At 35.3% G+C, this 57671-nt stretch carries 54 protein-coding genes (1 of these 54 running past the window's edge); 29 read left to right on the top strand and 25 right to left on the bottom strand.

The window, feature by feature from the left end:
* The 4 genes from AC3HD6_RS19680 to AC3HD6_RS19665 all read left to right on the top strand — a co-directional run.
* A protein-coding gene (locus AC3HD6_RS19680; RefSeq protein WP_488897884.1) for a hypothetical protein crosses the window boundary here: on the top strand, positions 1-229 show its 3' portion. It extends 419 nt beyond the left edge of the window; the window shows 229 of its 648 coding nt (coding positions 420-648); its start codon lies beyond the left edge, outside the window; the stop codon is at positions 227-229.
* 17 nt (positions 230-246) lie between these two features.
* Complete coding sequence (locus AC3HD6_RS19675; RefSeq protein WP_488897883.1) at positions 247-1359, top strand: hypothetical protein; 1113 nt, start codon at positions 247-249, stop codon at positions 1357-1359.
* A gap of 34 nt (positions 1360-1393) precedes the next feature.
* Positions 1394-2302 (top strand): hypothetical protein, encoded by a 909-nt coding sequence (locus AC3HD6_RS19670; RefSeq protein WP_488897882.1) that lies wholly within the window; start codon positions 1394-1396, stop codon positions 2300-2302.
* A gap of 276 nt (positions 2303-2578) precedes the next feature.
* A complete protein-coding gene (locus AC3HD6_RS19665) occupies positions 2579-4831 on the top strand; it encodes a GAF domain-containing protein (RefSeq protein ID WP_488897881.1) in 2253 nt (750 codons plus the stop codon).
* Positions 4832-4960: 129 nt separating this feature from the next.
* Here AC3HD6_RS19665 and AC3HD6_RS19660 read toward each other — a convergent pair whose 3' ends face one another.
* Positions 4961-6136, bottom strand: a complete 1176-nt coding sequence (locus AC3HD6_RS19660) for a Pycsar system effector family protein (protein ID WP_488897880.1) — start codon at positions 6134-6136, stop codon at positions 4961-4963.
* Positions 6137-6162: 26 nt separating this feature from the next.
* Between AC3HD6_RS19660 and AC3HD6_RS19655 the strand changes: the two genes are divergently transcribed.
* On the top strand, positions 6163-9879 hold the full coding sequence (locus AC3HD6_RS19655; RefSeq protein WP_488897879.1) for a metallophosphoesterase: 3717 nt from the start codon (positions 6163-6165) through the stop codon (positions 9877-9879).
* Positions 9880-9945: 66 nt separating this feature from the next.
* Here the strand turns inward: AC3HD6_RS19655 and AC3HD6_RS19650 are convergent, their stop codons facing one another.
* Complete coding sequence (locus AC3HD6_RS19650) at positions 9946-11982, bottom strand: M43 family zinc metalloprotease (protein ID WP_488897878.1); 2037 nt, start codon at positions 11980-11982, stop codon at positions 9946-9948.
* A 95-nt stretch (positions 11983-12077) separates the two neighbouring features.
* Between AC3HD6_RS19650 and AC3HD6_RS19645 the strand changes: the two genes are divergently transcribed.
* Positions 12078-12551, top strand: coding sequence for a hypothetical protein (locus tag AC3HD6_RS19645; RefSeq protein ID WP_488897877.1), 474 nt, complete (start codon positions 12078-12080; stop codon positions 12549-12551).
* Positions 12552-12611: 60 nt separating this feature from the next.
* On the opposite strand, the gene AC3HD6_RS19640 is transcribed toward AC3HD6_RS19645, so the two are convergent.
* The 5 genes from AC3HD6_RS19640 to ruvX form a co-directional block, all read right to left on the bottom strand.
* Positions 12612-13490, bottom strand: a complete 879-nt coding sequence (locus tag AC3HD6_RS19640) for a hypothetical protein (RefSeq protein WP_488897876.1) — start codon at positions 13488-13490, stop codon at positions 12612-12614.
* 57 nt (positions 13491-13547) lie between these two features.
* Positions 13548-14315: a nucleoside triphosphate pyrophosphohydrolase gene (gene mazG / locus AC3HD6_RS19635; RefSeq protein WP_488897875.1), complete on the bottom strand. Its 768-nt coding sequence runs from the start codon at positions 14313-14315 to the stop codon at positions 13548-13550.
* Between the two features lie 203 nt (positions 14316-14518).
* Positions 14519-15076, bottom strand: coding sequence for a DUF5606 family protein (locus AC3HD6_RS19630; protein WP_068939986.1), 558 nt, complete (start codon positions 15074-15076; stop codon positions 14519-14521).
* A 73-nt stretch (positions 15077-15149) separates the two neighbouring features.
* On the bottom strand, positions 15150-15722 hold the full coding sequence (gene def, locus AC3HD6_RS19625) for a peptide deformylase (RefSeq protein WP_066698489.1): 573 nt from the start codon (positions 15720-15722) through the stop codon (positions 15150-15152).
* A complete protein-coding gene (gene ruvX / locus AC3HD6_RS19620; protein ID WP_488897874.1) occupies positions 15719-16135 on the bottom strand; it encodes a Holliday junction resolvase RuvX in 417 nt (138 codons plus the stop codon). The genes def and ruvX overlap by 4 nt, the downstream gene beginning before the upstream one ends.
* A 115-nt stretch (positions 16136-16250) precedes the next feature.
* On the opposite strand from ruvX, the gene AC3HD6_RS19615 reads away from it, so the two are divergent.
* Positions 16251-16727: a SixA phosphatase family protein gene (locus AC3HD6_RS19615; RefSeq protein ID WP_488897873.1), complete on the top strand. Its 477-nt coding sequence runs from the start codon at positions 16251-16253 to the stop codon at positions 16725-16727.
* Complete coding sequence (locus AC3HD6_RS19610; RefSeq protein WP_488897872.1) at positions 16708-17601, top strand: archaemetzincin; 894 nt, start codon at positions 16708-16710, stop codon at positions 17599-17601. The genes AC3HD6_RS19615 and AC3HD6_RS19610 overlap by 20 nt, the downstream gene beginning before the upstream one ends.
* Before the next feature lie 117 nt (positions 17602-17718).
* On the opposite strand, the gene AC3HD6_RS19605 is transcribed toward AC3HD6_RS19610, so the two are convergent.
* The 5 genes from AC3HD6_RS19605 to AC3HD6_RS19585 all read right to left on the bottom strand — a co-directional run bounded on the left by AC3HD6_RS19605 (position 17719) and on the right by AC3HD6_RS19585 (position 26133).
* Positions 17719-19263 carry a serine hydrolase gene (locus AC3HD6_RS19605; RefSeq protein ID WP_488897871.1) on the bottom strand — a complete coding sequence of 515 codons (1545 nt, stop codon included), beginning with the start codon at positions 19261-19263 and terminating at the stop codon, positions 17719-17721.
* A gap of 291 nt (positions 19264-19554) precedes the next feature.
* Complete coding sequence (locus AC3HD6_RS19600) at positions 19555-20832, bottom strand: DUF4374 domain-containing protein (RefSeq protein ID WP_488897870.1); 1278 nt, start codon at positions 20830-20832, stop codon at positions 19555-19557.
* A gap of 10 nt (positions 20833-20842) precedes the next feature.
* The gene (locus AC3HD6_RS19595; RefSeq protein ID WP_488897869.1) at positions 20843-23209 is read right to left on the bottom strand and encodes a TonB-dependent receptor; all 2367 of its coding nucleotides are present in this window, start codon (positions 23207-23209) and stop codon (positions 20843-20845) included.
* Positions 23210-23212: 3 nt separating this feature from the next.
* Positions 23213-24502 (bottom strand): lysine N(6)-hydroxylase/L-ornithine N(5)-oxygenase family protein, encoded by a 1290-nt coding sequence (locus tag AC3HD6_RS19590; protein ID WP_488897868.1) that lies wholly within the window; start codon positions 24500-24502, stop codon positions 23213-23215.
* A gap of 26 nt (positions 24503-24528) precedes the next feature.
* On the bottom strand, positions 24529-26133 hold the full coding sequence (locus AC3HD6_RS19585) for a GNAT family N-acetyltransferase (protein WP_488897867.1): 1605 nt from the start codon (positions 26131-26133) through the stop codon (positions 24529-24531).
* Positions 26134-26525: 392 nt separating this feature from the next.
* On the opposite strand from AC3HD6_RS19585, the gene AC3HD6_RS19580 reads away from it, so the two are divergent.
* The 6 genes from AC3HD6_RS19580 to AC3HD6_RS19555 all read left to right on the top strand — a co-directional run bounded on the left by AC3HD6_RS19580 (position 26526) and on the right by AC3HD6_RS19555 (position 29922).
* Positions 26526-26990 (top strand): hypothetical protein, encoded by a 465-nt coding sequence (locus AC3HD6_RS19580; protein ID WP_488897866.1) that lies wholly within the window; start codon positions 26526-26528, stop codon positions 26988-26990.
* 69 nt (positions 26991-27059) lie between these two features.
* On the top strand, positions 27060-27509 hold the full coding sequence (locus AC3HD6_RS19575; protein ID WP_488897865.1) for a hypothetical protein: 450 nt from the start codon (positions 27060-27062) through the stop codon (positions 27507-27509).
* On the top strand, positions 27509-28006 hold the full coding sequence (locus AC3HD6_RS19570; RefSeq protein ID WP_488897864.1) for a metallophosphoesterase family protein: 498 nt from the start codon (positions 27509-27511) through the stop codon (positions 28004-28006). The genes AC3HD6_RS19575 and AC3HD6_RS19570 overlap by 1 nt, the downstream gene beginning before the upstream one ends.
* Positions 28007-28039: 33 nt before the next feature.
* A complete protein-coding gene (locus tag AC3HD6_RS19565) occupies positions 28040-28534 on the top strand; it encodes a DUF8465 domain-containing protein (protein ID WP_488897863.1) in 495 nt (164 codons plus the stop codon).
* An 18-nt stretch (positions 28535-28552) separates the two neighbouring features.
* Entirely contained in the window at positions 28553-29269 is a 717-nt protein-coding gene (locus tag AC3HD6_RS19560; RefSeq protein WP_488897862.1) for a DUF3822 family protein, read from the top strand.
* Between the two features lie 80 nt (positions 29270-29349).
* Positions 29350-29922, top strand: coding sequence for an RsmD family RNA methyltransferase (locus AC3HD6_RS19555; RefSeq protein WP_068940016.1), 573 nt, complete (start codon positions 29350-29352; stop codon positions 29920-29922).
* On the opposite strand, the gene AC3HD6_RS19550 is transcribed toward AC3HD6_RS19555, so the two are convergent.
* On the bottom strand, positions 29919-30266 hold the full coding sequence (locus AC3HD6_RS19550) for a winged helix-turn-helix transcriptional regulator (protein ID WP_488897861.1): 348 nt from the start codon (positions 30264-30266) through the stop codon (positions 29919-29921). The genes AC3HD6_RS19555 and AC3HD6_RS19550 overlap by 4 nt on opposite strands.
* Before the next feature lie 85 nt (positions 30267-30351).
* Here AC3HD6_RS19550 and AC3HD6_RS19545 point away from each other — a divergent pair, with 85 nt between their 5' ends.
* The gene (locus tag AC3HD6_RS19545) at positions 30352-30951 is read left to right on the top strand and encodes a nitroreductase family protein (RefSeq protein WP_488897860.1); all 600 of its coding nucleotides are present in this window, start codon (positions 30352-30354) and stop codon (positions 30949-30951) included.
* A gap of 381 nt (positions 30952-31332) precedes the next feature.
* Here the strand turns inward: AC3HD6_RS19545 and murI are convergent, their stop codons facing one another.
* From murI to AC3HD6_RS19520, 5 genes are all read right to left on the bottom strand, one after another.
* Positions 31333-32163 (bottom strand): glutamate racemase, encoded by an 831-nt coding sequence (gene murI / locus AC3HD6_RS19540; protein WP_488897859.1) that lies wholly within the window; start codon positions 32161-32163, stop codon positions 31333-31335.
* A gap of 60 nt (positions 32164-32223) precedes the next feature.
* Positions 32224-33348: a radical SAM family heme chaperone HemW gene (hemW, locus tag AC3HD6_RS19535; RefSeq protein WP_488897858.1), complete on the bottom strand. Its 1125-nt coding sequence runs from the start codon at positions 33346-33348 to the stop codon at positions 32224-32226.
* Positions 33349-33399: 51 nt separating this feature from the next.
* Positions 33400-34350, bottom strand: coding sequence for a PorP/SprF family type IX secretion system membrane protein (locus AC3HD6_RS19530; RefSeq protein ID WP_488897857.1), 951 nt, complete (start codon positions 34348-34350; stop codon positions 33400-33402).
* A gap of 51 nt (positions 34351-34401) precedes the next feature.
* Positions 34402-35475 (bottom strand): RluA family pseudouridine synthase, encoded by a 1074-nt coding sequence (locus tag AC3HD6_RS19525; protein WP_185124648.1) that lies wholly within the window; start codon positions 35473-35475, stop codon positions 34402-34404.
* 73 nt (positions 35476-35548) lie between these two features.
* Positions 35549-36640 (bottom strand): PASTA domain-containing protein, encoded by a 1092-nt coding sequence (locus AC3HD6_RS19520; RefSeq protein ID WP_488897856.1) that lies wholly within the window; start codon positions 36638-36640, stop codon positions 35549-35551.
* 156 nt (positions 36641-36796) lie between these two features.
* Here AC3HD6_RS19520 and AC3HD6_RS19515 point away from each other — a divergent pair, with 156 nt between their 5' ends.
* From AC3HD6_RS19515 to AC3HD6_RS19505, 3 genes are all read left to right on the top strand, one after another.
* Positions 36797-37786, top strand: coding sequence for a D-alanine--D-alanine ligase (locus AC3HD6_RS19515; RefSeq protein ID WP_488897855.1), 990 nt, complete (start codon positions 36797-36799; stop codon positions 37784-37786).
* Positions 37787-37862: 76 nt separating this feature from the next.
* A complete protein-coding gene (coaD, locus tag AC3HD6_RS19510; protein WP_047098871.1) occupies positions 37863-38327 on the top strand; it encodes a pantetheine-phosphate adenylyltransferase in 465 nt (154 codons plus the stop codon).
* A 114-nt stretch (positions 38328-38441) separates the two neighbouring features.
* Positions 38442-39074, top strand: coding sequence for a trimeric intracellular cation channel family protein (locus AC3HD6_RS19505; protein ID WP_488897854.1), 633 nt, complete (start codon positions 38442-38444; stop codon positions 39072-39074).
* A gap of 63 nt (positions 39075-39137) precedes the next feature.
* Here the strand turns inward: AC3HD6_RS19505 and AC3HD6_RS19500 are convergent, their stop codons facing one another.
* Positions 39138-39707 (bottom strand): DUF2892 domain-containing protein, encoded by a 570-nt coding sequence (locus AC3HD6_RS19500; RefSeq protein WP_488897853.1) that lies wholly within the window; start codon positions 39705-39707, stop codon positions 39138-39140.
* 133 nt (positions 39708-39840) lie between these two features.
* Positions 39841-40338, bottom strand: a complete 498-nt coding sequence (locus AC3HD6_RS19495; protein ID WP_488897852.1) for a dihydrofolate reductase — start codon at positions 40336-40338, stop codon at positions 39841-39843.
* Between the two features lie 76 nt (positions 40339-40414).
* Between AC3HD6_RS19495 and AC3HD6_RS19490 the strand changes: the two genes are divergently transcribed.
* From AC3HD6_RS19490 to AC3HD6_RS19470, 5 genes are all read left to right on the top strand, one after another.
* Positions 40415-41020: a LemA family protein gene (locus tag AC3HD6_RS19490; protein WP_068940039.1), complete on the top strand. Its 606-nt coding sequence runs from the start codon at positions 40415-40417 to the stop codon at positions 41018-41020.
* A gap of 2 nt (positions 41021-41022) precedes the next feature.
* The gene (locus AC3HD6_RS19485; protein ID WP_488897851.1) at positions 41023-41451 is read left to right on the top strand and encodes a TPM domain-containing protein; all 429 of its coding nucleotides are present in this window, start codon (positions 41023-41025) and stop codon (positions 41449-41451) included.
* On the top strand, positions 41432-42253 hold the full coding sequence (locus tag AC3HD6_RS19480; protein WP_488897850.1) for a TPM domain-containing protein: 822 nt from the start codon (positions 41432-41434) through the stop codon (positions 42251-42253). Before AC3HD6_RS19485 ends, AC3HD6_RS19480 begins: the two co-directional genes overlap by 20 nt.
* A 197-nt stretch (positions 42254-42450) precedes the next feature.
* Positions 42451-42972: an NAD(P)H-dependent oxidoreductase gene (locus AC3HD6_RS19475; protein ID WP_488897849.1), complete on the top strand. Its 522-nt coding sequence runs from the start codon at positions 42451-42453 to the stop codon at positions 42970-42972.
* Positions 42973-42975: 3 nt separating this feature from the next.
* Positions 42976-44862 (top strand): monovalent cation:proton antiporter-2 (CPA2) family protein, encoded by a 1887-nt coding sequence (locus tag AC3HD6_RS19470; protein ID WP_488897848.1) that lies wholly within the window; start codon positions 42976-42978, stop codon positions 44860-44862.
* A gap of 3 nt (positions 44863-44865) precedes the next feature.
* Here AC3HD6_RS19470 and AC3HD6_RS19465 read toward each other — a convergent pair whose 3' ends face one another.
* On the bottom strand, positions 44866-45681 hold the full coding sequence (locus AC3HD6_RS19465) for a GIN domain-containing protein (protein WP_488897847.1): 816 nt from the start codon (positions 45679-45681) through the stop codon (positions 44866-44868).
* Positions 45682-45934: 253 nt separating this feature from the next.
* Between AC3HD6_RS19465 and AC3HD6_RS19460 the strand changes: the two genes are divergently transcribed.
* The 3 genes from AC3HD6_RS19460 to AC3HD6_RS19450 all read left to right on the top strand — a co-directional run bounded on the left by AC3HD6_RS19460 (position 45935) and on the right by AC3HD6_RS19450 (position 49397).
* The gene (locus tag AC3HD6_RS19460; protein WP_488897846.1) at positions 45935-48076 is read left to right on the top strand and encodes a M3 family metallopeptidase; all 2142 of its coding nucleotides are present in this window, start codon (positions 45935-45937) and stop codon (positions 48074-48076) included.
* Positions 48077-48421: 345 nt separating this feature from the next.
* The gene (locus AC3HD6_RS19455; RefSeq protein WP_488897845.1) at positions 48422-48799 is read left to right on the top strand and encodes a YchJ family protein; all 378 of its coding nucleotides are present in this window, start codon (positions 48422-48424) and stop codon (positions 48797-48799) included.
* Positions 48800-48803: 4 nt separating this feature from the next.
* Positions 48804-49397: a hypothetical protein gene (locus AC3HD6_RS19450; RefSeq protein WP_488897844.1), complete on the top strand. Its 594-nt coding sequence runs from the start codon at positions 48804-48806 to the stop codon at positions 49395-49397.
* A 183-nt stretch (positions 49398-49580) separates the two neighbouring features.
* Here the strand turns inward: AC3HD6_RS19450 and AC3HD6_RS19445 are convergent, their stop codons facing one another.
* The gene (locus AC3HD6_RS19445; protein ID WP_488897843.1) at positions 49581-50081 is read right to left on the bottom strand and encodes an FKBP-type peptidyl-prolyl cis-trans isomerase; all 501 of its coding nucleotides are present in this window, start codon (positions 50079-50081) and stop codon (positions 49581-49583) included.
* 163 nt (positions 50082-50244) lie between these two features.
* On the bottom strand, positions 50245-50496 hold the full coding sequence (locus tag AC3HD6_RS19440) for a VF530 family protein (RefSeq protein WP_068940058.1): 252 nt from the start codon (positions 50494-50496) through the stop codon (positions 50245-50247).
* Between the two features lie 389 nt (positions 50497-50885).
* Here AC3HD6_RS19440 and AC3HD6_RS19435 point away from each other — a divergent pair, with 389 nt between their 5' ends.
* Both AC3HD6_RS19435 and AC3HD6_RS19430 read left to right on the top strand, forming a co-directional pair.
* Positions 50886-52091, top strand: coding sequence for a metallophosphoesterase family protein (locus AC3HD6_RS19435; protein ID WP_488897842.1), 1206 nt, complete (start codon positions 50886-50888; stop codon positions 52089-52091).
* A 3-nt stretch (positions 52092-52094) separates the two neighbouring features.
* Positions 52095-55130 carry an AAA family ATPase gene (locus AC3HD6_RS19430; protein ID WP_488897841.1) on the top strand — a complete coding sequence of 1012 codons (3036 nt, stop codon included), beginning with the start codon at positions 52095-52097 and terminating at the stop codon, positions 55128-55130.
* A gap of 76 nt (positions 55131-55206) precedes the next feature.
* Here AC3HD6_RS19430 and AC3HD6_RS19425 read toward each other — a convergent pair whose 3' ends face one another.
* Positions 55207-56232, bottom strand: a complete 1026-nt coding sequence (locus AC3HD6_RS19425) for an LLM class flavin-dependent oxidoreductase (protein WP_488897840.1) — start codon at positions 56230-56232, stop codon at positions 55207-55209.
* Between the two features lie 154 nt (positions 56233-56386).
* Here AC3HD6_RS19425 and AC3HD6_RS19420 point away from each other — a divergent pair, with 154 nt between their 5' ends.
* Positions 56387-57193, top strand: coding sequence for a hypothetical protein (locus AC3HD6_RS19420; RefSeq protein ID WP_488897839.1), 807 nt, complete (start codon positions 56387-56389; stop codon positions 57191-57193).
* 175 nt (positions 57194-57368) lie between these two features.
* On the opposite strand, the gene AC3HD6_RS19415 is transcribed toward AC3HD6_RS19420, so the two are convergent.
* Positions 57369-57671: transposase (locus AC3HD6_RS19415; RefSeq protein WP_488897678.1), on the bottom strand; the 303-nt coding region annotated here is incomplete at its 5' end.

Below are 57671 nucleotides of genomic sequence, written 5' to 3'. Positions count from 1 at the left end.
AATTGTTTTAAATAATGAAAATCTGGTAGATCAATTTTATATAAAAGAACCAAGAGCAGATTCTGAAAGTACGAATATTGGAGATTTTATAAAAATATCTATGAATAATAATATACTTAATTTAAAATTCAGAAAAGATAAAATGGCAAGATATTCTAAAAATGTAAGTAATTTAAAAAGTGATAATCAATATTTTTATTTGACTAGAAAAATCGAACCCAATGAATAATACACCACAAAATTTATATGAAAAACCTTTTAATCTTACTTTTATTGGTATGTATTTCTTGTAAAAAGGCTAATTCATTACACACAGCAAATGAAAAAGCCAGTGTAGTAAATAATGCAGAGAATTTATATACAGAGGTTTTAAATATCAGTAAGCAAAAAGATTACGATCTAAACAAGCAGGTTCAAAAGCTAGATCTACATCACAATTCACTTACTGTAAAAATTAGGTATATCTCTGAAGGAGCTTATATTTCTATTGAAAATAATAAAAAAGAAACTGTTTCTTGGAACCCTGTTCATCTCAATTTTTTTTATGATTCCTCACTTGAGCTTGCAGAAAAGGATATCCATATTTTGTTGAAAGATAATGATCCTTCTGAAGGATATTTGTTATTGCCTTCGTTTACAGAGCAGTTTTCTACTTATTCCCTTTATCATTTCAGTAAGGATGCGCTTAATTTTACAGGAACATATGAAGTTCCAGAATTCATAAAAGGCACTTTTTCTTTTGATGAAAACTCTAAAAATGTATATATACACTCCTCTCCTTCTAAAAAATTGAAACTTAATAAAATTGAACAAAATCAAGACGAAAAGGTTAACAATATTAATGAGGATATCAAATTATTAAATGGAAAAGCAGAAGAAAAAAACGCTATAAATATTACCAAATATCTGAACAACAATCAATATTTCGTTAAAACTTTTGACATCAATAAAGATGGATTTTCAGATAAAATTATCAGCAGTAAACCATACGAAGGTGAAGATTTATTACTCTTTTTAGGGGATAATAGTTCCACCTATAAATTTGTTTTAAAAACAACTAACTTTTCGCAAGATGGAGGCAATCAAATTTCCGACATTAAACAAACAAAAGATGGCTTCGTACTAATAACGGCATTTCCAGATAGAGGAGACTCTCGTAGTAATTATTATATATCAAGCAGTGACGAATCTTTTATTTTAAAGAAAATAGAACAGGAATCCTATTCTTGGCAAGATGGATATACGGAAACTTGTATACAAAATTTCAATTTCGATCTTAAAAACACCTTAGAATCATTATCTAACACTATGGCTAAAACAAAGTCCGATTGCACGAAAAAGTTTGATAAGGAAAAATAATATTAAAAACATAACTTTATAGTTTTAATTAAATATGTTAAAAAAAGCTACTTTTTCTATTGTAACAATTCTGTTTCTTTTTTCCTGTAAAAAGAAAACCCTGGAACAAAAAATAGAAAATCTTCCTCCTGTACAAACTACATCTAGGACAGTTCCATCCAAAGCAACCATAACCGATATGGACAAGAGTTCCTTTACTCTGAGCTGCGGGTCAGGGTGTGCAGCCACCTATACTGCCGAAGACATTTCCCGGGATAAATCTTATATAAAAGTAAAATTCAAGGTGGAAAACTATATGAATGATGAAATGGCAGAAACCAGTTACGAAACCTATCTTTTTTATTACAAAAATACCGGAGAGATTGATAAAATCATCAATGAGGAAACCCATAAAAACATCCTGGATGAATATATCCTGAGTGCTCAAGAATCATTCAAAGAATTTGCAGCTTCACTGATTAAGGATAAGAAGGTTGAAATTCCACAATCAAAGAGGCAAGACAGCTTAGCTGATAAAAATTACAAAATAACCGCTTTACCTTTCGATCATGAAGATTACTATTCCACATGTTATATAAAATTTAATGAAAAGGAATGCGCCAATAGATATCCTCAATATTCTTATCCGGAAAATAAGACTATTCTTGAAGAATATGGTATCACAGATACTCCTACCAGCTTTTTCATGCTTCCAAAAATCAATGGTCTGCAGCCTTTCATTCTTGCTTATACAGAATCTGATGTAGAAGGTTATGATCTGTTGGTGGCCACAAAAAACAAATTGCTTTCATCATTACAAATTGCAGAATTTGATGGGCAGACTGTCAACGATTTTATCATTACGAAGAATTTTGAAATTAAACTTTACACAAGAAAAAATACCACTGAAAAAAGGATATTGAAAAAGAAATATAAAATACAGCCAGACGGAAAGCTGAAGTGAGACCTTCATCCATATTATTCAATTATTCTCTAAAAGAAAAGACGGCTGAAGATATTTTAAAAAAATAAATCAAAAACGTATAATATTCTATTCATTTTGATTATTTCTTCAAAAAAACAAAACAAACAAAGGGTAAAGAATTATTTTTACCCATATAAAACAGAAGTGAAAGTAGTCTTTTTTTCATAACTTTACTTTAAATTTCAGCTCTTGGCTAATCTTTACAAAAAAGACTCCCCATTTCAGGTTTATATATCGTTCAAAAAATATTTGGATGTGTTAGAACACATCCGATATAATGACCGACTAGAGTATAGGGCGAACTATGCAGAGTCTCTTATCGAAAGAACACGAAATTTTAAAGAACTGAGAGAAGGCTTTCAGGATATAAGCATTCTGGAAAAAAATGAAGACCTCATCAGATCACTGCTCGCCGATCTTTTCCCTACAGGGCTTACCCGAAATGAAATAAAAGCGGCAAGTATTCCCCTTTCCAACATCACTTTCAACTATACTGAAAGGTTTAAAGATATTCTTAAAGATGCAGGAAAAGATTTTGAAATTGAGCTGCGAAATATTAGTGACAATGAATTTTATGTATTCTGCTGCTGTTTGATCCTTCAGAGTTATTTTAAAAAAGACATCAGAAGCACTATACCTTTCTATTATGATATCCCCAATAAATTGGGAATCATGAAACACTACAAGATAACAGTAAATTCAGATTTTACAGAGATTTACCCTACTGAGGATGCAAAAATTCCATCCGATGAGATTATGGATATGCTGTTGGAAAACCTAGATGATTTTAAACTGTGGAAAAAATATTTTCCATCACAATCCTGGGTATTAAAAGGTTTTACCATTATCTCTCTGGTAGACTGCACCTCTGAAGTTGCACTTTCTGATCTTAAATCAAGTATGATTGAGATTGATCCTGAAAATTTAAAACCGAATGAGAATCTGACAGAAATTTTCAAATCTTATTTTGATGTTCCTGAACTCAGTTTTGGATTGATGACCTTCAACAAAAAAGAACAGAAACTCGATAAACTTCCGATTTATGAAAGTGTGCTTACTAACCATATTCTGGATTTCTGGATCAATACTTTTGATGAAGAGACCCGTAAAACAACTTTTAGCAATTTAAGTCATAATTCGAAATCCATTGTGGTTTCTAATGTGGATAACCTGGATGAGACTGTTAGGCAGCTTCCTTCATTCACTATTTTAAAGGATAACAATGTCAACAGCTTCATGGTAATCCCTATCATGAAAGATAATGAACTTCTCGCTATTATGGAGTTTGCCTCCCCTATCGCCGGCAGTTTTAATGGTTTAAAACTCAAAAAACTTGAATTTTTTACCGATATGGTGCTGTTCTCTTTAAGCAGATTCTATTTTGAGAAAAATTATCAGATAGAAGCCATCATACAAAGGGAATATACTACCATCCATGACAGCGTAGTCTGGAAATTCAGAAATGAGGCAGAGAAATATTTTACCGCTTCCCTTGGAAAAAAAATTCATACTTTAAAAGAAATTTCCTTTAAAAACCTGACTCCTTTATTTGGGGTATCGGATATCCGTTCGTCATCTGAAAAGCGTTTTAACCTGATGCTTAAAGACCTTAACCATCAGATCGAATGGCTTAATACCATATTTGCACTCACCAATTCTGATTCTGAAAAATTTCTACTGGCACTGGATATATTTGAAAATGAGTTAAATAATGAAATAAAAGCTGATACCGAGCAGCGTTTCCAAAGATTATTGAGAGAAGAAATTCATCCTTTTTTACAGGGAAAACTGGAGGTAAGAACACCAAGACCAGTGAAGGCTAAAATTCAGGATTATTTCTCTCAGGTACTGTTGCAAACAGACTTGTTTTACAGTTATAGAAAAAATTTGGATGATTCTATTACTCTTGTCAATAGAAAACTGGCAGATATGCTTGATGAAAGCCAGATCAAAGCGCAGGAAATTTTCCCGCATTACTATGAAAGGTTTAAATCTGATGGTGTAGAGCACAATCTCTATATTGGACAATCTATTTCTCCGGATCTCCATTATACCTCGAAAGTAGTTCATAAACTCAGATACTCACAGCTGAAAACCATCTGCAAAATGGAAATTGAGTTTCAGTCCTTTAAAAAAGACCTTCCTATTCCGCTGGATATAGCTTCTCTGATCTTTGTGTATAATGAGAAAATAGACATCCGCTTCAGAATGGATGAAAAGCGTTTTGATGTAGACGGAGCTTATAACTCTTACTACGAAATCATTAAGAAACGTCTGGATAAAGCACACGTAAAAGATTCTTCAGAAAGGATCACGGCTCCTGGAAAAATCACCATCGTGTATTTTGGTATGGAAAACCAGAGAGAATATCTGGAATACGTTACCAAACTTCAGAAGAAAGGTATTCTGGAACATGATGCTGAATTTTTAAAGGTAGAAGACCTTCAGGGAATTACAGGGCTGCTTGCGCTGAGAGTATCCATTAGCCAGACTTATTCCGGAAAATAAGATGATAAAATCCATTGTCATTCTCACGAAGGAAGAATTTCATTACTTAACAATGATACCTGCTCGTCTAAAACCATAATTTTCAGTCAATCTATAAATTAACTGAAAATCATGATCTATTTTTTTTAATTACAAGCTAAAGAAAGCAAACCCAAAAGAAAGTACAGAAATAATAATTCCAGCCATAAAGATCTTATAGGTAATGGATAAAAGCTTATACTTTCTATCGAGAACCTTCCCAAGATAATACAGGTCTTTTACCATAGAATCATAGATATAATCTCTGTCTTTTATCAGATCTCTCATCGCATTCTGATAATCATCAAACAGCATCTGCTGGAAATTTCCAAAGAACAACAGATTGACTTTTCTGTTCGCAATATCCTGCGAAGTAAATGTTGTCTTGGTAACATTAGGTTTTGTAGATAATATCGCAAAGACAATCGTTAGTACACTTGACAGTAACAGTATAAAGCTTGGGAGAATAAGATGTGAATTTTTAGGAGCATCCAGCTTCGGCACCAATACAGAAAGACAAACCGAAATGATAACGGCATTTACAGACAATAGAATATTTGCTTTACTGTCTGCAATGTCACTCAATCTCGTATGATTGTTAAGCGTTACCCTGAACAAGGTATCTACACTTCTGTCTGATTTTTCCTTATCTTTTTTATTCTCAGATTTATTATCCGAATTCTCTTTTTTCTCCTCTTCTTTTTCCAGCTTTTTTTCGATCTTCTTGATATTCTTCTTTTTTAAAGGTTCCCAATTTTCCTTGGCATAATCGGTATAAAAAGTATGCTTATTTTTCAGCATATCCAGATTTCCGGCATTCCATTCTTCATTAGAAAAACATTTTACATTGGTAAGCTCCCATTCTTTCCTTAAAGCATCAGAAATATCATTATAATCGTGACCTGCAAAATGGCTGAAATCAGCGTCTTTTACAATTTTCTCTAATACACTTTGAGGGACATAAGTAATTTTAGTGGCCAGAATCAATTTTTCCACGTCAGCAATATAGCTTTCCGGATAATTTTCCTGTTGGAGAAAGTTTTTCATGATCTCTACTCCTCTCTCTTCGTGGTTCATCGCACATTCTATATATCCGGTATCATGAAACCATAAGGCCACAAGAACTTTTTCCTGATCTTCTTCAGAAACAGGGGTATGCTTCATAATCTCCTCAGCCTTATTGACCGTATAGGCAGTATGAATAAAATTATGATAAAAATATACTGGAGATAACTTATCTTTGAATAAGATTTCAACATAATTTTTAGCTTTGTCTAGAATGTTCATTCCTGAATTTTTGTTAATGTAAATTTATGAATTTATCCTTTAAAAATCATCTAAAAAATACTTCTATTGTTCTCAGAACAGTAATGTCCGCCGGAGTGATGTACTCCTGCGCAACATATAACGTACAAAAAGGGAAAAACTTATTTGAAGTAAAAGATTCCGAGATAAAATCTGAAAATGATTTTAAACTCTTCCTGATTGGAGATGCCGGAAACGCAGATGAACCCCAGGCACAGAAGACACTGAATTTACTTAAAAATAAACTTGATTCTGCAGACAGCAACTCAATGCTGATCTTCCTTGGGGATAATATCTATCCCAACGGAATGCCTAAAGAATCAGATAAAGGCTATGTTTTAGCTAAGCAAAAACTGGAGGATCAACTTTCTATTACTAAAAATTTTAAAGGAAAAACTCTGGTAATTCCCGGAAATCATGATTGGTACAGTGGCTTGAGTGGACTAAATGCTCAGGAATCATTAGTCAAAAAATATTTTGATGATAAAAAGGCATTTCTTCCTAAAAACGGATGCCCTATTGATGATATCAGCATTACCAAAGATATTAAGCTGATTGCCATTGATACAGAATGGGTAATTACCAATTGGGATAACTATCCTGGAATTAATAAAAATTGTAATATCAAAACCCGTGAAGATTTTTATACAGAATTTAAAGATCTGATCATCAAAAATCAGGGTAAAAGAATCATCATAGCCCTACACCACCCGATTATCAGCAGCGGAACCCATGCAGGTTTCCATTCAGCGAAATCGCACCTTTATCCTCTTAAAAGCAAAATACCGGTACCCGGAGTTGCCAGTGCCATCAATATCCTGAGAAGTTCTTCAGGAATAAGTCCTGCAGACATTAACAATCAGCATTATGCAGAACTTTCCAACAGGTTGAAAAGTATTGTTCAGGATAAAGAAAATGTAATCTTTGTTTCCGGACACGATCATAATTTACAATATCATGAAGAAGGAAATATGAGGCAGATCATCAGTGGTGCCGGCTCTAAAACAGATCCGTCTACCATTACTGAAAAAACAGATTTTTCCTACGGAGGAAGCGGCTTTGCGGTCCTAAATATTAGAAAAGACCAGAGCACCGATGTAGAATTCTTTTCCACAAAGGATGCTAAGCTTCAGAAATTGTCACAGATTTCTGTGATATCCAAACCTGATGTATTTGTAAATAACTTTCCCAATACATTTCCGGCTACCGTACCTTCAACCATCTATCCGGTACAGCTAACGCAAAAAGGAGGGGTCTACCGATGGCTTTGGGGGGAACATTACAGAAAGTACTATGGAATGTCCATTGAAGCTCCTACGGCTAATCTATCAGAATTGAACGGCGGCTATACTCCATTCAGAGAAGGAGGTGGAAACCAATCCAACAGTTTAAGATTAAAAGCGAACGACGGACAAGAATTTGTGATGCGCGGAGTGAAAAAAAGTGCAATCCGCTTTCTAAATAATATGGCGTTCACAAGGAGTACTTTTGGTGAGGAACTTACCAATAGTTTTCCTGAGAAATTTCTTTTGGACTTTTATACTACCAACCATCCCTTTACTCCGTTTACGATAGGAAATATGTCAGAAAAACTGAATATTCTCCATAGCAATCCGAAGTTGTATTATATTCCCAAACAACAGGCTTTAGGAAAGTATAATCAAAACTATGGGGATGAAATGTATATGATTGAAGAACGTTTTTCTTCAGATCCCAAAACACTGGCTTACCTTAATAATGCAAAAGATATTCTTTCTACCGATGATGTTCTGAAGAACCTGGCTAAAAACGACAAATACTCTGTAGATAAGGAATCTTATATCAGAGCAAGACTGTTTGACATGCTGATTGGTGACTGGGATAGGCATTCAGATCAATGGAAATGGGCGCAATATGAAGATGGTGATAAAATCATCTATAAACCCATTCCAAAAGATAGAGACCAGGCATTCAGCAAATATGATGGAGCTGCATTTAAGATTATTATGAATGTTCCTGCTATCCGCCACATGAAAACCTTCACGGAAGATATCAGCAGTGTAAAATGGCTGGCTATGGAACCTTATCCAATGGATCTTGTCTTTTTAAAATCTTCTACCCAGCAAGAATGGGAGGCCCAGGCCAAATATATTCAGGAACATTTAACAGACGCGGATATTGATGATGCTTTTCATAACCTTCCTAAAGAAGTTCAGGATGAGACTATCGCGGATATCCAGAGAAAACTGAAAATAAGAAAAACTAAATTACAAAAATACGCTTCTGACTACTATAATGTCCTGCAGGAAAAAGTTCCTCTTGCTGGTACAATAGGCCCGGATAGGTTTGTAATTACCAAAAATGGTCATTCTGTTCTTGTACAGCAATATAAATTAGGTAAAAACAAAGATAAAAACGAACTGGTTTTTGAAAAGACTTATCATGATTCAAAAACAAAAGAACTTTGGATTTACGGATTGGAAGATGACGATATTTATGACGTAGTAGGAACCGGACGTCCGAAGATGAATATCAGGCTGATTGGTGGTTATAACCATGATGTCTATAATGTAGCAGACGGAAGAAAAGTAAAAATCTACGACTTTGAGTCTCAAAAAAACACCTACAACGCAGGGAATGCCACTAAAAATATTGCCGATGATTATGAAGTAAACACCTACAATTACAAGCATCCAAAATACAATGCATTTGCCGGATATCCTAATGTTGATTATAACCCTGATGACGGGGTAATTATAGGTGTCTTAGCAAATTACACCGTGAATAATTTCATCCGTGATCCTTTTACCCAAAAGCATAGTTTAAAAGCTAATTTTTATACTGCTACCGCCGGGTTCAGCCTTACTTACAAAGGAATTTTTAAGAAAGCAATTTCAGGATGGGATTTTAATATTGATGCCGCTTATACCACTCCAAGATTTTCTCAGAACTTCTTTGGGCTTTCCAATGACAGTCCTTATGATAAAGAAAATACAGAAAGAGAATACAACAGGGCCAGAATCTCCAAATTTAACGTTGCACCTTCCATCTCACAAAAAGGCTGGATGAATTTTAATCATCAGTTCCAGCTTACTTTTGAAGATAATAAAGTACAGAGAAAAGAAGGCCGTTTTATCAATACCTCACCGGATGTAAAGCCTGAAGTATTTGACAGCCAGCAATTCTTAGGAGCAAACTATACTTTCAGCTATAAAAATGCGGACAATCCTGCTTTTCCAACACTGGGAATGGAATTGATGCTGAATGCTGACTGGAAAGCTACTTTTTCCAATTTCAATAGAAATTTCCTGACAGTAAAGGGAAGATTCGCTATTGACCATAGAATTGATAAAAAAGGAATTTTTGTTTTTGCGAATGCCAGTAATGCCATGTGGATCAACAATAATAATTTTGAATTCTATCAGGCTGCCGCTATCGGGGGTAACAATGGAATGAGAGCTTTCAGGAATGAACGATTTTCAGGAAGATCCTATTTTACTAACAATTCAGAGATTCGTTGGGATTTTGGAAGAATCAGAAACAATATTGTTCCCGCCAACCTGGGAATCCTAGTCGGATATGATATCGGCCGTGTATGGAATGATGGTGAATACTCCAGAAAATGGCATCAATCTGTAGGTGCCGGTATTTGGTTAAGTGTTGTAGAAATGATGTCTGCCAGACTGAATTATTTTTATGGTGCAGATGGCGGACGTATCTCCGCAGGAGTAGGAATGAAATTCTAATAAAATATTTGAAAACAAAAAACTCAGGGATTTCCTGAGTTTTTTTATTGAATTGTATCGCTAATATTATTTTTTAACGAACTTAATACTTTCAGAAATATTCTTATTCTGTATCGTAATCACATAAGTTCCTTTTTCAAGATCTGCTACACGAACCTGATTATTGTCAATCTTACCTTTCTTCACAATCTGTCCAACTGCATTATGAATTTCAAATTGAGTTTCACCTGAAACAGCTGTAATATTAAGAACATCATTGGCTGGATTAGGATATATTCCAAAATTGCTTTTCTTATTCGTTTCCTGAGTTCCTAAAGTTTCTCTTGTTGTAAAAGTTTTAGTCTCATATACAAATTCACCATCTTTATGGAATATCACCTGTCCTGAGCTTGTGGCAATATCTACATAGCCGTTCTCTAAACCATCACCAAAGTCATCCGAAATTGTAAAGGCATAGCAATCTGCAGGCAGCGTCCATGTTTGGGTAATAAGTGCAGGATCAGGCTGGCCAGGTTTTGTATTACTATATGCACCTGATTTGACAATCTGGCCGGCACTATTTTTCAAGTTCCATCTTGTTTCTACTCCATATCGGTCTCTTTTTAATTTAAACGTAACCGAAGTTGCAGGGAAATATTCAGGGGCTACGGGTTTCACATAATTCCCTGTTGAAGTGTTATTCGTACTTCTCTGGTCAGCACCTCCATTGACAGTGGCAATAGAAAAAGAAACGGGAGAAGAAGCCACAGAGTTATCCACCGGAATATTGATAACACTCGATTGATCCTGTGTCAGATTTCCTGTCCAGTTATAATTTTGTGCAGCTCCACCACTAAAAGAATAGGTAATAGAAGCTGATGTTAAATTACCGGTACCTCTGTTTGTAATTAAAAGACGTAATACTCCTGCACCACAATTAACAATTCCCAATGAGCATCCGCCATCGTATTTTATTTCAGCATCATTCTGAAATAAAGGAATAGGCTGGTCAGCAGTAGAGGCCTTTAGCTCCATTCTTCTTGGAGAGTTATCCATTACTGTTCTGATTCTTGTTTTCTGGTCGCTGGTGAAAATATTCATACAGGTATCATTGGTATAATCCATGTAATTCTGAACCATTTCAAATACAGACGGATCATCGCAACTAGCTATCGCAGGGTCACAGTCATAATTTGCAGTATGAGCTGTAGGGGTGTCTGCACAATAATCATTTCCACATGAAGCATCTCCCCAAATATGTCTTAATCCCAGATAGTGTCCTACTTCATGAGTCATTGTTCTTCCTCTATCATAACCGGCTATCATAAGAAATGTTCCATCATTATAATCCATACTTCCGAAGGTTGAATATCCTGCAACAACACCATCTGAAGTAGCTGCTCCACCATCAGTCTGAAGTCCCTGAAGCCCTGAACTAGATGGAAACTGAGCATATCCCAGCAATCCATTTTTTGCAAATTCTAAGCTCCACATATTCATGTATTTTGTAGGATCCCAAATTGTTTTAGGCTTCACTGTACCATTAATAAAATCTTCATAGCCAGAACTTACTGCACCTCTGGCCCAATAGTCTTTACAAAGATTTACCCTGTCAATACCGTTGGTAGGATTCCCGTTAGGATCTACCTTAGCCAAAACAAACTGTATTTCAACGTCTGCTCCTACAGGGCTGGCATTAAATCCCGGTGATCCGGCAAGCCTTCTATAATCATTATTCATTACCGCAATCTGCGACTTCACCTGAGCATCTGTAATATTAGGGGCAGTTCCTACATTTTGACCGTTATGAATAACGTGAACTACCACCGGAATGGTAATAATATTCCCATTTTGGGATTTATTCAAAGAATGATCCCTTTTTGCCTTTTCTACCAAAGGAGCCAGCCATGTTTCAAACTGTTCTGTTGACATTCTGCCAGGTATCATTTTCTTTAAGGACATCTCATTTTCAATAGTACCACACCTCTCGATGCCATCAGCATTTGAATTATTCTGTCTAAATTGTTTTAACTGTTTTAGGCCTTCTCTATCTTGTGCATTTACCAATACCAGCCCAAACAATAATGGTACAATAGATAATTTTGAAAAAATAGTTTTTTGCATTTAATATGTTTTTTATATTTTAGCAAATATATAAACAAAACATATAAATAGTAAAAAATAATTAAATATTTAAATCATAACATATAAATAAAACAATGAAATATCAATTTATTTTAATTAATTTTATTTTCATTTTATTCAATTTTAGTTGTAATCATCAAAATAAAAATGGAAATATCGAAAAAAAATTAACCGAAACTTCTCAACGGAAAAAAATTGAAAAAATACAACTGACAGAGCAAACAAGAGGAAGTCGTTCAACGGTTACCTTTACTCCGACCTCTAAAACAAATTCTTTCAATGGCGAAATAAGTAATTCACCAATGTCTTCTTCAGAATGGGAGCGTATATCAAGCAAGGCTGCGGCACTTGATTTATCTAAAATATCAACATATCCGTCTCCTACAACCGGACGATATTCTGACCAGGCTATGGAGTCTACTTTTATTATCACAAGTAATGGTACTGCCTACACTTCTGCAAGTTTTGACTCTGGTAAACCGCCGAAGGAACTGGAAGCTTTATATAATGAAATTCAGCCTCAAAAAAAGACTTTTAAGAAGCCGTAAGATCAAATAAAAAACCACAGATTTCTCTGTGGTTTTTTACTATTTTACAATGATATAAAGTTATGGTTTAAGCGAAAACTGATATACATATCCGCCTTCATCTTTTCCTTTTTCGTCTGCTATCATTAAGGTCTGATCATTAATAAAAACAATCGCTTCTTTTTGTGAGTTATGGTTTAAAGGAATCTTAGCCACCTTAGCTGTACTGAAATCATCCGCATTAAATCCTGTAAGAACATGAACATTTTTATGGGTCAATAACACAATTTTATCTTTCGTATTGTTGATGGCCGCTGAAGTAATTGCAGCGTCATTATATCCACCCTGAAGTTTCAGTTTACCAATCAGTTTCGCTTCAAAATCACCTTCTTTATTAGGTACTTTAAATACAAGGAAAGTCCCGTCAAATCCTTTACTTCTGTTCTTCGTGAAAAGGTAGAAGTTCCCATCCATCTCTACAAAACCTTCGCAATCGTAGAGTAAATTTGATTTTTTTGGGGGAAATTCCGTCTGCCCTTCATAGTGGAACTTAGTGGTTTGAACAACTTTTGTAGTGGTTTGGGTAATATCTTTCAGATCTGTTTTTAAAATAGCAAGATCTCTTCGGTCATTATCATTATTCCCAAAGTCTCCGATGTAAATATTTCCCTGAGCATCTGATATAATATCTTCCCAGTCTGTATTTTCAGCATTTTCAACCGGAACTTTAGCCATCATCTGCCCGCTGTCGCTAAGCCCATATACTGCATTCTTATTTCCTCTGTCCTCTATTACCCAGATTGTTTTTTTATCTTTTGATAGCGTAATACCGGAAACTTCCTTTAATTTTTTAGGTAAAGAAAATTGGGGCTTCAGATCACTACTCTCAGCAGTTGAATTCTGGGCTTTTGGATTACAACTCAATAAAAACATAGCAGGAAGTATAAGAAAACGTAACATATTTATTTATATTTTTTAAACTGAATATAGGTAGCATTAATTGTTCCAATCTGCAAATTATAATAACTGTTTTGCCTTTTCCCAAAGAACATCCATTTCTTCAAGAGACATGTCTGCAAGCTTTAAATCCTGTTCTTCGGCAAGACCTTCCATCTTTTGAAATCTTGAAATAAACTTAAGATTGGTTCTCTCCAATGCAGAGTCCGGATTAATTCCTGAAATTCTGGCATAGTTGATCAACGAGAAAAATACGTCTCCCAATTCCTGTTCTTTTTTATCTAAATCTGTTTCTGCATGAAATTCCTGAATTTCCTCATCTACCTTTTTCCATGCATCTTCCGCATCATGAAATTCAAACCCGATTCCTTTTACTTTATCCTGAATTCTATAGGCTTTTACCAGGCTTGGCAGACTTTTCGGAACACCTCCTAAGATAGATTTATTTCCTTCTTTCAATTTTAGCTTCTCCCAATTTTGTTTCACTTCTTCTTCATCCTTTACTTCAGTATCGCCATAAATATGCGGGTGGCGGAAAATCAGTTTTTCATTAAGGGAATTAATAACATCTGCTATATCAAAACTTTCTTTTTCAGAACCTATTTTAGAATAAAAAACCAGATGAAGCAATACATCTCCCAATTCTTTTTTAATCTCCTGCAAATCTTCCTGTAAAATGGCATCGGAAAGCTCATAAGTCTCTTCAAGGGTAAGGTGTCGAAGAGATTGTAATGTCTGCTTCTGGTCCCACGGGCACTTCTCACGTAAATCATCCATAATATCCAGTAGTCTCCCGAAAGCTTCTAATTTTTCCTGTTTTGTATTCATAAGTAATTGGAAATTCAATCTTATACAAATGTAAGGGTTATTAGCACATCATTACAAACGTTGAGAATTAAAGTTTCGGGATCCGAGGTTCGTGATGGTTTAAACCTAATAAGTTTCCAAAACCTGTTAGGTTTTTGGAGAATAAAAAAAGCCTTGTCAGAAAAATTCCTGACAAGGCTTTATATTGTTAATTCTAAACTGAATTATCCTTGCTTTCTGTGCGTACTTTTCGGAGCCGATTTTGCAGCTGAAGTCGCTTTTACTTTTGGAGCAGCAGGCTTTTCTGCTTTTGGAGCAGCTTTTTTAGCATCCATATCTAAACTTACCTCTTCTGCAGGTTCACCGTCTAAAGTTTCAGGCTCAGCCTTTACGAAACTTTCAGGAGTAATGTATCCTGCTTTCTGAAGGATGTTATACCACTGAGCCAATTTCTTGATATCAGAAGCATATACTCTTTCAGTATCGTAGTTAGGAAGAGAGGTCAACATGAAGTCTTTCAAATCTGCATCTGAAGATTTGTGAGAAATAGTTTCTTTGTAGTCGTTGTTTTTAGCAATATTTTCAAAAACTTCGAACAATGGAACTTCTTTTTCAAATGTAAACATTGCGATATTATCTAATAAGCTTACCTGGCTAGAGTTTCCAATGCTTACTTTTTTCTTGTTGGTAACATCTTCAATGATGAATCCGTTTCTTAATTGAGAAACTAATTTGTAAAGTCCTGGTTTTCCAGAAATTGAAATTATTTTTTCTAACAGCATAATTTTATTTTTTGTAAATTCTGCAATCAGCGCTAAGCTTTTTGCTTTTTATTATTTTTAATCCTTGTTTAAATTATTTTGGAAATCTCATTTTGTAACCGATGCTTACATCCCCCTGAGAGATTTTTGACAGCTTTCCTTTCACCAATTTCTTCTTCAAAGCGCTTAAGTGATCGGTAAACAGAATCCCTTCAATGTGGTCATATTCATGCTGAATTACGCGGGCTCTAATATCGGAAAAAGTTTCTGTATGTTTCACAAAATTTTCGTCATAATATTCAATAACGATTGTCCCTTTTCTTTTCACGTCTTCTCTTACATCCGGAATAGACAAACAGCCTTCATTGAACTTCCATTCTTCACCAGATTCTTCAAGGATTCTGGCATTAATGAATACTTTTTTGAATTCTGCCAATTCATCCTTAATATCCTCATAGTCCTCATCTTCCGCAAGAGGAGTAACGTCTATTACAAACAAACGGATATCCAAACCGATCTGAGGTGCAGCAAGACCAATTCCGTTTGCACTGTACATCGTTTCGAACATATTATCTATCAGTTCCTGTAATCCGGGGTAATCTTTTTCTATATCTTTTCCTACTTTTCTCAAAACAGGATCCCCAAAAGCTCTTATCGGTAATATCATCTTAATCTTTGTTCTAAAAAATTCTGCAATATGATGGTTGCACTTACTTTATCTATTAATCCTTTTTCTTGTCTTTTCTTCTTACTTTTTCCGCTTTGGGAAATAAAGAATGAAGCCATTTTGGAAGTAAATCTTTCATCAAAACGATGGACTGCAATATCCGAAAATTCTTTATTAAAATCTTCAATGAATTTTAAAATATCGGTTTCCACCTCTGAAATATTTCCCTTCAAATCTATGGGAAGTCCAATGACTACTTCATCCACCTTATTTTCACTGAAATATTTTTTCAAAAATTCCATTAAAACACGGCTCTCCACAGTCTCCAGCCCACTGGCTATAATCTGCATATCATCCGTTACAGCGATGCCACAACGGGCTTTTCCGTAGTCTATTGCAAGGATTTGTCCCATAAGTCTGCAAATTTAGTAAAATTTACTGATTTTATTCATCACGCAGTTTTTTTATGTAAATCATGTTTTATTCCATATTTTTTTTTATAATTTTAATCTTCCAAAAAACAGATATATGAAGAGACTCATCCTCGTAAGACATGCGAAAAGCGACTGGCCGGAAGAAACGGATGATTTTGACAGACCTTTGGCAGACAAAGGCCTGGAAGATGCTATGAACATGTCCAGATTCCTTAAAAATAATAATATTTCTATCGATTATTTTGTATCAAGCCCGGCAGTACGTGCTTTGAATACTTGTAAAATTTTTAATCAGACGTATCAGCTAAGCTGTGCTACGAATGAAAAATTATACAATCCTTCAGAAAGAAATTTTGAATCTGTAATCTATGATCTGGATGACAACCTGAGTTCAGTGGCTCTATTCTCTCATAATAATGGAATTTCCAATTTTGCCAATTCCATCTCTGAAGATATTTTTCATTTTCCAACCTGCGGAGTAGCTGGTTTTGAAGTAGACTGTGAGTCGTGGTCTGAATTTGATGGAGCCAAAAAGAAACTTTTGTTCTTTTATGAGCCGGGGAAAATATAACGTTCACCTAACTTTCCTTTACATTCTAATTTTTCTTTTCTTTTTTTCATGTCAGAAAAAGGATAAGAACTATTTTGAAACCATTGCCATCAATGATGTAAAACTATCTGCCAATCCCAAACCTGGAAGCTGGAGGTATCATCATGATGAAAAATTTCAGCAATTTGAAGATTTTCAAAAATCAAAAAAGATAAAGCCTGAACCTGGGAAAAATACTATTTATCTTCAACCTATTGGTAATTTTAATGAACTTCAGAAAAAAGAGATTGACCTTACTAAAGAATATTTAAAAATATATTTTCAGCTGGAAACAAAAATATTGCCAGTATTACCCAACAGTATTTTTCCTAAAAAAGTAAAAAGAATTTTCAAAGATGAGCAGGAACAGCTATGGGCTGGTTATGTATTGGATAGTTTTTTAATCAAAAGAAAACCAAAAGATGCCGTAGTGTTCATGGGAATTACAGAAAGAGACCTTTACCCGATACCTGAATGGAACTATGTTTTTGGATTAGCATCCTATGAAAATGGCGTTGGAGTCACTTCAATGTACAGATTTGCAAATGGACATTTAACGGATTCTAATTTTAATGAAAGCGCCTTAAGACTGATGAAGATCAGCTCTCATGAAATTGGGCATATGTTTGGAATCACTCATTGTCTCAATGCCAATTGTGTAATGAACGGAACCAATACTCTTTCCGAAACTGATTTTCATTATGCAAGAGCCTGCTCACTCTGCCAGAGAAAACTCAACTCCAGCATTCCTTATAACAACAAAAAACGATTGCTTGAATTAAAAAGATTCTTTGAAAAGCATCATCTCCATTCGGAGCTTGCCCGCACTGAACAGGACTTAAACCTTCTCCAGTAATAGTTTTTACAGTTGTATTTCCCACAGATTATTTAAAATCTGTGTCATCAGCAACATCAGCGAGAACAAAAAAAGAACGAACCTATGTCCGTTCTTTAATATCTATATGTTATTTTTTTACTTTCTCTTCAGATCCAAATCATCAAAATCAAAGCTGAAATCCGTAACATCGGAGATTGCTTTTAATTTTGCCGACTGAGCTTTTCCGTTTTCATCATAATCGAATAGGATATAAGCATCAGCATCATAACTTCTGTCATCCCATTTGATGATGAATGAATTATTGGAATATGGAAGCAGTTCTCCTTTTAATCTTGGTGAGTTTTTACATGAAATTCTGTAAGTATTTCCCTGCTGAACAATGTCTACATCGCCAAACCAAACATCGTTATAAGTTCCTGTAAACTGCTCTGCTTTTGGCTGAAGTGCTTTCTCTTTTTTAAAGGTTTCTGATTTTGCGAAAGCCTCTTTCTTTTGCTTATTAAATTCAGCTTCCACTTTAGACATTCTATCTGCATATGTTTTCAGCCAGTTTCTGTCTGCCACGCCAAGGTAGGAATCTTTCACCGTATTGGTAATGGTGTTGAATGCAGCTCCGGATTGTTGGTTGGTTAATACTACAATTCCTAATTTAAGATCAGGAATTAAAGTAAACTGCGTAACAGTTCCAATCAGTCCTCCTGTATGCTGTACTTGTTTGTGCCCTTTCACATCGCTTAAAAACCAGCCTAAACCATATCCGTAGAAACTGGTATCATAAGGATTTTTTGCTGCTACCTTATCTGGAATCTGCAGGCTCCATAGCTGCTGAACATTTTTATCGGAGACTAATTTCTTACCATCTTTGGTCGTGAAATTATTCAATAAGCATTCTGCCCAGGTAGTCATATCCTTAATATTACTCATGATTCCTCCGGCAGCATTTCCGGTTTCATTCCAATCGTGAGGAACGGCAACAGCTTTTCCGTCTACAGGGGCATGAGCATCGATTTTATTCGTTACAGCCTTCGCTCTGTTATAGCTTCCAAAGCTGGAAGTCATACCTACAGGCTTCATAATTCTTTGTTCAATAAATTCAGCCCAGCTTAATCCGGAGATTCTGTGAATGACCTCACCAGCAACAATGAACATGATATTATTATAATCTAAAGTTGTTCTGAAAGGATTTTCAGGTTTCAGATATCTCACATTATGGACAATATCATTAACCGTTAAATTTCCTCCTTCCGGAAAAAACATCAGGTCTCCCTGTCCTAAACCTAATCCTGCTCTGTGCGTAATAAGATCCTTGATCGTAACATTTTGAGAAACGTAAGGGTCATACATCTGAAATTCAGGAATGTATTTTGAAACTTTATCCTCCCAATTCAATTTTCCTTCATCCGCCAAAATTGCTAATGCCACACAGGTGAACCCTTTGGAGTTGGAAGCTATTCCTACCAAGGTATTATCATCCATTGCTTGCTTAGAGGTAAGAGAACGCACTCCAAATCCTTTGGAATAAGTCACTTTCCCATCTTTTACGATTCCTACAGACATTCCGGGAACGTCAAAAGTTTTCAGGGTATTTTGGATCAGATCATCCAATTTTTTCTCTTCAACCTGTGCATTCGCTAATCCTACGGTTAAAAGAAAAATGAAAAAAGAAAATTTCTGTTTCATTATTTTTTAATTTTCCCAAATTTAGTAAATAACCTTCGTCTGGTATAGGAAAATTGTGATTTATATGGCGGGAAGCCGAAAGATGGGAGATGGAAGTACTGTCAGATTCTGTATAAAAGGAAGTTTTTATAAACTTAACTTGTAGTTCAGGTTGAACTTCGATAATAAGGTCTACAATAACTTCCCGCTTCCCTCCTCCAGCTTCCTAACCTTTGCCCACAAAAAAACCGGAAGAAGAACTCTTCCGGCCTCGTTAAATCAAATGATCTTATTGTACTAACAAAAAAGAAATTATTTTTTGGAAATAACATTTACTCCCATCAGTCTACCGCTTCCTTTAAGTTTAAATTCAACTTTGGTGTTTTTAGAAACAGGGTCATAAGAACTTAAACCTGAGAAATTATCTGCCTTATTATTAGACATGAAATAGATTCTGTTTTTATACAAGAATGGGTTTTGATAGTTGTAGAAGTTATCCACAGGAATATCAAGTTTTACAGCTTTCTTGGTCTGAACATCAATTTCGTTCCAGAACCAGATATCATTTCTATAGCCTATTCCATGTCCGCCACTGTAATAAGATGCTCCAGTTGAAGGAATGGTAGTATAAATTTTATTATTATGAGCGAAGATTCTGTTAAACTCAGCTGGCTGCACAAAATTCTTCATATCAATTTCAAAACCAGCATCAAAAGTAGTCTGCCCGTTCTTTATTCTAAGAATCTTTGAGGAATAGGCTGCTTCCTGAGCTTTCATATCTGATGTAGCCACCATATAGATATCTTTGGTTACCTCATCAATACTCCATAAAACATGGTCAGTGAAAAGTCCCAGGTTGGTTGCATTAGGATACTTTGTAACATTTTCTACTTTTTTTGAAGTCAGATTATACACTGCAACCGCTACCTCTTTTACAACAGGTTTGATCTGCCAGTTCGATCCTTTTTTACCAATCTGCAAATCAAGATACAGTTTATCGTCTCTCTTTATTAGAATTAACTGCCCGGCCGCCTGGTATGCTGTTTCTCCAGGTTCAAGCACTGCAGGGTCAATAGTTTGAGCTAATGAAGAAAGGTCAATTTCTCCGGTACGCTGCATAGCTCCCGGATTAAAGGTCTGGATTTTAAGCATTCCTCTTGAACCATCCCAATAATATCCTTCGGTTTCACTTACCACAAGATAATTAGGCTCAAATCCGTTATTTTGAGTAGCGATGAAGCCTTTTTGGGTAATATTTCCGGCATTATCTGCTGTAAGTTTAGAAAATCCTTCTTCTGAAGAAGCAGCACCTCCCAGTCTGTACATGTTTTCTCCGAAAGCTTTTCCTCCCGCAGAATAAGCAATCTGATAGAAAGGTTTTTTATCCGCTAATGAAAGTTCTCCCTGAGGAAGCTCTGAAAAAGAATAAATATTTCCTCCCCATCCTGCTGTACTGTTATAGATTACCCAGCTGTCTTTTGTTTCTGTGGGTTGTTTCTGCTCTTCAATACTGTCATCGCTGCTGCAATGGGTAAAAAGCAGGAGGCTTAATGCAGATAAAATGATTGAAATCGGTTTTGATTTTCTCATGATTATAATATTAAAAAATTGTATACGTTAATTTCAAATGATATGATCTTGTAGGTTTCTGTGCATTATAATTATCATACAGTCTTTCATTCGTAAGATTATTAATGCTAAAATTAATAGCCAGTTTAGGATCTGCCAGGAAATAGGTAATTCCTACTCCTACATCTACCATTCCCAGCCTGCCGTCATTCGGAATCAGAAGATCACTGGAAGCAATCGTTGCTTTAGAAAATAGACCTGGCTCCAGATTTTTTGGTACAGGATATAGTAGAAAACGATGTACATAATTGATGTTATAATACAGTTCTACCTTATCCCGCATACTGAGAATATCCGAAAAGTTCAGTCTCATATAATGGTTTCCAAATAAGTAAGGAATATTGGGCTGCCTAGCATCTTCCCAGATTTTTTCATTACCGGAAAGGTTTTTAAGCCTTATATCCTGGTAGGTAAAATTAAACCCTGTCTGAAGATTTTTTATGGGCTGATAGTTAATCTCATACTCCAATCCAAGAATTCTGTTGTCATAATAATTCTGATACCTTCCATAAGGGTTGTCCGGAATCATGAATATTGTATTTTTCACATTCCTGTAGAAAAGATTTAAACTGGTATTCAGTTTATAATTTGATGAAGTATAATCCAGAACAAAATTTACGTTATCACTTTTTTCCGGTTCCAGATCAAGATTTTCTTTGATCAGGATCCCATCCCCGAAAATTTCGGTTTCATCAGGAAGGCGAACTGCTTTTTCATAGGACAGTTTCAGGATAAAGTTTTTAGGTTTATAGCTTATACCAGCCATATATCCGGAAGCATTTTTACTTCGGTCAGAATCCCATGCGAAATTATATTTATCTGTAGTATATCCTTTAGAACTGAAGTAATAATTCTTTACCCCAAGCACTGTTTCCACTTTACGATTAAGCCAATGAGACACCAATCCCAAAGCAGCAATATTCTTGTTGTAAACAGCAGGAGTTTTAAGAACATCATCCCCATATACATTCACGGCTCCATACGGATCACTTCCTTTTCTTCGCTGGTAGAAATACACATTTCCAAATTCCAGGCTATGATTGTTACTGATCTTGAACGCGGCATTGAGCCTTGTGTGGAACATATTGTAATTCATCTTCAGATCATTCCCTTTATTGATCTCGCCAACGCTATTCTCATCACTGAAAGTATATTCCCCCAGCCAATTGTATCTGCGTCTGCTGATATCCACAAAAGAATTGTTATATCTGGCGAAAGCAGTCATCAAGTCTACTTTAAGACGGTTATCAAAGAACATTTTTTTGTACTGAAGATAACCTGTCACATTATTTTCTTTGGCAAAAGCTTCTCCATAAGGTTTTCTCATTTCAAGATCATTCTGAATCTCCTTATAGAAATGAGAATAGATAAATCCAACTCTAAAGTCATTGGCCCAGCTTTTATTTCTTACCCCGGTATAGACTTCCATATAAGAAGCTTCAGTATCGTCATGAAATCTTCTGGCTTCAACTTTTTTAAGATTGGCTGTTTCCGGATCTATAACATTACCTAAAATCTTATAATTGTTTTTGGAAAACACATAGCTTGCCTGGGTTCCTATATAAAACAGACTGTCTTTCTTCCCTGTAAATACAGCATTAAGATGCGATTTATAGGTACTGAATGATGCAATCTCATTTGATATTTCAAGGTTATCTTTTTGTATCGGCTTTGAGATAAAATTAATCCCACCTCCCAAAGCATCCGATGCCAGCGAAATAGGCATTACCCCTTTGTAGACATCTACTCTATCCAGCATATTGAGAGATAAAACATTAGGATTAAAGCTATGTCCGTAAAATTCAATAGGAACTCCATCCCTAAAAATTCGGACCGCTTTCCCCTGAAGCCCGCCAAGATTGACCTGAAATGCAGAACCGACACCGCCTTCTGTACGGAGCTTAACTCCTGTCGCCATATTTAATATTTCACCAATATTGTTCGCCTGGCTTTTTACTGCCTGCATATCAACAATTTTGACACTCAATGGGGTTTCCTTTAGCTTTTCAAGTTTCTTTTTTCCCCTGATATAGACTTCATCAATCCGGTTCGCATTGGAAATCTCTATTTCATATTTCTGGTGTGACCGGCAATTGATATTTAATGTATCACCATAAACAGTCTTATTCTGATACAATACAGATACTTTTACAGACCCATCCGATACCTCAGCAAAATCAACCGTCCCCTGTTTCGAAATCTTTTTCTTTTCTCCGTTAATGACCACATAAACCTCATCATGATTATAATTCCTGATGTTTTTAACCGCTATGGTAATCGGGCATGCAGCCAATGCTAATGAAGAAAATATGGAGATTAGAAAAAAAATACGCTTCATAGTTTATATCGTTTCTAATGCTCCAAAATGCTGAAAAGCAATATTTTTTTCTAATGGATAATATTCGTGGCCTAATATTTTATTGATAATCGCAGCATTTCTATAAGGACCCATTCCTAGGTCTGATGTAATAATCCCCTGTGAATCTACACAACCGTTCTGCATGAATATTTCATTATCATTTACATCCACGGTATAGTTTTCTGAGGACAGTAGCGTTCCATCATTTTGACTCTTGTTCAGTCGATTTTCTATAGGTTGTAAAAAGTGAGGAACTTCATATCGATAACCAGTTGCCAGGATGAGATAATCAGTACTGAAAGAAAAAGTTTTTTCTTCTTCCAGATGCCTCAAGTTTAATGTATAGTCTTCACTGTAAGACATATCTTCAAGGAGGCTATTGGTCAATATTTTAACAGGAAGAGGCTGCTCTTCTTTCATCTGCTGATGATAAAGCTCATCATAAATGGTACTGATCAGCTCATCATTGATTCCTTTATACAGAATATCCTGCTTATTGATCACTTCTCTTCTTTTTGCTAATGGAAGCCTGTTGAAATAGGAAATATAATCCATGGAAGTAAATTCATATGTGAATTTTGAATTTTCCATTGGGAAGAATCTGTCGGCGGCTGTTACCCAGTTCAGCTTTAAATCTAATTCCGGTCTGGAAGAAAGAAGATCAAAAAATACTTCACCTCCACTTTGTCCGGAGCCCAATACTGTAATAGTACTTCCTTTCTTTAAATATTGTTTTCTATGCAGATATTCAGAAGAATGGAAAATGTGTTCTTTAGAGAAGCGCTCGGTAATTTTGGGAACATTAGGAATTGAGCCTACTCCTAATACAATTTTATCAGCAAGATAAACTTTCTTTTCACAATTAATAAGATCAATAACTGAAACTTCATAACACTCGTGGGTTTCGTTGTAATCTATTTCTGTAACAGTGTGGCTGAAATTAAGGCTTTTAATTTGTGACGCTACCCATTTACAATACAGATTATACTCCATTCTTGTTACATAAAAACTTTCCTTAAAACAGAATCGGAAAATTTTACCTTGTTCTCTTAAATAATTGATATACGTAAAAGGGCTTTTAGGATTTACAATCGTTACCAGATCTGCCAGGAAAGGAACCTGAAGGGTTGTCCTCTCAATCATTAATCCGCTGTGCCATTCAAACCTGGGTGCTTTGTCAAAAAATATGGTTTTCAGATCATGTTCTTCAAGCAAAGCAGCAAGACTTAGATTGAAAGGACCTATTCCTATACCAATGATATCATATTTCATAAATTATCTTTTTCAGTATTCAAATATTATGTTGTAATGTTTATTTTCAGGACCGAATTTTTAAAGATGTCTTCTGTGGTTTCATAGAATTTCTCACGGTCAAGGAAAGTCAGGTTAGATGTTTTATAAGGAAGTGCCAATGATCTGTTGAATTCACATCCTACCTTGGTAATCAGATTATGAGTTCCCTTATGGGATGCGGAAGCCTCACCTATCATTCTTGTCAGTTGAGGGAAAGAGAAGAAATATTCCATACACATAGCCAACGCGTTCATTGAAAAGTTTGGAATTTTTTCTTTGGCAGGAGCAATAAGCATGTGAAAGCCATAATCTCCGGGATTGAAACGGTAATATTTACCAACCTCATCTTTTATTGCCCAATACAGTTCTAAAGTAAAAATAGGATTGCCATTCAGAAGACCGATATAAGGATGAGAATAATCTACCCCCATATGTTTGATATAAGCTTCTTCAAATTCCTGTTGATCCACATCCATTTCCCAGTATTTTTTAGCATATTCCATATTAGACCATTCATGAAGGAATTCCATATCCGTTTCCGGATTAAAAGCTCTCAAAGTAATTTCTAACGTCCCGTTGTTGAAATACCTTTTATGCAAAATCTCCCCATAATCAGGTTTTATCAGCTTTTTGGAATAATGTTTAGGGTTAATCAGGAAATTATGCTGCCTGATATATTCTTTCCAGGTATCCTGATCTACACTGTAAGCCTGTTTCAGGAAAAGTCTTGCTTCTATAGTTTCATAAATAAAATTCATGGCGTCACCATAAACCTCTCTCAAAGAATCAATTTCAGTATCTATAATCTGATAAAGAATCTCTTCTTCTATTGAACCCAGATAAGCCAAGTGCCTTAGAACCGGATACAAATTGTAGTATACCACATGAGTTCTTATAAAACTTTCAGCTTTTTCAGTTCTGATTACTGCTCCGGTTGTAATACACTCATCAAAATAAACATTTACTTTATCTCCATTTTGGCTGATAAATGTATGTTCGATATTACTGTTATAAATAATTCCTTCCTCAATATACTTTCCTACTGCTGTTTTCAACAAGGAATGGGTGTATTCTGAAAACCATCGGATAATGGCTGCTTTCTTGTCATAACTGGTTTCCAGTGCAGTATTCTTAGAAATAAATTCCAGCAGGTTATCATTATCGTAGCCGAAAAATTTAAAGATAAATCCTGCCTTAACAGAGTCTGTGAAAGTATGAGTACTTTCTACGGTGGTATGGCCCTGGTCAAAATACTCTTTAAATTCTTCAGAAAAATAGTTGATATAAACCTCTTCTGGATTTTCTACGGTTGTATTTCCACCATAAACAATGGAAGTAAGAAATCGATATGCTTCCTCTGCGCTTATCTTAACTACTTCGCCCATTTTCTTTTCTCTATACCCAACTTCATTTCCGATGTAATGAACTCCGGTGGTAGAAAAATGCTTTACAGGAACAATTAAATAAGATTCTTTACCTGCAATATTAATTCGGATGAATTTACTTTCAGAACAACTGTTCATGAACGTTGACAATTCTTCATCAAACTTTGGTATAAGGTCAAAATAATACCAATTTTTGTTTTCCAATAAGTACAAACCGACACTCATTATTATTTTTGTTTAGATTAAATAAAAATTAAAACAAATATATACATATTTTCCACTTAGCAAAAGAATTATTTAAAATACCGAAAATAAACAACTCAAAACAATGATTATCAAAACATTAAAACAAATAATTCAAATTAATTAATACACTAAAAAGTGAATACATGCATTTTATTGGTCTCTTTTTTTATAGCAAAAACCAATTTCTGGTATCGTAAAAAATATAATTTTAAGAATTAAATAAAAAAACAATAGAAAAACACAAAATGTCTCAATATGAGACTTTATAGAGAATTTTAAGGGTATGTGTCAACTTTATATTCAATAGAAAACTTTCAGTCTTGTATTGAAAAGCTTAATTTTGTCGATAGTAAGTGTAATCATTTTAAAATATGAAAAAATCAATCTCATTTCTTCTGTTGCTATTTTTCGCAGTAGGCTTTATGAAAAGCCAGGATAAAACCTCAGACCCATTTCTCTTACAGACCTGGAAACTAAATAAGCTTGATGACTACATTTATACTTATGAAAAGCAGAATATTTTTGATGCTAAAACCCCTGGTTTAAAGTTTAGTAAAAATGGAAAGATCATTGGAAATTTGAGTAAATCAGCCAATGGCTATAATGCAAAGGATGATTTTCCTGGAAAAGCTTCAAAAATGGAAAGATACATGGGAAACTGGAAAAAAGTTTCGGATACCACCATTGCTATTGTATTTTCTTCCAATAATAGTATGGACGGAACTTTTGTGATTTCAAGACTTACAGAAAGTGGACTAAAACTAAGAAAAGTCTTCAGTGCAGACATTGAAAAGAAACTTGATTCTATACGAAGAAGCAAAAATATTTCTTATTAGTACCCAACAAAGCTCAATCAAAATAGTTTTAGTAAAGCTTCTTTATATTTGCAATTTAAAATAGTAAAAATGACAATACACAGACTATTCGCTTTCTTCTCACTGATAGCGGGCTGTAATTTATATTTATCACAAAATGTGACCATTAAAGATGATAAAGTTCTACTGGATGGAAAGCAAATCTTGAAAGCAGAAAAAATCAATCTCACCCAATATTCATTTTTTTCTATGAAAGATGATGAGGAAGTCCTACTATACAAATATATGGATAATGAAACACCGAGATATGTAAGTGACGACTACTTTATCCTGAACTTTATCACAGAAAAGACAAAAATAGAATCTACTGATTTAGCAAAAATTGCCAATTTCATGAATTCTAAAAAAGGAATGGAAAAGCTGATAAAATGGTTACTTAAAGAAAGAGTGATCAACCAAGATGGAGAATTAAATCCTGATCGTGTTGCTGTATTTAAGGAAAAATACGACGAAAATATTACCCAAAGAACTCTTAGATAATGACAAAAATCCTTCTTCTCTCCGATTCTCATTCTTATATAGATGAACGAATTCTCGAATATGCATCTCAGGCAGATGAAATCTGGCATTGCGGAGATTTTGGTAGTATGGATATTATTGAACAGTTAGAAAAAATAAAGCCTTTAAAAGGGGTCTACGGAAATATTGACAACCCCAAAATACAATCTGAATTTCCGGAAGTCAATCGTTTTTTCTGTGAAAAATTAGAAGTTTTGATGATTCACATTGGTGGTTATCCCGGAAAATACACTCCTTTGACTAAAACTGAAATTGCTAAAAAATCGCCTAAATTATTTATTTCAGGGCATTCTCACATTTTAAAAGCGATGTATGATGAAAAGAACAAACTTTTACACCTAAACCCGGGAGCCTGTGGAAAGCAAGGCTGGCATAAAGTGAGAACCATGATGCGGTTTGTGGTAGACGGGGAAGAGATAAAGGATTTAGAGGTTATTGAATTAGGACCGAAAGTATAAAGAACTGGATGCAAACGAAGTATTATTAACAAGATGAAAATTGGAGATACAGTTTCTGTAGTGGATGAAGATTTAAGCGGAGTGGTCACTTCCGTGAAAGGGAATATTGTGGTTTTTAAAGATAAATATGGCTTTACCCATCAATATCCTAAAGAAAAGCTGGTTCCCAAGAATGCTGATCTGTATGAAAATATCCGAATAGTAAAAAAAGCAGAACCTAAAAAAATCATTTCTAAAAAACATCAGAAAAATCATTTGGTTTTAGACTTGCATTTTCATAATTTGGTAAAGAATCCTAATGATTATGATAGTTTTGAAAGATTGTTTATTCAAAAGGAAAAACTGATTGAAGTGATTGAGTTTTGCAGAAAGAACAATTTGAAGAGACTGGAGATTGTTCATGGAATTGGTGACGGTACTTTACAGCGAATGGTTCGGGATGTTTTGGAAAGCCAGGTTAATATTGATTTTTATAATAAGGAAATACTTCACCACCAATCGGGTGCGGTAATGGTAGAATTTCACTAAATTTGCAGGAATTGAAATATGAACGTACTTAATTTACTTTTTACCAAAGACGGATTAATCTATCAGATTGTGAAAAACAAAAGCATTCTGGAAGAAAAATCTTATTTTGTTACTGAAGAAACACCCGCTACCCTCATTGAGGAAAAGCTGGATGAGGTTCTTATCAAACAGCGTTTTGATGAAATCCAGGTGATTTCTGCACTGAATCATTTTACATTGATGCCGGAAGGTTTTTCCGACCATGATACCGGATTTGACCTGATCTCCTTCAATGCTCCGGCTGATAGAGAAAAAGAAGAACTGATGCTTTCCATCAACAAAAAATTCAACATTCAGTTTTATTATACCTTTCCAAAGAATTATTACAAGAAAATAAAAGAACTGGCGATACCGGTACATTTTAATTTTTCGGGGGAAAAGTTTTTAAGCTCTATCCACAATAAGAATAATAAAGAAATCCATATCAATCTTTACCACAACCAGTGCGAATTTTTTGCGATTGATAATAAGAAGATCATCCTTTACAACAATCTGGATGTAAATTCTGAAGTTGATTTCCTTTATTTCATCATGTTTACGCTAAGCAAAATAGGTTTCGGAATTAATGAGACCAGCTTTTACGCTTATGGTGAAACTACGGAAAATGAAACATTTATTTCCGAACTTCAGAAATTTGTAAAAAACCTGAAGATCGTTTTTGACAATATTCCTAATAAGAATTTTATACTAAATTAGGTTACAGATCGCAGGGAATAGAAAGTAAGAATCACCCATCACCTGCCACCTATAATCTATTACCTAAACCCTAATACAATATGTTCAGAATAATATCAGGCAAATGGAAAGCTAAAAAAATTGCCGCTCCCAAAAACTTTGACGTAAGACCAACCACAGATTTTGCGAAAGAAGCCTTATTCAGTATTTTGGAAAATAAATACGATATGCAGTCGATTTCTGTATTGGATCTTTTCGCAGGAATTGGTTCTATCACCTTTGAATTTGCTTCCAGAGGATGCCAGGATGTAACTTCTGTAGAAATGAATCCAAAGCACACTGCCTTCATTAATACTACAGCATCTGAACTTGATATGGCTCTTCAGATCAACGTACAGAGAGGTGATGTATTTGACTGGCTGAAGAAATTCAGAAATAAAAAATCTTTCGAAATCGTTTTTTCTGATGCTCCTTTTGAAATGGAAGAGAAAAAATACTACGAACTGATTTCTCTAGTTCTTAATAATAAGTTCCTGAAAGAAAACGGAGTTCTTATCGTAGAACACCAAAGCCGCATGAAACTGGAACATCCTAATTTAGTAGACACCAGAAAATACGGAAACGTAAGTTTCAGTTTTTTTGATCCGAATAAAGAAAATAATCAGGAACTTTAGTTCTTGATTATTTTTTTTGAATTATCGGGAGCATCTATTCCCCATCGCGTAATAGCTTCCAGAACTGGCAATAAAGTCTTTCCAAATTCTGTTAAAGTATATTCTACCATCAAAGGTGGTTTCTCTGTATATACTTTTCTATCAATGATGTTATCTTCCTCTAATTGCTTAAGCTGAAGACTCAATGTTCTTTCTGTAATTGTCGGAATATCTTTTCTCAATTCATTATATCTCTTGGCTCCATGGATAAGATGGTGTAAAATTACAGCTTTCCATTTTCCGCCTATGAAACGCATGGTTACACTTGTACAGCAAGGGTAAGATTTGTTATCTATTATATACATTTTTTATACTATCATTTTTAACCGTTATTGCAAAGTTAATAAACTTAAATTAATTTTGTAACTATAAAAATGATAGTATAAAATTATGAACTTTTTAAACAAAATGAAAACAAGGTATACTGTAAAAAAGTATAACCCACAAGGCAATATCAGTGAAGAAAAAATCTCTCAACTGAAAGAAATCCTGAATCTGAGCCCCTCTTCCATTAACAGCCAGCCATGGAATTTTATTTTTGTAAATCGAGGTGAACTGAAATCGCAATTGGCAGAAGTTTCCTTTATCAATAAAGAAAAAGTAATAGACTGCAGCCATCTGATTATTTTCCAGGTCCTTAAAAACCCCGAAGATTTTGAGAAACAAATTGAGGAAAACCTGCCTGAAGGCGCTGTCAATTATTACAGAACCAGAGTAAAACCTAAAGGGGATGCTTTTGTTAAATCCTGGTTAGGACATCAGGTTTATTTATCATTAGGCGTACTTCTTTCAGCCTGTGCAGCTATGGAAATTGATTCAACTCCAATGGAAGGAATAGAACCTGAATTGTATGATGAGATTTTAAAAAATGACAAATATGAAACGTTATTTGCAGTTGCTATCGGAGAAAAACTAGATACAGATGCCAATCAGCCTCAATTTAATCCAAAATCAAGATTGAAAGCTGAAAAAGTAATTCTGGAAGCGTAGTTTTTCACACACAAATTCCACAGATTTATTTCAGAAGGGACACAAACAGGATATTGATTAACCCTCTCGCAGATTTCGCTGATAACGCAGATTTTTATTATACACAAAACACACGAACTTTCACACAAATAGTCACAAGCATCTGCGCAAATCTGTGAGATCTGTGGGAAATAAAACTCTCTGATTATGTAGATTAAGCAGGTCGGACAAAAATCTGCATGATTCGTGAAAGCTGCGAGAAATATAGCAATAATAAAATTGTAAAGAAGATAAAATCCCTGCGGCTTAGCATTTGCCAACATAACGCAATATTGAGATTGTTTCACTCGCAATGGCAAGAGAAAGAAAAAAGTCTGCTTCTTTATGAGGCAGACTTTTTATTTATAATACTTTGAATTCTAAATCAATGGTTTTACCGAAGAATTTTTTTGAGATCTTTTCAAAATTTTTGGTAAGATCCGAAAGGTAGAAGTGGTAATTCGGTTTAGGGTTATTATCATTCAGAAGATTGTATTTATCAAGAATAATCTTCAAATGATTAGCAACAATATTAGGTGAATCAATAACACGAACTCTGTTGCCATAATACTGCTTGATCTCATCTATTAGAAGTGGATAGTGAGTACAGCCTAAAATTAATGTTTCAATATTCTTCAGCTTATTATTGCTCAGATAATTGTAAATGATGGCATGGGTAATTGGATGATTTTTAAAACCTTCTTCAATAGCCGGAACTAATAATGGAGTGGCCAATTCGTCAACCTTAATCCATTTATTATGTTTTCTGATACTCTTCTTATACAATCCGGAGTTTACAGTAGCTTTGGTAGCAATCACTCCCACATTATTATGGATCTCATAAGCTACTTTTTCTGCTACAGGATTAATAACATCTATCACAGGAACTTTTCCGGCAACAGATTGCATCACTTCATTCAAAGCATTGGCTGTTGCTGTATTACAAGCAATTACAATCGCTTTGCAATTCTGCTCCAATAGAAAATTAGTAATCTTTGTAGAATATTCTATAATCGCTTCTTTCGACTTTTCACCATAAGGAAGGTGCTTGGTATCCCCAAAATAGATAAGGTCTTCATTAGGCAGAAGCCTTTTGATTTCCTTAGCAACAGTAAGACCTCCTACTCCACTATCAAAAATACCGATAGGCTGGTTGGGTGAAAGATGTGAATAATCTTGTTTTTTCGTTTTCAAATGAGTTGAAATTTTATACAAAAATAGTGAATTTTATGGCATGCTGTATACATACAAACATTATACAATAAACAAATCTGAAGCAATTCCATCGGCCATAAACCAATGTTTTTCCGGAATTTTCAAATGGTCATTTTCTATGATTAAAATGCCTTCCCCAATTTTTCGTTTGATCTCGTTCTGGAAATATTCAAGAAAACGGTCATCAAATTTTTCTTTCAAGCTTTGCAGATCTACGCCCCAGATGGTTCTCAGCCCAATCATAATCATTTCATTAAACTGATCTTCTTTGGATAGGATTTCCTCTTCTTTAGCTAGAAGTTTTGTACTAAGCTTTTTAATGTACTGTTGATTATTAGCTATATTCCAGCTTCTCACATCAAATCCGTTGTAAGAATGTGCCGAAGGGCCTATTCCTAAATATTCCTGATACTTCCAATACGCAGAGTTATGCCTGGAGTAAAAACCAGGTTTTGCAAAGTTTGAAACTTCATAATGTTCAAAACCATGATCCTTTAAAAAGTCTGATAAGTAGTAGAATTCTCTGTTTTGCTCTTCTTCTTTCGGACTTTTCACTTTTCCTTTTGAAATCCAGTTATCAAGGGCTGTTTTAGGCTCAACGGTTAGAGCATAAGATGAGATATGAGGGACTTCCAGAGCAATGGTTTTATGTAAGTTCTCTTTCCAGATCTCAAGATTAGAGGTAGGTGAACCATAAATAAGATCTATACTCAGATTTTCAAATCCAAAATCCTGAGCACGCTTGATTGATCCTTCCGCTTCTGAAGCAGTATGTGCCCGATTCATCAGTTTAAGATCTTCTTCAAAGAAGCTTTGTGTTCCAATTGACAAGCGATTAACAGGTGTTCCCGCCAGCTGTTTTAAGAAATTCTTATTCAGATCATCAGGATTAGCTTCCAATGTAATCTCAATATCTTTTTCAAAACTGAAATGGCGTAAAACCTCGTCAATTAAAGAATTAATCTCATCCACTGAAAGAATAGAAGGCGTACCACCACCAAAATACAGAGATTTTAAATTCGGGTTCTGTAACTCATCTTTTCTAAGCTGAATTTCAGTTTTCATTGCACGAAGCATTTCATCTTTAAAATTAAGAGATGTTGAAAAGTGAAAATTACAATAACTGCATTTTTGTTTACAGAACGGGATGTGAATATATATCATAAAAAAAGCTCTGAAAAAATTCAGAGCTCAAATTTATTTAAATTAAATTGATTAATATCTATATCCTCGAACATTAATAAAGTTATCGAAGTTATAACCAAGTCCGATCATGAAGCTGTTCCCTCCATATGTTTGAATATCAGACAAACCAAGGTTATAAGTAGCTCCGATCATAATTTTGTTAAGTCTTACTTTAACAACCGGAGCAATTTCCAATTGCTGGCTGTCAAATCTGTTCTGAGCAGCTCTATAACTTACCCCTACAGAGAAAGCATTCACTTCATTATTGAAAGTAGCCATAAGGTTATAGTCCATTACTCTTGTTGAGTTCGTATTTAGGTTAATCATAGCAGCAGGCGTTAACATGATGTTGTCTGCGATATGCCAGTTATATCCTAAGTTTAAGAAAAACTTAATTGGAGAAGGTTCCCATCCGTTTACGATAGGCTTATCATTCCCTAATGCAATATCATTTACAGAAACACCCCCGAAAAGGTTTCTGTAAGTAGCAGCCAAACCGAAGTTAGCGTACGCCATAAATATATTCTGCTGGTCACCTTGTACTAAAGGATCTCCCTGCTCTTCTACATTGATTTTAGTATAATCAAAATTTCTATTGTACAAACTAACACTTGTACCGAACGAGAACTGATCTTTTCTGTCTCCTTCACTACTTAGAGGAATAAAATATGAAGCACCTGCTGTAACCCCTCCTGCAGATTCAGCTCCATTACTGTCTCTGAATACGGTAAGACCGGCACCTACTCTATCGAAAATGTTTGCATTAATTCCCACCGATTGTACATTTGGGGATTCGCTGAATTTTGAAAATTGCTTTTGATAAATGGCATTGAGCTGTACGTAGTCTGTTTTACCGTACTGAGCTGGGTTGAACAGGAAATCACCATCCAAAAGGTACTGTTGATAATATGGTAGTGATTCTTGTGCTTTGTATGCATTTGACAAAAGAGCTAAACATACGATAGCATATAGTTTTCTCATAACAAATCTTGATTTCAATTCAACAAATATAAAAAAAATCTCAATATATTTTTAGTTTTCTAAATAAATTCTCCATTTTTTTACAGCATCCTCCATATCTTTAGGCATTGGACTTTCAAAATATAATTCCTTTTTTGTTGTTGGGTGTATAAATCCCAGGGTATGCGCATGCAGTGCATGTCTAGGAAGAATTTCAAAAACATTTTTAATAAATTGCTTGTACTTTGGAAGATTCACTCCTCTTAAAGGCGTATGCCCTTCATAACGCTCATCATTGAACAAGGTATGCCCAATGTGTTTGAAGTGTGCTCTGATCTGATGCGTTCTTCCCGTTTCAAGTTTACATTCAACCCAAGTCATATATTTGAATCTCTCTAAGACTTTATAATGGGTAACAGCATGTTTTCCCTGACTTCCATCTTCGTAAACAGACATCTGCATTCTGTTTTTAGGATGCCTTCCAATGTGCCCTCTGATGGTACCTTCTTCTTCCTGAGGATTTCCCCATACAAAAGCCCAATACAATCTCTTAGTCGTTCTGTTAAAGAACTGCTTTGCCAGAAAACTTAATGCATATTCATTTTTAGCAATTACCAGAAGTCCGGAAGTATCTTTATCAATCCTGTGAACAAGTCCTACTCTGTCAAGATCAGATTTTGCGCCATTTTTCTCAAAATGAAACGCCAGAGCATTAACCAAAGTTCCATCCCAATTTCCATGTCCCGGATGTACTACCATACCTGGCTCTTTATCTACCACTACCAGATCTTCATCTTCATATACTATATTAATAGGAATATCCTGTGGAATAATCACATTTTCTCTTGGTGGACGGGTTAGCAGTATTGAGATCTGATCTCCGGGCTTTACGCGATAATTCTGTTTTACTGCAGTCCCGTTGACTATAACGTTTCCAGCCCTGCAGGTCTGAGAAATTTTATTTCTTGAAGAGTTCTGGCGGTGTATTAAAAGAAATTTATCAATTCTTAATGGTTCCTGTCCTGGATCAACAGTGATATTAAGATGCTCATATAATCCTTTGTTTTCCTCATCAATATCGATGTTATCAATACTGTTGGAATCCAACAATTCTTCGTCTAAAAAATCTTCGTTATCTTCTGACATTGTATTTATTTTTTTACACAAAAGGCTTCAACATTTTGCAGTTGAAGCCTATATTTTTATTATTAATCTGTAGTTATTCTACGACTACTTTCTTAGCTTTCGGCTTTTGAGCAGGCTGCTGTGTAGTAGTGGAGGCAGCTGGTTTGGCTGAAGTTCCTGTGGCTGGAGTAGTGGTAGAAGCTTTTGGCTTCTCTGTTCCTGTACTTGCCGGTTTCGGAGTTGTAGCCTGAGGCTTTGGAGTTTCTGTTTTAGGAGCTTCTGCCTTTGGAGTTTCTCTCCTAGGTGCAGGTGCAGGCACTACAGGAGCTTCATAGCTAGGCTCATTATGAACTTCCTCATATCGTACTGGTGGCAGAGAAGTATCTACTTTCATTCTATAAATAGAATTCAACTGTTCTACTTTTGCCCTCAGCTCCGCAGGGGTTCTCTTACTTGCCCAAAGGTCAATCTGCATACCCTGGTCACGAACATCTCCTGAAGCAGGGTCCTGATAATAGATAATATCAGATTCATCCTTACCTCCATCTTCATGTTCTACCAATCCTACTTCAAACATACTTTTCGTAATTACAGCTCTTGCTTCTTTTACGGAAAGCCCTACTACATTAGGAATTGAAATATTTCGCATTGGCCCTGATCCTACTACAACATCAATGACAGAGAATCTAGGAAGACGGGCACCTGGATTTACAGCATTTCCTTTATATAAAATTCTTAATAGAGCATCTTTCTGAATACTCGGCTCGTAAATGGTATCTCCAATTTTCAGCCCAACCTGATCCAATCGCTGGAATGCCAGTCCTGAATATTTATTAATAACATCCGGAACAGCAATCTGAGCCCATGTTCTAGGATTCACTTTAAGACGTACTGTTCTTCCATCCTTTACACGGGAACCCGGAGCCGGATAGATTTGTAAAACCTGAAATGGTCTGTATTTAGGGTCATAATTGGCACTGTCTACTTCATATTCCAAACCTGTATCATCTAATATTTTAACAGCATCATGTACAGATTTATTAACAACATTAGGAACAGGAATTTCCTGACCGTGATTAGTATGGTACTCTAACCAGCGGAACGTAAGCCATACAAGCCCTACGAAAACACCGATTGCCACTACTAAATTGACTAAAACTTTCCAATTGAAAAGTGATTTAAGCATACTTAAAAATACTTTAATTATAACCGCAAATATAGCTAATAATTTTAGAATGGACTTTTTATTTAACACAATTCATTTTTGATTTTAAAATTTGCCGATTTCCCGTATTGCATTGCATAAAATGTTTAAATTTGCCTTAATTGATACTATATGGTTATGAATAAAAAAAGTGTTGCCGTAGTAATGGGAGGCTATTCTGATGAATATGTTGTATCCTTAAAAAGCGGACAATTGATCTATGATTCTTTAGACAGAAATCTATATGATGTATATAAAGTAGTAATTCTTAAAGATGAATGGTATTTTTTAGAGGAAAATGATAAAAAACTTCCTATCAATAGAGGAGATTTTTCTGTCACCTTAGATAATGGGGAAACATTAAAATTTGATGCATGCTTCAATATCATCCACGGAACACCGGGTGAAAATGGTATTCTGCAGGCATATTGGGATGCCATAGGTCAGAAATATACAGGGTGTGATTTTTACCAGAGTGCCCTTACCTTCAACAAAAAAGATACACTTGCCGTATTATCAAAATATGGAATTCCGTCAGCTAAAAGTATTTATCTGAGGAAAGGAGAAAACATCAATGTGGATCAAATTGTAGAAGAGTTGAATCTTCCACTTTTTGTAAAACCTAACCAGTCTGGTTCTTCACTTGGAATCTCTAAAGTAAAAGAAAAATCTGAGCTGATTGCAGCTACAGAAGTCGCTTTCAAAGAAGATGACGAAATCCTGATCGAAAGTTTCTTAAACGGAATGGAAGTTTCTGTAGGAGTGATCGACTTTAAAGGAGAAACCATCGTTTTAGGAATCACAGAAATTGTTCCTACCAATGAATTTTTCGATTATGAAGCTAAATATGAAGGAGCATCTGAAGAAATTACCCCTGCAAGAATTGACGAAGAAACCACAAAAAGAGTGGAAGAAATTGCGAAAAGAGCTTACAATTCGCTTGGAATGAGTGGATTTTCAAGAAGTGAATTTATTCTAATGGATGGTATTCCTTATATGCTTGAAATGAATACCAACCCAGGATTCTCTCCTGCAAGTATTCTTCCCCAGCAGGCAAAACACTATGGAATTTCCATTATGGATCTTTGTGGAAATGAAGTTGAAAAAGCTTTAAATAAAAGAAAATAGAAAGTAGAAGTTAAAAATCAAAGGTTAGTTTAAGGCTGACCTCTGGTTGATCACTCAAAATCATAACTCATACAACATGAAAATTGCTGTTTTCCCAGGGTCTTTCGACCCTATCACTTTAGGACATTACGATATTATAGAAAGAGCGGCTCCGCTATTTGATAAATTAATTATTGCCATCGGGCAGAATTCCCAGAAGAAATATATGTTTCCACTTGAAAAAAGAATGGAATTCATTCAAAACTCTGTAGCAGAATTCCCGAATGTAGAGGTAGATTCATTTGAAGGATTAACGGTAGATTACTGTTTTGAAAAGAATGCTCAATACATTATCAGAGGGTTGAGAAATCCTGCAGATTTTGAATTCGAAAAGGCTATTGCTCATACCAACAGAACATTAGCTCACAAAAAACTGGAAACCGTATTCTTATTAACTTCTTCCGGAAAATCATTCATCAGCAGCAGTATTGTAAGGGAAATCATTACCCACGGCGGCGAATACGAACTGATGGTTCCCGACTCCGTTAGGGTTGAAAGATAAAACAGTATTATAATTGATAAGCGATAAATGATAATTGATACAATGGCCAAGAATTTGCTTAAGCAGAAAATCACTCATCAATTATCATTTATCAACGATCATTTATAATTATATATGCACGAACAGTTCAATTTTGCCATAGAAGTATTGGGAACCATCGCGTTTTCCATGTCTGGAAGTTTTGCAGCCATGCAGAAACGGCTTGATCCTTTTGGCGTTCTTATTATTGCCTTTGTGACTTCCGTAGGTGGAGGAACTGTAAGGGATCTCCTACTGGATATTCCTGTATTCTGGATGCATGATCTTCTGATGTGTGCCCTGATTATTATTACCAGTGTTGTCTCCATGGTATTCAAATCTCTTGAAAAAAACTTTAAGGTCACCTTATTTATCTTCGATAGTTTTGGACTAGGACTGTTTACCATTATCGGAATTCAAAAAGGATTAAATGTTGGAATTCATCCTTTAATCTGCATTGGATTAGGTACTATTACAGGCTGTTTTGGAGGAATTATTCGGGATATATTACTGAACAGAATTCCGCTGATTTTCAGAAAAGAGATCTATGCAACCGCTTGTATTGTAGGCGGAGCTGCATTTTTACTCATGACAAAGTACACTACCTTATCCTATACTTTTATACAGATCTTTACCATCTTATTGATTGTAGGGATCAGAACCCTTGCTGTGAAATATCATTGGCAGATGCCTAAGTTTTATGGCTATGATCAGACTTCGGAAATGTAATCACAATTATATCACATAAAAAAAGCACCTTATTCAGGTGCTTTATGTTTATCTATAGTTTTCTTAGAAATGTTTCCCTCTATTTCTCATGTTAGGATTATGCATATGCTTCTGCATAGTTGGCATTTTCAGCTGATCCTTCATCATTTTGATCTGATCTGTCATCATTCCTGCGCTGTCTAGCCTTTTCGCTTCTTCCAATAATTTTTGCCCTTCCTGCTTTCTTCCTTTAGAAATTGCAGATGCGGCAAGGTTTAAAGTTGCCATTGCTCTGTCATGCTTCATATTCAAACCGTACTCTAACGCTTTTTTCATTAAAGGCTCCACTTTTGTCGGGTGATCCTGAGCTTGTGTTAAACCTAATAAATAATGGAAATATCCGTATTGAGTTTTATGAAGTTGTCCTTTATAGTCTGTAATTTTTGTTAACCATTCTGCAGCTTTCTCCATATTTTGTTTTCTCAATTGCCAGAATGCCAAAAGAATATACTCATTTTTAAAGTAAAGCGCAATTGGAATAGCTGCTAAAAGAAAAACAACAATCCCCCATCCAAGATTTCTTGTGAAAATCATCATATAAAGTCCCAGAAGGATAAGAAGTGCTGCTACTGCAATTTTAATGTTCTTATTCATTATTAAATTTTAGAAGTGCAAAGATAATAAATTTAAAGGTTAAAGTTCAAAAAGTCAATGGTGAATGGTCAATTGTTAATATCTTTCAGTAATTCACGATTCACTTTGCGAAGCAAAAATTGACTATTGGCATCTAAGCTTCTTTTTTGATTCTTTCAAACGTTTGGAAACAGAAATCATAACCATTTTTTTCGTCTTTTCCATGGCAGATTTCATTGGTCATTTTCCATATTTTCCCATCTATTTTTGGGAAGAATGTATCCGCTTCAAGGTCAGCTTTTACAAGAGTCACTTCCAGTTTATCTACTATTTCCATTGTTTGTTCGTAAATGTTTCCGCCTCCGATAACGAAAACTTCCTCATCAATCTTTTTAGCAAACTTGATTGCTTCTTTAAGGCTTCCCACAATAAGAATTCCTTCTTCAAACCAGTCTTTTTTTCTTGAAACAACAATATTGGTACGGTTGGGAAGTGGCTTCCCAATACTCTCGTAAGTTTTTCTCCCCATAATGATCGGATGTCCGGAAGTAAGGTCTTTAAAATGTTTTAAATCTTTAGGAAGATGCCAAAGCAACTGGTTTTCAAAACCAATCTCGTTCTTCTCTCCCATTGCCACTACTATTGTTGTCATTCAAATATAATTTTCTACAAAATTAGCACATAATTTGTATATTTGATTAGCACAAAAAATTAAAAAAAAATAAACTATGAAAAATAAAGGATGTCTGGGCGCCGGAACTATTGGCATTGCCCTCCTTATTATTGTTGCAGTTCTATTCTTCTGGGGAAAAAGCGGATATAACAGCTTTGTCAACAAAGAACAAAATGTTAATGCAAAATGGTCTAATGTAGAGACCGTATATCAGAAAAGAGCTAATCTTATTCCTAACCTGGAAAGAACGGTAAAATCGTATTCAAAATTTGAGCAGGAAACCTTAACACAAGTAGTAGAAGCACGATCTAAAGCAACTTCTATCAACATAGATCCTACTAATATGACTGAAGCCGATCTAGCAAAATTCCAGGCTGCACAAGGAGAGTTATCCGGTGCATTAAGCCGATTAATGGCTGTGGTAGAGTCTTATCCTAACTTAAAAGCAGATCAGCAGTATATCAACTTCCAAAGAGAGTATACAGCGATCGAAAACAGTATCAGAACAGAAACGGTTTATTATAATGATGCAGCTAAGGATTATAACACCTCTATCAAGACTTTCCCGAATAATATTTTGGCGAATTTCACCAACTTTAAAGAAAAACCTTATTTCAAAGCTGATGCAGGAGCTCAGAAAGCCCCTGAAGTATTCAAATAATAATGGGTAATTTCCTTACAAATCAACAGATCGCTTCCCTTGTGGAAGCGATTCAGTCAGCGGAAGATCATTCTACTGGCGAGATCAGAGTGCATATCGACTCCAATACGGAGCACGATCTTGCTAAAATAGCGTTTGAAGTTTTCAAAAAGCTTTGTATGAATAAGACCTCTGATCAGAATGCCGTCCTTTTTTATGTCAATTTTGAACAAAAATATCTAACCATCATCGGTGATGTAGGAATTCATAAAAAAGTAAACCAATCCTATTGGGATCATCTGCATGACTATGTTACAAGTGAATTTGCCAAGGGAAATTATTATCAGGCATTGAAAAGCGCTATCCTGGAAACAGGCCTCGAACTAAAAAAATACTTTCCTGTAGAAGGAGAAAATCCAAACCAACTTCCGAATGAAATTACGTTCTCTTAAAATAGTATTTTCATTTTTACTAATCTGCTTTTACAGTTTTGTATCAGCACAATATACTATTCCTGAAAAACCTGCTGTTTTATATCCTGTTTTTGATGAAGCTGGGATTTTATCCCAACAGGAAAAAGATGAACTTAATAATAAGCTCATCAAATTTGCAGATTCCACTTCCACAGAAATTGAAGTGGTAATCATTAAGTCTACCAAAGGCGAGGATGTGAACTTTCTGGCCACGATGTTTGGTGAACAATGGAAAATCGGTAAAAAAGGAGTAGATAATGGAATTGTCTTCCTGATCGCAACTGAAGATCATACAATGTCTATTCAACAAGGACGAGCCGTGGAACAGTATCTTACTGCATCCGTTGCAGGGCAGATTCTGGACTATATTGTTACACCTAACTTCAAAAAGGGACTTTGGTATGAAGGGATCAACCGTGGTACCTCAGCTATTATGGAAGCTGTTCAGGGCAAATTTAAACCTGCTCCTACTACAGCTCCTTCCGGTGATGGCAGTGCTCTCAAAATTCTTATCATTGCCTTTGTTATTTTTATCATCATTGCTATTCTTTTCGGTAATCGAGGAGGAGGTGGCGGTGGTCGTGGTAATTATGATGATGACGATGATGTCATCATTACCCGAAGAGGGCGCAGAAATTATCCTGGCGGGTTCTTCCCATTCCCAGGTGGTTTTGGAGGCGGAGGCTTCGGTGGTGGAAGTTCCGGAGGTGGCGGCGGAGGCTTTGGTGGCTTCGGCGGAGGAGGCAGCTTCGGTGGCGGTGGTGCTTCCGGAGGATGGTAATCTTATAAAAATTAAAATCATTTATAAACAAATCAGGTCTTATCGGCCTGATTTTTTATTTAAAAACCTAAAATAACAGCATTTCATTGATTTTAATTAACATTAAATTGGTATTCTCATATTAAAAAATTAATAAATCAACACAAAACCTACCTTTTATTCAATATTTTTTCACTATATTTACTGAAAACAGGATTATGAAGAAGACGCTGGTAGTATTTGCACACCCTTATCTGGAGCACTCCAACTCGAATGTAGAGCTCATCAATTTCTACGTTCGCCACCAGCATTATACCTTAAGAGATCTTTATGAAGAATATCCTGATTTTCATATTGCCGCTTTCAGGGAAAGAAAACGTTTAGCCAATTACGACCGCTTTGTTTTTCAGTTTCCATTGATCTGGTTCGGAATGCCTCCTCTATTAAGATTATGGATTGATGAAGTTTTTGATCGTGACTGGCTTCAACCTGGCAAACACAATCCCTTGGAAAACAAAGAAGTGTATATTTTGGTCACTACCGGTGGAAAAGAAAGATCTTTCAGCAAGGACGGAACCTATCAATATACTGTAGATGAACTAATTAGTGGACTGATCGTTTCATTAAAGGTTTTCAAAGCGGATATCAAGTTCATCAAAATCGTTTACGAAGCCAACAAATTATCTAAAAAAGAAATTATTCTGCATAAAAAAGAGTTTACAGAACTGCTCAATCAATAATATATGGAGTCCAGCTTAGCAATGAACACATTACTTTTTCTGGGTGTAGCCATTATCATGGTTCCACTGGCCAGAAAATTGGGATTGAGTTCAGTGATCGGTTATATTTTAGGGGGAATTATTATTGGCCCTTACGTCCTCAGCCTTACCGGAAATAATGTGAATGACATTATGCATGCCAGTGAGTTTGGGGTTATTATGCTTTTATTTATTGTGGGTCTGGAGCTGGAACCCCGGAAATTCTGGGAAATGCGTAAGAAAATCATGGGCCTTGGGCTCACCCAGATGCTTCTTACCATTTTATTATTATTTCTGGTATTCATCAGTGTGGGCTGGAGAATAGATAAGGCCATTGCAGTTGCCATGTGCTTTGCTCTGTCTTCTACCGCCATTGTATTACAGACTTTGCAGGAAAAAAATAATTTTAAAACAACGGCAGGTGAAGCTTCGTTCTCTACCCTTTTGTTTCAGGATATCTCAGTGATTCCTATTTTAGCTATACTACCGATAATTGCCAATTATAAAGCAAAACATCATGATAATGAAATTCAGATCCTGATACAAAAGCTTCCAGAATGGCTTCAAGCCAGTACTGTAATTTTAGGCGTTGCCTTATTGATCTTATTGGGCCGATATGTATTTGTACCTTTTTTACGCTATGTTTCCAAGTCCGGAATGGCTGAATTATTAACAGCTTCTTCTCTATTTCTTGTTATTGGAGTATCAGAATTGATGATCGTTATTGGGCTTTCACCCGCATTAGGGGCATTCCTTGCAGGAGTTATGCTGGCCAACAGTGAATTTCGTCATGAGCTTGAAGCGCAGATCAATCCTTTTAAAGGCTTATTATTGGCAGTATTTTTTGTGAGTGTAGGATCAACGATTAATTTTAATATCATTCAAAAGGATCCATTATTTATTTTCAGTACCGTTTTTGCGGTATTGGCAATAAAATTTTTGGTATTATATACAATTGGAAAATTCTATAAAATAGATACTCCGCAAAGTCTTTTCTATGCTTTCGCTCTTTCTCAGGTGGGAGAATTTGCTTTTGTATTGATTAATTATGCCTCGGATCTTTATCTCCTAGGCCCGGAACTGAATGCTCAGTTAATGGCAGTCACTGCAATCACCATGTGTATCACTCCTATTCTATTAATTGTTAACGATAAATTTATTACGCCAAAGTTTATTAAAGAAATTCCTGAGGAGGAAAATGATTTCAATATTCTTGACAGTGATGTAAGCCAGAAGAAGATTATTATTGTAGGTTTTGGCCATTTTGGAAGTACAGTAGGACGGCTGTTAAAAGCCAACAAAATATCCGCCACAGTATTGGACAGAGATTCTGACCGTGTGAAGTTGTTGAGAAGTTATGGTTTTAAAGTGTATTATGGTGATGCTACAAGAATTCCTATTCTAAGAGCAGCAGGCATTGAAGATGCTGAAATTCTGGTATTGTGTCTTGATGATGCAGATGACAATATGTTTATTGCAGAACTTGTACGGGAGCATTATCCTACTGTGAAAATCTTTGTAAGGGCTAAAAACAGAATTGATGCCTACGAATATCTTAATAATGGGATCAATCACATCTATCGGGAAACTCTGGGAACTGCTGTGGATATGGCTGTAGATGTCCTGCATGAAACAGGAATGAGAAAATATGCAGCAAGACGGCTGGGGCAGCGATTTATGGCGATTGATAAAGCCTCCATCAGAAAACTGGCAAAGGCATCAGAAGATAGTGATATTGCCTTGTTTACTACAAAAGAAATCCTCCAGCGTGAGGAGGAATTATTAGCATATGATAATCTGAATTTTGATAATAAAAATTGGGAAGACTCCTCACCCACCGAGGAAGAAGATGAGGAAGAATCCCAGGATTAATTTTTATTCAATATTCACACTTCCGCCGCTGCTTTCATTCTTAGTAATGTTTTTAAGATCACCTTTTCTGGCGATGTCTACACTTCCTCCGGAAGAGGCTTCTGCCTTTACAGAAGAAACAGCGCTGATATGAATACTTGCTCCACTGGATGCATCAGCATCTACATGATCTGCAATAACCCCTTTAGCTGAAATACTGCTTCCAGAAGAAGAACTGATATCCGCATTTTTTGCTTTTCCTGAGATATCAATGCTGGATCCTGATGAAGACTCTATCTCAAGATTCACAGCCCATATTTTTCCACTGAAACTACTGCTGCTATCAGCATTAATATTAAATTCATTGGCCTCCAGATTCCCAGAAACACTTCCAGCACTGGATATTTCAACATGAGTTTTTTCCTGTGTAAATTTATCTTTAATATTAATACTTGCTGCTGATTCGGCAGTCAGTTTTGTAAAGTCTTTGGTATAAATTTTAGCGGTAACTTTATTAATATTCATTACTCTAATCCCTTTCTTGTAGTGGATATGTACTTTTCCCCCTTCATTTTCTACAAGAATTTCATCAATGATATTTTGAGGTGCTGAAATCACTATTTTTTCTGTATCAGACTTTATAATTTCAGCGTCTATTGCCTGCGAAACCTGAATTTCATCAAAATCTCCATTGAATTCTCTCTGCTGAATAGGTCCTGATTCCTTATTGATTACTTTCTCAACCCAACCGTTATTTTCTTTATTTTTCTTCTCATGTCTTTCATTACATGAGGCTAATACCACTAAGGCTGAGAAAATAAAAAGAGTCTTTTTTTTCATGTTTATTTTTTTTAGAGATTATTTTTTAGATATATAATTTAATAACAACTAAAATATAAAAAATATTACATCATCTTGTATGATCTTTATGATTATAGAAAATCAACCTCTTATCAGGAGCTTTTTATAAATTCAGATTTTATTCCTCATCATAGAAAAATATTCACTTCTTTCCTTTATTAAATACATTCATGAAAATATCTGCCATAAAGCAAGTTTTTAATATCTTTATGGTTTAATAACAACTATATTTATGAAGAATATTTCATCGGTATTATTAATTTCTGCCTTGGCGTTCAATCAATCTTGTACTACAATGAAACAGACCGATACACAACAGGAACTTCCTGCTCCTGATCCATCTTTATCTTCAAACCCTTTTATGAAGAAGAGCAAGCTTCAGTACGAAGCTCCGGAGTTTGACAAAATTAAAAACGAACATTTTAAACCGGCTTTTGAATTCGGATTGAAGCAACATGCTGCTGAAATTGAAAAAATTGCCAACAATCCTGCTACTCCTACTTTTGAAAATACAATCGTTGCATTGGAAAAAAGTGGTGAAGTACTGAGAAGAGCTCAAATTGTATTTTCGAATCTGACAAGTGCGAATACCAATCCTACTCTCCAGGCTTTGGACGAAGAATATGCTCCCATTTTCGCAGCACATTCTGATAAAATGTACCTGAATGAAAATCTTTATAAAAGAATCAAATCCATCAAAGAAGACGGACTTGATCCTGAAAGCAAGAGATTAGTACAGTATTATAAACAAAACTTTGAGATAGCAGGAGCTAATCTTTCTGCTGCAGATAAGGAAACATTGAAGCAAATCAACCAGGAATTAGCATCCCTTTCTACTCAATATGCCAATAAATTATTGGAAGCAAGAAAGCAAGGTGGTGTATTCTTTTCTGATGCAAAGGAACTTGACGGACTTTCTGCAGATGAAATTGCAGCGGCAGCAGCTGATGCTAAAACAGCAGGACAACCAGGTAAATACCTTCTTGCTCTACAAAACACAACTCAGCAACCTCTTTTACAGAACCTGAAAAACAGAGCTACCAGAGAAAAGCTATTCAAAGCTTCATGGACAAGAGCTGAAAAAGGTGATGCTAATGATACGAGAGAAACTATTGAAAAACTGGCTAAAATCAGACTGAAGAAAGCTCAGATTCTTGGTAAAAAGAATTTTGCAGAATGGAAACTTCAGGATCAGATGGCGAAAACCCCTGAAGCAGCAACTAAATTAATGAATCAGGTGGCTACACCGGCTGTAGAAACAGCAAGACGTGAAGCTAAAGATATCCAGGATCTTATTGATCAGCAAAAAGGAGGTTTCAAGGTAGAGCCTTGGGACTGGAATTTCTATGCTGAGCAGGTAAGAAAGGCTAAATTTGATCTTGATGAGAGTGAAATCAAACCTTATTTTGAAATCACAACGGTTTTAGAAAAAGGAGTTTTCTTCGCTGCTGAAAAATTCTACGGATTAACGTTCAAAAAGAGAACTGATCTTCCGGTGTACCACCCGGATGTAGTGACTTATGAAGTTTTCGATCATGACGGAAAATCTATCGCGATCTATTATCTGGATTTCTATACAAGAGATTCTAAAAATGGTGGTGCATGGATGAGTAACTTCGTAGAGCAGTCTTATCTTATGGGAACAAAACCGGTCATTGTTAACTGTTACAATTATCAGAAACCGGCTCCTGGAAAGCCTTCCTTAATCAGCTTTGATGATGTTTCAACCATTTTCCATGAGTTTGGACACTCTATCCACGGAATGTTTGCAAGCCAGAAATATCCATCTCTTTCCGGAACGAATGTACCAAGAGATTTTGTGGAATTCCCTTCTCAAATCAATGAGCACTGGGCACTGGATCCAATGGTCATCAAGAACTATGCAGTTCATTATGAAACCAAACAACCGATTCCTCAAGCTTTAGTAGATAAAATTAAAAAAGCAGCTACTTTCAACCAAGGATACATGACGACGGAATTAATTTCTGCAGCAGCTTTAGATATGGATTGGCATTCTGTAACCAATGACAGCCAGTTTATCCCTGTTTTAGATTTTGAAAAACAATCTTTAACCAACCACGGATTTACTTTGGCAACAGTTCCACCAAGATACCATACACCTTATTTTGCCCACATCTGGGGTGGTGGATATTCAGCAGGATATTATGCTTACCTATGGTCTGAAACACTGGATAACGATGCATGGGAATGGATCAGCAACAACGGTGGATTAACCAGAGAAAATGGTGACCGTTTCAGAAAATATATTCTTTCTGTAGGAAATTCTGTAGATCTTAACCAGGCATTCAGAGATTTCACAGGGCATGATCCGGATATCAAACCTTTATTAAGAAACAGAGGTTTTATTAAATAATATATTGAGAAGCATTCTTTTAAGAGTGCTTCTTTTATTTTGCCACGAATGCACATTTTTTTATTGAAGCTCATATATGAAGTATTACATTCTATGTACCTATGCGATTTAAAATCTTTTACCATGCAGACATATAGAATATTTTCATTCGTGAATTTGTAGCGATTCTTCCACAGTATATAATTTTATCGCAGATGAAATCCATCCACATTAAAAGCAGCTTAAAAAATAAACAATTTGCACCTCTGCGATTCTCCAACAATAACATTACAAGAGAAGTAAAAAATCAAGGCTGTTTCTATTGTATTCCTTATTTTTGCCGCATAATTTTTTAAATAAAAAAAGATGAATTGTCCCTGTTGTTCAGGAAAATCCTACGAAGAATGCTGTAAGCCTTATCATACCGGAGAAAAACATGCTCCTACTGCTGAAGCATTAATGCGTTCCCGGTTTTCTGCTTTTGCAATCCCGAATGGTGAATATCTAATGGAAACCACCCTTCCGGGAAAACGTAAATATCACAACAAACGGGATCTTCAGGAATGGGGCGAGATCAATGAATGGACAAAACTGGAAATTGTTCAGACTCCTGCTTTAAATCACGTAGAATTTAAGGCTTATTATACAGATCAGGACGGGCATCCTCAAATCCATCACGAGTTTTCTGTTTTCCAGAAGATGCATGAGCGTTGGTATTACGTTTCAGGCGAATTTTTAGATTAATAACATGAAGAAGAATTTTATGTATACATTGCTGCTTTTACTTTGCAGCTTTAGCTTTTTTAATGCTCAGACTGCTGAAGATAAAAAAGAAGTTTCTATGGCTGTTACTGATATCTTAAAGGGATTCCAGACTAAAAATGGTGATCTCATGAATAAATATGTGAACGAAACCTATGGTGTTGGTGTCCTTTTTAAAAGTGGTGGTGACCTTGGATTTGTTTTAAATGAAGATGTAGATTTCAGTATGCCACTAGGGCATATCAAAAAGGCATGGAATATCAGAAATCAGTTTCCAATACAATTCGATCAGAGTTATGGATATGATTTTAAAAATAAGAAATGGTCAAAAGAAGGATTATCTGCTCAGTTTAATTCTAATGCAGTCAATGATTATGCTGACAAATTTTCAGAGCTATATGCTGTAAAGGATCAGTCGATTTTTAAGATCAATTCTAATCCTAAAAATGTAGTTTTTGTAACGCTTGCTGAAAACAGTAAAGAAAATGCTCCTGTTAACGGATTTAGTTTTGTTATGACGAAGATTGGAGAAAAATGGTTCCTTACGTTTATTGATGTAACGGAGCATGATGCAGAGTAACCACCCCGTCAAATTTTTAATTTGACACCCCTCCAGCGGAGGGGAATGCCAAGCACTATTTGAATATTATTCTATGTATTTATAAAAAAACCTTGCAGAGTTTTCTGCAAGGTTTTTTATTTTATCTCAGATTGAGATCTTTTATAAAAATCCAATCAAAAAAATCGGACATTATATTATTTTTTAGTGCCCCTCAGTTCCGTCAATTCCGTGAGCGTGACCGTGAGATAATTCCTCTTCTGTTGCAGGACGAGTGTTTAAAACTTCCACCTGGAAATCTAACACTTTACCAGCCATTGGGTGGTTAAGGTCTGCTACTACAGCTTCAGGAGTTACTTCTACTACAAAAGCCTGGAAGTTATTTCCTTGGTTGTCTGATAAAGGTAAAATTGCTCCAATTGGAGGAGTTCCTGATTCTTTGAACATTTCAATTGGTAATTGTGCAATAGCATCAGGCTGTCTTTCTCCGTAAGCTTCTTCAGGCTGAATTACAAAAGCAGCTTTATCACCAGCTTTCAAACCTAGGATATTCTCTTCAAATTTTGGAATCATCATTCCTACACCATACAAAAATGTAAGTGGGTTTTCTGCTGTTGTTTCTTCTACAAGAACTTTACTTCCATCTGCTTCGATAGTGTGAAGGATATACTTTACAGCTACAACGTGATTGTTTTCAATTGTCATATTTTTCTTTTTTTGTCGTAATTTTTTTTACGATTAACGATAGTACAAATATACTCTTTTTGAAATGATTCCATGAGGTTGGAAGCTGGGAGATGGAAGAAGGAAGTTATGAGGGACATAAAAATCCCTGCAGCTCACCACTTATTCTTCAAGCTTACAATCTTTATTTTTTATTTCTGGCTTCGTCTCTTTTTTTCTGTCTTAAGACATACAAGTACAAACTTTCAACTTTTGCTCTTGCCCAATCTGTTTTTCGTAAAAACTTCAATGAGGAATTGATACTCGGATTATCTGTAAAACATTTAATATTGATTTGTTTTCCCAATTCTTCAAAGCCCTGATAATACTCCACCAATTCCTCAAGAATGGCATCAAGTCTTTTCCCGTGTAAAGGATCTTTTGATTTTTCTTCCATAACGCAGTAAAATTAAAACATTTTACCAGACTTACCGACTAAAATTGTTTCCCCTCTTAATCTTTAGTATTTTTGATGAAGCAATTTTTCACCCATACAATTATTTGCTGCAAACTAATATGAGCAAAAATAACGACGCCAACAGAAAAAAAAATAAAAAGCAAATTGATCAGAAAAAACGGAAAATACAAAATGCAGAAACAGAAAGAAAAGCACGTTTAAAACAAATTTATCAAGATTTCAAAGGAAAGGAAACCGATAATAACCAATAAAATTTGAGTTACAAACAAGTTTCTATTATCTAAATATACTTCCTGATAAATTGAGGTAACCCGTATTTTTAAAAATACCACTTCATTTATCTTTATTTAAACTACGATCAACTTTTTATGAAAATTCTACACACCGCCGACTGGCATTTAGGAAAAAAACTGGATCGCTTTTCCCGACTGGAAGAGCAGGTTTCAGTGATGGAGGAAATCATTATGATTGCTGATGAAGAACAGGCAGGCCTTATTCTTGTTGCTGGTGATCTTTTTGATAATTTTAACCCTGCTGTTGAAGCCGTTGAACTTTTTTATAAAACCCTGAAGCGCTTGTCTCAAAACGGAAAACGTCCTGTTATTGCTATTTCAGGAAATCATGATTCTCCGAACCTCATCAACGCACCTGATCCGTTGGCCAGAGAATGCGGAATTATTTTAATAGGTCATCCTAAAGCAGAAATTATCCCGTTTGAAACAGAACATTTTAATATTACCCATTCAAAAGAAGGATTTATAGAAATAAAGATCAATACAATTGATTTTCCTATAAGATTATTGCACACTCCTTACGCTAATGAGATCCGTTTGAAGGAATATTTAGGAGAAAATAAAGAGGAAGAGATCAACAACGTACTTTCAAAAACATGGAAAGATCTTGCAGATCAGTTCTGTGATGAAAAAGGAATCAATCTTTTAACAGCCCACTTGTATATGAATAAAAAGGGTGCTGATATTTTGGAAGAACCTGAAGGAGAAAAACCTATAAAAATAGGAAATGCTGATCTTATTTTCTCAGACAGTATTCCTGAACAAATTCAGTATACGGCTTTAGGCCACCTTCATGGCTTTCAAAATATCGGAACGAAAGAAAAACCTGTAATCTATTCCTCTTCTCCCCTCTGCTACAGCTTTAGTGAGGCAGGACAGACAAAATATGTTTCTATAATAGATGCTGAGCCAGGGAAACCTGTTTCTTATGAAAAAAAAATATTGAAAAGCGGAAGAACTTTAGTAAGAAAAACCTTTACATCCGTTGAGGAAGCCGTTCTCTGGCTAAAAGAAAATCCATATACGTTTATTGAACTGACTTTAGAAAGTGAAACTTTTTTAACGGCTGATGAACGCAGACTACTCTATCAGGCTCATGATGGAATCGTATATCTGATCCCTAAAGTTAAAAACAATGAATCCGGTGAAGAAATGCCCCATGAAATCAATTTAAATCAGGATATAGAAACATTATTTAAGGATTACTTTAAATCAAAAAACGGCGGCCAGGAAGCCAATGAAGAACTGATGAAATTGTTTAACGAAATTTTAAATTCCTAAGTTATGATTCCTATTCAATTAACGGTTGAAGGTTTGTATTCTTACCAGGAGCGCCAGACCATAGATTTCAAAAACCTTACCGAAGCCGGATTATTCGGTATTTTTGGAGCAGTAGGTTCGGGGAAATCATCAGTTCTTGAAGCGATTTCTTTTGCATTGTATGGTGAAACGGAACGTCTGAATATGCGTGACAAAAGAGCGTACAATATGATGAACTTAAAATCAAACAGCTCCTATATTGAGTTTGATTTTATTAATTATGAAAATAAACTTTTCCGTGCAACCAGGGATTTCAGACGAAATTCTAAAAAGTTTGAGGATGTAAAACCTCACTCAGTAACATTCTATGAAAATATTGAAGGAAAGTGGATGCCTTTGGAGCATTCCAATGCGGAGGCTATCATTGGTTTGAGCTATTCCAATTTTAAAAGAACAATCATTATTCCTCAGGGGCAATTCAAAGAATTCCTTGAATTGGGTGCTGCAGATAGAACCAATATGATGAAGGAAATTTTTAGTCTACAGCGTTATGATCTGCAGAATAATGTTTCAGCTTTAAATACCAGAAACAGATCCGACCTGGATCAACTTGAAGGCCAGCTAAAAGGTTTTGAAGAGATCAGTCAGGAAAAAATTCAGCTTCAGAAAGACATTCTGGAAGAAGAACAGAAAAAACTGGCTCTGGCTAATGAAACGTTTGAAAAGATTTCCAAGACTTATCAACAACTGAAGAATCTAAAAACAGATTTCGAAAGCTTACAACAAAACCGGGGAAATTTCAGCACCCTTTCTGAGCAGAAACCCCAAATAGATGCACTGGAAACTCAATTAGAACTGTATGATCGTACTTTCAGGGTTTTTAATCCATTGATTGCTGATAAAAACAGGCTTTCTAAAGGAATTACTGAAAAAAAAAATGAGAAAGAAAATCAGATCAAGAATTTAAAGGAAACAGAAGTTGCTTTTAATACTGTGAAGGAACAGCTTACAGCTTTAGAACCTAAATTCAAGGCTTTGGAACCATCCAGAATACAGGAAAATGATTTAAGCCTTATTGTACAAATCCTGAAGTTTTATGAAGAGATCAAAACCCTTAATGAAAGAACTCAAAAGGGTTCTGAAAAGGTAGCGGAAGTAGAAATCCAACGAGATACCATCCAGAAAAAGATTACTGAGCTTTCTAAAAACATCGAAGTTTTAAAGAGTCAGAAGCTTGACACCTCATTACTTTCCAATGTAGGAAACTGGTTTATTCAGCAGAAAAACTTCAAAAAATCCCAACAGGAACAGATTGAAAAAACGGAAAAACATCAGAGACAAATTGAACTCATTGCTGAGGAACTAACACCTTTTGCAATTCAGGAAAACTTTAAAACTGATTTTAATAATAAAAAAGAAGCTCTGGAAGCAAAGAAAAAAGAACTTTCTCAAAAGCTGGATCAACTGAAGATTCAAAAAGAGCTTTCCCGTTTTGCCAATGCGCTTCATGATGGAGAAGCCTGCCCGCTTTGCGGTTCCCAGGATCATCCGCATATTGTAGAGTTCCATGATGTAAATACTGAATTACAGGATATCCAAAAGAAAATAGAAGCTACCGAACAGGAAGCTCATCAACTTCAACAGCAGGAAACCGCTATTGAAAAAATACTGGATAGAAAAAAAATCTTTGAGGAGCAGCTGACTTCTGAACAGAAAGTTCTTCAGCAGATTCAAAAAGACATGGAAAACCATCTTCAGCAATTTACATGGAAGCAATTCAGCCCGGATTATGAGGATGATTATGAGAAAAAAAGATCGGATTCTTTTGCTTTAGAAAAGAAGATTGAAGAAACAGATAAAACCATTACGCTGGAACGTGAAACCTTAGAAAAGGAAAATAAAGTTCTGGAAAAATATAAAAATGCTTTGGAAACCTTCAAACTGGAAGAAGCTACCAAGCAGAAAGAGATCAATATCAGTCGTTCCCATCTTAAAATCCTGGAATGGGAATCTTATGAGCAAAAAACGGTCACTGAAGTGGAGGAAGTTTATCAGAAATTGAAACAATCCAATACTGAAACTGAACAATTGTATCAAAAAGCCTCACAACAGGAAAAAGATCTTGCTCCTAAACTTGCAGAACAGAAAGCCATTGTCAGCCAAACTGAAAAACAAATTGCAGACATTGAAAAAGAGATTTCAGAAAATCAGCAGACTATTGATAAGGCTTTAAATGAGAATCATTTCACAGCATTTAATGAGGTTGAAGCTATTTTGAAACAGGAAATTAATATTCAGGAAACAAGAGCGAAAATCCAGCAGTTCAAAATTGATTTTGAAACTTTAAAGAAAGTAATTGAAGGTTTAGAATTGAAATTAAAAGGGCTTTCTTTTGATACTGAACAGTTCTCATTGGCCGAAAAAGAGTTTGACGATGCTCAGACTGCATTGAAACTGATCAACGATGCTGTGGTCACCATGACCGCTGAAAAAGACAGGTTAGAAAAAGAATATAAGAAAAAAGAAGAGCTTCTGAAAGAATTGACAATGCTTCAGAAACGTTCTGAAAATCTGAAACTGATGATGAACCTGTTTAAAGGTGCCGGTTTTGTACAATATGTATCCTCTATCTATCTGAGGCAGCTATGTGATCATGCCAATACCCGCTTCCACAGGATGACAAGAAATCAACTGAGCCTGCAGCTTAATGAAAATAATGACTTTGAGATCATTGATTACCTCAACGAAGGCAGAAGCAGAAGTGTGAAAACGCTTTCAGGCGGACAGGCATTCCAGGTGTCTTTAAGTCTTGCTTTAGCACTGGCAGAAAGTGTTCAGTCCAATGCTCAGGCAGATAAAAACTTCTTCTTTATTGATGAAGGCTTCGGGACCCAGGATACAGAATCTGTGAATATTGTATTTGAAACTCTTACCAATCTGATGAAGGAGAATAGAATTGTGGGCATTATTTCTCACGTAGAAGAACTTAAAGAGAAAATCCCTACGGCACTCAACATTATTAAGGATGAGGAAAGAGGAAGTCTGATTGAGATTATCTAATTTTTAAACCACAAAAGTCACAAAAGCTTTATTTTCAAAAACTTTTGTGACTTTTGTGGTTAAAGAAAACCTGTCATTACAGATTTTGTACCAATGGTTTTACTTCTTTACCAAAGAGTTCAATAGACTTCATCATGATGTCATGAGCCGGGTCACCAATATCCATGTGTCCGATAAATCTTGTAATTCCAAAAATTTCTTTCATATAAGCAATTTTATCTGCTACCTCAGCCGGACTTCCGATGAATAAAGCTCCGTCTTTACTTCTTCCGCCGTCATACTGCATTTTTGTGTAAGGAGCCCAGCCTCTTGAAGACCCTATTCTATCCATCTGAGACTTATAATTATGGAAATATCCGTCTACCACATTCTGATCATCACTTACAAAAGTATGGGAGTGAATCGCAATCTGCATTTTAGACATATCATGCCCGGCTTTCTGATATTCCTGCTTGTAGAATTCAATCAGGTTTTTAAACTGAATCGGCATTCCACCAATGATTGCTACAACTAATGGCATTCCTAATTGAGCAGCACTTAAAACTGATTGTGGAGTTCCTCCTACTGCTCTCCAAATAGATATTTTACCATCATTTTTTGCTCTTGGATATACAGTCTGATCTTTCATTGGAGCACGAAGCTTTCCTGACCAGGTTACATTTTCTTCAGAATTGATCTTCAATAACAAATCCAGCTTTTCATCAAATAATTCTTCATAATCATTCAAAGAATACCCATATAACGGAAATGATTCAATGAAACTTCCACGTCCCACAAATATTTCTGCTCTTCCGTTTGAGATCAAATCCAATGTGGAAAAGTCTTCATACACTTTTACCGGTTCTGATGAACTTAAAACAGTTACTCCACTTGCTAATTTTATATTTTTTGTAATGCTTGCTGCTGCTGCCAATACTATTTCTGGTGAAGAAACAGCATAATCTGGACGGTGATGCTCTCCCATTGCAAAGACATCTATTCCTACTTCATCCATAAATTTTACCTGCTCCAGAATTTCCTGAAGTTTGGTGCCCGCATCTCTATATTTCCCTGTTGACTGATCGAAAGCTAAATCTCCGAACATTCCTATTCCTAATTCCATATTGTTGATTTTAGTTATACAAAAGTACTGCTATAAAATGTCATATGCATTGATGTTTGATAAGATCGAAACCTGAGACAAGTTGCCTAAATAGAAGCTTCTATTTGTCATATATCTAAACTTAATTATATTTGAGGATAATAACTTTATGAAAATGAGACATTCACTGGTATTTTTCTTCTTTCTAATGACTACTTTTTACTTTTCACAAAACAAAACAGAAATTTATGTGATCGGAAATATACATGATAGTGTTCCGAATTATCATCCGACAGTACTATTTGATATCTTGAACAAAATAAAACCTGATATTATTCTTCACGAGGTTGACAGCCAAGGGATGAAAGAATATGAAAGTGATAAAGATCTCAAAGGAAACGAAATTATTGCAAGCAATCGCTATCTTAAAAAGTTTCCCAACACACTGAGACTTCCTTTTGATTTTGAAAACAGAAATCAATACAGAAAAGATAAAGGTATGGTTCCCGCAGATAACCTTTCTGTAAAATTAATTGACAGTTTGTATAAGGCTAAAAAATTATCACCCTATGAAGCTGAGGAATATGAAATTTTCTTGAATACCACTAAAGAACTCATGAAAAAGGCTGAATTGTCCCCTGAACATTTCAACAATAAAACAACGGATAAGATTTCAGAAAAAAGACAAAATGCTCAATATTCAGGTTTATTAAAAATAACAGAAAAGAGGAAAGAGTTTGCCGAAAGGTTGGTGACCAAACCTGATGGAGAAAAAATCAGCTACAGAAACGGGTTTAAATTAATGTCAGGTTTTTGGGATCTAAGAAATCAAACTATGGCTCAGAATATCTATACTGTTTCAGTAAAATATCCTCACAAAAAAATAGTTGTTTTAACCGGATTCCTGCACCGCTATTATCTGTTGAAAGAATTGAATAAACTGAACAAAGGAAACTATAGTATTAAAGAATTTTACGACTAGTATAAAGGATGTTCAATGCAGTAGAAATAGTCTCCCAAAAAATCTAAAATTTTCAGTAAGAGTTACCCTTATCTTTTTTGCCACGAATACACGGATTTCTTATAATATTGATAGTATATTAGAGATGATATTCTATGTGCTTATTTGGTTCAAAATTTTAAAACCATATAGATTTCTATGTTAATAAGCAAGTATTATAAGTTTTTTTTATTGATAAAAATTCTTCTTTTGGAAAAAATGGCTGTTTTCGTTTGATTACGGCCATTATTCGATGTACTAATTTGTTTCTTATAGCATTAAGAACACTCATTTTATTTTTACCCTCTTCTACTTTTCTCAGAAAATAGGTTTTTAATTCCTTGTCTGCTCGTATACTTGCCATGGCAGATAAATGAAGCAGCTTTTTGAGTTTTTGATTCGCCATTTTCGATACACGTTCTTTTTTTACGATGGTTCCTGATTGATTTTTGAACGGAAC

The sequence above is a fragment of the Chryseobacterium sp. II3a genome (genome assembly GCF_057815135.1).
The sequence above is the reverse complement of the archived record's forward strand: the minus strand, read 5'-3'. Positions and strand labels throughout refer to the sequence as shown.

Excerpts from the sequence above, each read along its gene's own strand:
- AC3HD6_RS19460 (WP_488897846.1), top strand. The coding sequence starts at position 45,935 with ATGAAGAATATTTCATCGGTATTATTAATTTCTGCCTTGGCGTTCAAT.
- AC3HD6_RS19660 (WP_488897880.1), bottom strand. The coding sequence starts at position 6,136 with ATGAACATTCTAGACAAAGCTAAAAATTATGTTGAAATCTTATTCAAA.
- AC3HD6_RS19420 (WP_488897839.1), top strand. The coding sequence starts at position 56,387 with ATGAGACATTCACTGGTATTTTTCTTCTTTCTAATGACTACTTTTTAC.
- AC3HD6_RS19490 (WP_068940039.1), top strand. The coding sequence starts at position 40,415 with ATGAAAAATAAAGGATGTCTGGGCGCCGGAACTATTGGCATTGCCCTC.
- AC3HD6_RS19615 (WP_488897873.1), top strand. The coding sequence starts at position 16,251 with ATGAAGAGACTCATCCTCGTAAGACATGCGAAAAGCGACTGGCCGGAA.
- AC3HD6_RS19525 (WP_185124648.1), bottom strand. The coding sequence starts at position 35,475 with ATGTCAGAAGATAACGAAGATTTTTTAGACGAAGAATTGTTGGATTCC.
- AC3HD6_RS19485 (WP_488897851.1), top strand. The coding sequence starts at position 41,023 with ATGGGTAATTTCCTTACAAATCAACAGATCGCTTCCCTTGTGGAAGCG.
- coaD (WP_047098871.1), top strand. The coding sequence starts at position 37,863 with ATGAAAATTGCTGTTTTCCCAGGGTCTTTCGACCCTATCACTTTAGGA.
- AC3HD6_RS19600 (WP_488897870.1), bottom strand. The coding sequence starts at position 20,832 with ATGAGAAAATCAAAACCGATTTCAATCATTTTATCTGCATTAAGCCTC.
- AC3HD6_RS19500 (WP_488897853.1), bottom strand. The coding sequence starts at position 39,707 with ATGAATAAGAACATTAAAATTGCAGTAGCAGCACTTCTTATCCTTCTG.
- AC3HD6_RS19605 (WP_488897871.1), bottom strand. The coding sequence starts at position 19,263 with ATGAAACAGAAATTTTCTTTTTTCATTTTTCTTTTAACCGTAGGATTA.
- AC3HD6_RS19610 (WP_488897872.1), top strand. The coding sequence starts at position 16,708 with ATGAGCCGGGGAAAATATAACGTTCACCTAACTTTCCTTTACATTCTA.
- AC3HD6_RS19520 (WP_488897856.1), bottom strand. The coding sequence starts at position 36,640 with ATGCTTAAATCACTTTTCAATTGGAAAGTTTTAGTCAATTTAGTAGTG.
- def (WP_066698489.1), bottom strand. The coding sequence starts at position 15,722 with ATGATATTACCGATAAGAGCTTTTGGGGATCCTGTTTTGAGAAAAGTA.
- AC3HD6_RS19640 (WP_488897876.1), bottom strand. The coding sequence starts at position 13,490 with ATGTTACGTTTTCTTATACTTCCTGCTATGTTTTTATTGAGTTGTAAT.
- AC3HD6_RS19570 (WP_488897864.1), top strand. The coding sequence starts at position 27,509 with ATGACAAAAATCCTTCTTCTCTCCGATTCTCATTCTTATATAGATGAA.
- AC3HD6_RS19545 (WP_488897860.1), top strand. The coding sequence starts at position 30,352 with ATGAACTTTTTAAACAAAATGAAAACAAGGTATACTGTAAAAAAGTAT.
- AC3HD6_RS19560 (WP_488897862.1), top strand. The coding sequence starts at position 28,553 with ATGAACGTACTTAATTTACTTTTTACCAAAGACGGATTAATCTATCAG.
- AC3HD6_RS19580 (WP_488897866.1), top strand. The coding sequence starts at position 26,526 with ATGAAAAAATCAATCTCATTTCTTCTGTTGCTATTTTTCGCAGTAGGC.
- hemW (WP_488897858.1), bottom strand. The coding sequence starts at position 33,348 with ATGATATATATTCACATCCCGTTCTGTAAACAAAAATGCAGTTATTGT.
- AC3HD6_RS19630 (WP_068939986.1), bottom strand. The coding sequence starts at position 15,076 with ATGCTGTTAGAAAAAATAATTTCAATTTCTGGAAAACCAGGACTTTAC.
- AC3HD6_RS19430 (WP_488897841.1), top strand. The coding sequence starts at position 52,095 with ATGATTCCTATTCAATTAACGGTTGAAGGTTTGTATTCTTACCAGGAG.
- AC3HD6_RS19480 (WP_488897850.1), top strand. The coding sequence starts at position 41,432 with ATGAAATTACGTTCTCTTAAAATAGTATTTTCATTTTTACTAATCTGC.
- AC3HD6_RS19645 (WP_488897877.1), top strand. The coding sequence starts at position 12,078 with ATGAAATATCAATTTATTTTAATTAATTTTATTTTCATTTTATTCAAT.
- AC3HD6_RS19475 (WP_488897849.1), top strand. The coding sequence starts at position 42,451 with ATGAAGAAGACGCTGGTAGTATTTGCACACCCTTATCTGGAGCACTCC.
- AC3HD6_RS19445 (WP_488897843.1), bottom strand. The coding sequence starts at position 50,081 with ATGACAATTGAAAACAATCACGTTGTAGCTGTAAAGTATATCCTTCAC.
- AC3HD6_RS19455 (WP_488897845.1), top strand. The coding sequence starts at position 48,422 with ATGAATTGTCCCTGTTGTTCAGGAAAATCCTACGAAGAATGCTGTAAG.
- AC3HD6_RS19495 (WP_488897852.1), bottom strand. The coding sequence starts at position 40,338 with ATGACAACAATAGTAGTGGCAATGGGAGAGAAGAACGAGATTGGTTTT.
- AC3HD6_RS19575 (WP_488897865.1), top strand. The coding sequence starts at position 27,060 with ATGACAATACACAGACTATTCGCTTTCTTCTCACTGATAGCGGGCTGT.
- AC3HD6_RS19650 (WP_488897878.1), bottom strand. The coding sequence starts at position 11,982 with ATGCAAAAAACTATTTTTTCAAAATTATCTATTGTACCATTATTGTTT.
- ruvX (WP_488897874.1), bottom strand. The coding sequence starts at position 16,135 with ATGGGACAAATCCTTGCAATAGACTACGGAAAAGCCCGTTGTGGCATC.
- AC3HD6_RS19470 (WP_488897848.1), top strand. The coding sequence starts at position 42,976 with ATGGAGTCCAGCTTAGCAATGAACACATTACTTTTTCTGGGTGTAGCC.
- AC3HD6_RS19675 (WP_488897883.1), top strand. The coding sequence starts at position 247 with ATGAAAAACCTTTTAATCTTACTTTTATTGGTATGTATTTCTTGTAAA.
- AC3HD6_RS19440 (WP_068940058.1), bottom strand. The coding sequence starts at position 50,496 with ATGGAAGAAAAATCAAAAGATCCTTTACACGGGAAAAGACTTGATGCC.
- AC3HD6_RS19530 (WP_488897857.1), bottom strand. The coding sequence starts at position 34,350 with ATGAGAAAACTATATGCTATCGTATGTTTAGCTCTTTTGTCAAATGCA.
- AC3HD6_RS19425 (WP_488897840.1), bottom strand. The coding sequence starts at position 56,232 with ATGGAATTAGGAATAGGAATGTTCGGAGATTTAGCTTTCGATCAGTCA.
- AC3HD6_RS19550 (WP_488897861.1), bottom strand. The coding sequence starts at position 30,266 with ATGTATATAATAGATAACAAATCTTACCCTTGCTGTACAAGTGTAACC.
- AC3HD6_RS19450 (WP_488897844.1), top strand. The coding sequence starts at position 48,804 with ATGAAGAAGAATTTTATGTATACATTGCTGCTTTTACTTTGCAGCTTT.
- AC3HD6_RS19595 (WP_488897869.1), bottom strand. The coding sequence starts at position 23,209 with ATGAAGCGTATTTTTTTTCTAATCTCCATATTTTCTTCATTAGCATTG.
- AC3HD6_RS19655 (WP_488897879.1), top strand. The coding sequence starts at position 6,163 with ATGAATTTATCCTTTAAAAATCATCTAAAAAATACTTCTATTGTTCTC.
- AC3HD6_RS19565 (WP_488897863.1), top strand. The coding sequence starts at position 28,040 with ATGAAAATTGGAGATACAGTTTCTGTAGTGGATGAAGATTTAAGCGGA.
- AC3HD6_RS19670 (WP_488897882.1), top strand. The coding sequence starts at position 1,394 with ATGTTAAAAAAAGCTACTTTTTCTATTGTAACAATTCTGTTTCTTTTT.
- AC3HD6_RS19590 (WP_488897868.1), bottom strand. The coding sequence starts at position 24,502 with ATGAAATATGATATCATTGGTATAGGAATAGGTCCTTTCAATCTAAGT.
- AC3HD6_RS19505 (WP_488897854.1), top strand. The coding sequence starts at position 38,442 with ATGCACGAACAGTTCAATTTTGCCATAGAAGTATTGGGAACCATCGCG.
- AC3HD6_RS19515 (WP_488897855.1), top strand. The coding sequence starts at position 36,797 with ATGAATAAAAAAAGTGTTGCCGTAGTAATGGGAGGCTATTCTGATGAA.
- AC3HD6_RS19435 (WP_488897842.1), top strand. The coding sequence starts at position 50,886 with ATGAAAATTCTACACACCGCCGACTGGCATTTAGGAAAAAAACTGGAT.
- AC3HD6_RS19585 (WP_488897867.1), bottom strand. The coding sequence starts at position 26,133 with ATGAGTGTCGGTTTGTACTTATTGGAAAACAAAAATTGGTATTATTTT.
- AC3HD6_RS19465 (WP_488897847.1), bottom strand. The coding sequence starts at position 45,681 with ATGAAAAAAAAGACTCTTTTTATTTTCTCAGCCTTAGTGGTATTAGCC.
- mazG (WP_488897875.1), bottom strand. The coding sequence starts at position 14,315 with ATGAATACAAAACAGGAAAAATTAGAAGCTTTCGGGAGACTACTGGAT.
- AC3HD6_RS19555 (WP_068940016.1), top strand. The coding sequence starts at position 29,350 with ATGTTCAGAATAATATCAGGCAAATGGAAAGCTAAAAAAATTGCCGCT.